This window comes from Zobellia uliginosa, from assembly GCF_018860745.1.
GTDB lineage: Bacteria > Bacteroidota > Bacteroidia > Flavobacteriales > Flavobacteriaceae > Zobellia > Zobellia uliginosa_B.
In genome coordinates this window covers 1-57671 of record NZ_JAHKPY010000014.1, presented here as the reverse complement: position 1 = coordinate 57671, position 57671 = coordinate 1, and the positions used below count along the sequence as shown (strand labels likewise).

Annotated in this window: 42 protein-coding genes and 1 tRNA gene (1 of these 43 running past the window's edge); 17 read left to right on the top strand and 26 right to left on the bottom strand. The window is 34.3% G+C overall.

Annotation, left to right across the window (positions count from 1 at the left end):
- From KO521_RS15210 to KO521_RS15190, 5 genes are all read right to left on the bottom strand, one after another.
- A protein-coding gene (locus tag KO521_RS15210) for a carboxypeptidase-like regulatory domain-containing protein (RefSeq protein ID WP_354668214.1) crosses the window boundary here: on the bottom strand, positions 1-406 show its 5' end (the start). 1184 nt of this gene lie to the left of the window's left edge; the window shows 406 of its 1590 coding nt (coding positions 1-406); its start codon is at positions 404-406; its stop codon lies beyond the left edge, outside the window.
- A gap of 88 nt (positions 407-494) precedes the next feature.
- A complete protein-coding gene (locus tag KO521_RS15205) occupies positions 495-644 on the bottom strand; it encodes a hypothetical protein (protein ID WP_215940768.1) in 150 nt (49 codons plus the stop codon).
- Between the two features lies 1 nt (position 645).
- Positions 646-2883, bottom strand: coding sequence for a ferrous iron transport protein B (gene feoB / locus KO521_RS15200; RefSeq protein ID WP_215940767.1), 2238 nt, complete (start codon positions 2881-2883; stop codon positions 646-648).
- Positions 2880-3125 carry a FeoA family protein gene (locus tag KO521_RS15195; RefSeq protein ID WP_215940766.1) on the bottom strand — a complete coding sequence of 82 codons (246 nt, stop codon included), beginning with the start codon at positions 3123-3125 and terminating at the stop codon, positions 2880-2882. The genes feoB and KO521_RS15195 overlap by 4 nt, the downstream gene beginning before the upstream one ends.
- Positions 3126-3317: 192 nt before the next feature.
- Positions 3318-3992: an SCO family protein gene (locus KO521_RS15190; protein ID WP_215940765.1), complete on the bottom strand. Its 675-nt coding sequence runs from the start codon at positions 3990-3992 to the stop codon at positions 3318-3320.
- A 178-nt stretch (positions 3993-4170) separates the two neighbouring features.
- Here KO521_RS15190 and rseP point away from each other — a divergent pair, with 178 nt between their 5' ends.
- A complete protein-coding gene (gene rseP / locus KO521_RS15185; RefSeq protein WP_215940764.1) occupies positions 4171-5529 on the top strand; it encodes an RIP metalloprotease RseP in 1359 nt (452 codons plus the stop codon).
- Between the two features lie 76 nt (positions 5530-5605).
- Positions 5606-5679 (top strand) — tRNA-Asn (locus tag KO521_RS15180).
- Positions 5680-5888: 209 nt separating this feature from the next.
- On the opposite strand, the gene KO521_RS15175 is transcribed toward KO521_RS15180, so the two are convergent.
- The 15 genes from KO521_RS15175 to KO521_RS15110 all read right to left on the bottom strand — a co-directional run bounded on the left by KO521_RS15175 (position 5889) and on the right by KO521_RS15110 (position 25253).
- On the bottom strand, positions 5889-6545 hold the full coding sequence (locus KO521_RS15175; protein ID WP_215940763.1) for a hypothetical protein: 657 nt from the start codon (positions 6543-6545) through the stop codon (positions 5889-5891).
- A 60-nt stretch (positions 6546-6605) separates the two neighbouring features.
- Entirely contained in the window at positions 6606-7622 is a 1017-nt protein-coding gene (locus KO521_RS15170) for an endonuclease NucS domain-containing protein (RefSeq protein ID WP_215940762.1), read from the bottom strand.
- 99 nt (positions 7623-7721) lie between these two features.
- On the bottom strand, positions 7722-7985 hold the full coding sequence (locus KO521_RS15165) for a hypothetical protein (RefSeq protein WP_215940761.1): 264 nt from the start codon (positions 7983-7985) through the stop codon (positions 7722-7724).
- A 62-nt stretch (positions 7986-8047) separates the two neighbouring features.
- The gene (locus tag KO521_RS15160) at positions 8048-12085 is read right to left on the bottom strand and encodes an ATP-binding protein (protein ID WP_215940760.1); all 4038 of its coding nucleotides are present in this window, start codon (positions 12083-12085) and stop codon (positions 8048-8050) included.
- Positions 12082-13353, bottom strand: a complete 1272-nt coding sequence (locus KO521_RS15155) for a restriction endonuclease subunit S (protein WP_215940759.1) — start codon at positions 13351-13353, stop codon at positions 12082-12084. Before KO521_RS15155 ends, KO521_RS15160 begins: the two co-directional genes overlap by 4 nt.
- The gene (locus tag KO521_RS15150; RefSeq protein ID WP_215940758.1) at positions 13346-14974 is read right to left on the bottom strand and encodes an HsdM family class I SAM-dependent methyltransferase; all 1629 of its coding nucleotides are present in this window, start codon (positions 14972-14974) and stop codon (positions 13346-13348) included. The genes KO521_RS15155 and KO521_RS15150 overlap by 8 nt, the downstream gene beginning before the upstream one ends.
- Before the next feature lie 3 nt (positions 14975-14977).
- The gene (locus KO521_RS15145) at positions 14978-18052 is read right to left on the bottom strand and encodes a type I restriction endonuclease subunit R (protein WP_215940757.1); all 3075 of its coding nucleotides are present in this window, start codon (positions 18050-18052) and stop codon (positions 14978-14980) included.
- 410 nt (positions 18053-18462) lie between these two features.
- A complete protein-coding gene (locus tag KO521_RS20680; protein WP_436801492.1) occupies positions 18463-18873 on the bottom strand; it encodes a rolling circle replication-associated protein in 411 nt (136 codons plus the stop codon).
- An 84-nt stretch (positions 18874-18957) separates the two neighbouring features.
- Positions 18958-19233 carry a helix-turn-helix domain-containing protein gene (locus tag KO521_RS15140; RefSeq protein WP_215940756.1) on the bottom strand — a complete coding sequence of 92 codons (276 nt, stop codon included), beginning with the start codon at positions 19231-19233 and terminating at the stop codon, positions 18958-18960.
- Between the two features lie 87 nt (positions 19234-19320).
- On the bottom strand, positions 19321-20139 hold the full coding sequence (locus tag KO521_RS15135) for a hypothetical protein (RefSeq protein WP_215940755.1): 819 nt from the start codon (positions 20137-20139) through the stop codon (positions 19321-19323).
- Positions 20140-20156: 17 nt separating this feature from the next.
- A complete protein-coding gene (locus KO521_RS15130; RefSeq protein ID WP_215940754.1) occupies positions 20157-21476 on the bottom strand; it encodes a tyrosine-type recombinase/integrase in 1320 nt (439 codons plus the stop codon).
- Positions 21477-21804: 328 nt separating this feature from the next.
- Entirely contained in the window at positions 21805-22020 is a 216-nt protein-coding gene (locus KO521_RS15125; protein WP_215940753.1) for a hypothetical protein, read from the bottom strand.
- A gap of 181 nt (positions 22021-22201) precedes the next feature.
- Positions 22202-22342: a hypothetical protein gene (locus KO521_RS15120; protein ID WP_215940752.1), complete on the bottom strand. Its 141-nt coding sequence runs from the start codon at positions 22340-22342 to the stop codon at positions 22202-22204.
- A gap of 230 nt (positions 22343-22572) precedes the next feature.
- On the bottom strand, positions 22573-23910 hold the full coding sequence (locus tag KO521_RS15115; RefSeq protein WP_215940751.1) for an OprO/OprP family phosphate-selective porin: 1338 nt from the start codon (positions 23908-23910) through the stop codon (positions 22573-22575).
- Positions 23907-25253 (bottom strand): OprO/OprP family phosphate-selective porin, encoded by a 1347-nt coding sequence (locus tag KO521_RS15110; protein WP_215940750.1) that lies wholly within the window; start codon positions 25251-25253, stop codon positions 23907-23909. Before KO521_RS15110 ends, KO521_RS15115 begins: the two co-directional genes overlap by 4 nt.
- Positions 25254-25597: 344 nt before the next feature.
- Between KO521_RS15110 and KO521_RS15105 the strand changes: the two genes are divergently transcribed.
- The 4 genes from KO521_RS15105 to glgP all read left to right on the top strand — a co-directional run bounded on the left by KO521_RS15105 (position 25598) and on the right by glgP (position 31707).
- Positions 25598-26383, top strand: coding sequence for a universal stress protein (locus tag KO521_RS15105; protein ID WP_215940749.1), 786 nt, complete (start codon positions 25598-25600; stop codon positions 26381-26383).
- A 20-nt stretch (positions 26384-26403) separates the two neighbouring features.
- Positions 26404-28242 carry an SLC13 family permease gene (locus KO521_RS15100; protein WP_215940748.1) on the top strand — a complete coding sequence of 613 codons (1839 nt, stop codon included), beginning with the start codon at positions 26404-26406 and terminating at the stop codon, positions 28240-28242.
- A 25-nt stretch (positions 28243-28267) separates the two neighbouring features.
- Positions 28268-29902: a phosphoenolpyruvate carboxykinase (ATP) gene (gene pckA, locus KO521_RS15095; protein ID WP_215940747.1), complete on the top strand. Its 1635-nt coding sequence runs from the start codon at positions 28268-28270 to the stop codon at positions 29900-29902.
- Between the two features lie 131 nt (positions 29903-30033).
- Positions 30034-31707: an alpha-glucan family phosphorylase gene (gene glgP, locus KO521_RS15090; RefSeq protein ID WP_215940746.1), complete on the top strand. Its 1674-nt coding sequence runs from the start codon at positions 30034-30036 to the stop codon at positions 31705-31707.
- 66 nt (positions 31708-31773) lie between these two features.
- Here the strand turns inward: glgP and KO521_RS15085 are convergent, their stop codons facing one another.
- Entirely contained in the window at positions 31774-33096 is a 1323-nt protein-coding gene (locus tag KO521_RS15085; RefSeq protein ID WP_215940745.1) for an ATP-dependent 6-phosphofructokinase, read from the bottom strand.
- Positions 33097-33810: 714 nt separating this feature from the next.
- Here KO521_RS15085 and KO521_RS15080 point away from each other — a divergent pair.
- From KO521_RS15080 to KO521_RS15045, 8 genes are all read left to right on the top strand, one after another.
- Positions 33811-35202 carry an exopolysaccharide biosynthesis polyprenyl glycosylphosphotransferase gene (locus KO521_RS15080; RefSeq protein ID WP_289846469.1) on the top strand — a complete coding sequence of 464 codons (1392 nt, stop codon included), beginning with the start codon at positions 33811-33813 and terminating at the stop codon, positions 35200-35202.
- A gap of 95 nt (positions 35203-35297) precedes the next feature.
- Positions 35298-36119 carry a polysaccharide biosynthesis/export family protein gene (locus KO521_RS15075; protein ID WP_215940743.1) on the top strand — a complete coding sequence of 274 codons (822 nt, stop codon included), beginning with the start codon at positions 35298-35300 and terminating at the stop codon, positions 36117-36119.
- An 87-nt stretch (positions 36120-36206) separates the two neighbouring features.
- Positions 36207-38663, top strand: a complete 2457-nt coding sequence (locus KO521_RS15070; protein ID WP_215940742.1) for a GumC family protein — start codon at positions 36207-36209, stop codon at positions 38661-38663.
- Positions 38664-38696: 33 nt separating this feature from the next.
- A complete protein-coding gene (locus tag KO521_RS15065) occupies positions 38697-40022 on the top strand; it encodes an O-antigen ligase family protein (RefSeq protein ID WP_215940741.1) in 1326 nt (441 codons plus the stop codon).
- Between the two features lie 34 nt (positions 40023-40056).
- Complete coding sequence (locus tag KO521_RS15060; protein ID WP_215940740.1) at positions 40057-41433, top strand: lipopolysaccharide biosynthesis protein; 1377 nt, start codon at positions 40057-40059, stop codon at positions 41431-41433.
- Between the two features lie 30 nt (positions 41434-41463).
- Positions 41464-42717: a glycosyltransferase family 4 protein gene (locus KO521_RS15055; protein ID WP_215940739.1), complete on the top strand. Its 1254-nt coding sequence runs from the start codon at positions 41464-41466 to the stop codon at positions 42715-42717.
- A 107-nt stretch (positions 42718-42824) separates the two neighbouring features.
- The gene (locus KO521_RS15050; protein WP_215940738.1) at positions 42825-43829 is read left to right on the top strand and encodes a DUF354 domain-containing protein; all 1005 of its coding nucleotides are present in this window, start codon (positions 42825-42827) and stop codon (positions 43827-43829) included.
- Positions 43830-43855: 26 nt separating this feature from the next.
- Positions 43856-45160, top strand: a complete 1305-nt coding sequence (locus tag KO521_RS15045) for a nucleotide sugar dehydrogenase (protein WP_215940737.1) — start codon at positions 43856-43858, stop codon at positions 45158-45160.
- Between the two features lie 104 nt (positions 45161-45264).
- Here KO521_RS15045 and KO521_RS15040 read toward each other — a convergent pair whose 3' ends face one another.
- Positions 45265-46374, bottom strand: a complete 1110-nt coding sequence (locus KO521_RS15040) for a glycosyltransferase (RefSeq protein ID WP_215940736.1) — start codon at positions 46372-46374, stop codon at positions 45265-45267.
- Positions 46375-46621: 247 nt separating this feature from the next.
- On the opposite strand from KO521_RS15040, the gene KO521_RS15035 reads away from it, so the two are divergent.
- The gene (locus KO521_RS15035; RefSeq protein WP_252730113.1) at positions 46622-47818 is read left to right on the top strand and encodes a glycosyltransferase; all 1197 of its coding nucleotides are present in this window, start codon (positions 46622-46624) and stop codon (positions 47816-47818) included.
- Between the two features lie 14 nt (positions 47819-47832).
- On the opposite strand, the gene KO521_RS15030 is transcribed toward KO521_RS15035, so the two are convergent.
- The 4 genes from KO521_RS15030 to KO521_RS15015 form a co-directional block, all read right to left on the bottom strand.
- On the bottom strand, positions 47833-48927 hold the full coding sequence (locus KO521_RS15030; RefSeq protein ID WP_215940734.1) for a glycosyltransferase family 4 protein: 1095 nt from the start codon (positions 48925-48927) through the stop codon (positions 47833-47835).
- Between the two features lies 1 nt (position 48928).
- Positions 48929-50827 carry an alginate lyase family protein gene (locus tag KO521_RS15025; RefSeq protein ID WP_215940733.1) on the bottom strand — a complete coding sequence of 633 codons (1899 nt, stop codon included), beginning with the start codon at positions 50825-50827 and terminating at the stop codon, positions 48929-48931.
- A gap of 251 nt (positions 50828-51078) precedes the next feature.
- Complete coding sequence (locus KO521_RS15020) at positions 51079-51909, bottom strand: hypothetical protein (protein ID WP_215940732.1); 831 nt, start codon at positions 51907-51909, stop codon at positions 51079-51081.
- A complete protein-coding gene (locus KO521_RS15015) occupies positions 51909-53048 on the bottom strand; it encodes an MBOAT family O-acyltransferase (protein ID WP_252730081.1) in 1140 nt (379 codons plus the stop codon). Before KO521_RS15015 ends, KO521_RS15020 begins: the two co-directional genes overlap by 1 nt.
- A gap of 715 nt (positions 53049-53763) precedes the next feature.
- Here KO521_RS15015 and KO521_RS15010 point away from each other — a divergent pair.
- On the top strand, positions 53764-54849 hold the full coding sequence (locus KO521_RS15010; protein ID WP_215940730.1) for a heparin lyase I family protein: 1086 nt from the start codon (positions 53764-53766) through the stop codon (positions 54847-54849).
- Between the two features lie 414 nt (positions 54850-55263).
- Positions 55264-57671: PKD domain-containing protein (locus tag KO521_RS15005; RefSeq protein WP_215940729.1), on the top strand; the 2408-nt coding region annotated here is incomplete at its 3' end.

The following is a 57671-nucleotide window of genomic DNA, read 5'->3' as shown; positions in this document are numbered from 1 at the left end:
CAATAATTTCCTCTGGCGTATAATTCTTATTTGATACGATAACCTCTTGAAGCTCTATGGCTTTTGGCCGTAGGTAAATTAGACTATCTGTAAATTCTGAAATAGGTCTGCCAATAGATTCGTAGCCAATACAAGAAATGAAAAGAGAATCAGTGGCTTCTACCGCATCTTTTAGTAGAAATTTAAACCTACCTTCCTCATTGGTAATCATTCCCCTATTATTCAACTGTACCGTGGCGTAGGGTATGGGTTTTTTTGAAACGGAATCTACAATAACTGAAGTTAAACTCTGGGCATGCTGAAATGATGTAAAAAAAAGAAATAAGTAGAAGAGGTAAGGAAAGAATTTTGGCATGTTCATGGCTAATGGCTGTTCAAAAAAAGCAATTGCATTTGGAGTAAGCACGGCTTTTTTGATTTCTTTAATACCAATTTATCCTTTTATTAACGAATTTACTCACATACAGTTCAGGTGTCTACTGTGTCATTATATTTTAATGACAGCCGCAACTATCTTGTCCGCAAGCTTTGGTGTTTCCTTTTTTATGGGTAAACAATGCTTTAGGGAGAAGAAATTTCTTTACCAAATAGCCTACTGCAATGGCTAAAACAATATAAACCAATATGGGTTGAAGTATGCTCATTTTATTTTAAAATTTGATAGGCGACTAAAGCAACAATATAAGCAAAAGAACTCATAAATACCAATTGGGCCGCAGGCCATTTCCAAGTATTCGTTTCTCGTTTTACTACAGCTAAGGTACTCATACATTGCATGGCAAACGCATAGAATAATAACAGCGAAATACCGGATGCCAAATTAAACAAAGGTTTTTTGGTCTTTGGGTTTATTTCTGCGGCCATACGGTTCTGTATGGTCTGTTCCTCATCGTTACCCACACTATAAATTGTAGCTAAAGTGCCCACAAATACTTCGCGGGCAGCAAATGATGTAAGTACAGCAATACCTATCTTCCAATCATAGCCCAATGGGTGGACAACAGGTTCTATGGCTTTCCCCATATAGCCCATATAGGAATTCTCCAGCTTAAAGCTAGAAATTTCTTGGTGTAGGGCTTTTTCTTCAAGAAAAGATCGTTTTTGGGCTAGGGAATCAGATAGGGCGGAAGCGTCCATCTGGTATACATTATTGCTGATACTGTCTTTAAGAGCTAGTTCATATGCAGATAATTCGCTTACAATACTGATTGAGTTAAAATCTGAAAACCCTTCCTTTTCTATACGCTTCGCTACGATTTCATCGGCATTTTTAAAATCATCGGCATAACCATTAGAACCTAAAAACCATAGTACGACTGAGATTGCTAATATTATTTTGCCGGCGCCAAGAACAAAACTTTTTGTTTTTTCCCAAACTGTGTACGCAACATTTTTAGGAAGTGGTAATTTGTAGTTTGGCATCTCAACCACAAAGAACGACCTACCTTTTATTTTTAATACTTTATTTAGTATTAAGGCAGAAAAGATGGCGGCTCCAAAACCCAGTAAATACAATAGCATTAAGGTTAAAGCCTTATAACCTAACCCTAGAAAATTACCTTCCGGTATCACCAGGGCAATGATGATAATGTAAATAGGTAGTCTTGCCGAACAGGTAGTAAATGGTGTAACAAGAATAGTAATTAGTCTTTCTTTCCAGTTTTCTATAGTTCGGGTGGCCATAACAGCGGGTATGGCACAGGCGGTTCCTGACATTAAAGGCACTACGCTTTTTCCACTTAACCCAAATGGGCGCATAAGACGGTCCATTAAGAAGACTACCCGGCTCATGTATCCGGTTTCTTCTAAAAGAGAGATAAACAGAAACAGGAAAGCAATCTGTGGAATGAACATGGCAATACCACCAATACCCGTTAAAATACCTTCTGCAATGAGGTTCGTGAATACGCCTGGTGGCATGGTTTCCTTAACCCAAGAACTTGCTGATGCAAAAAATGTTTCTATTAAATCCTGCGGATATCCACTCCACTCATAAATTCCTTGAAATATGGTAAGTAGAATTACTACAAAAATTATATACCCAAAGACTTTATGAGTGAGAATTTTGTCTAATGATGCTCTAAACCCTTTAGCGATTGCCAAATCTACTTTGTAGGTTTCCTTTAAAATACCATTTATGAATTGATACCTAAGGATAGTTTCTTTCTGTTGGAGTCGCTTTAGCTCTGATTTTGACTTGGTGGCAAAAGAAGAAGCGTCCTTAAACAGTTTTTTCTCAATAGGCATAAAATTAACATCTTGCGTAATTACAAGCCATAATTTATATAGGTCCTCATTAGGAAAAGCATCCTTTAATTTATTGAAATATTCCTGGGCAATTACCGTAATATTTACATTCTGAATTGTAGAAAGGTTTTTATAATCGGCAATGAGCTCTTTTAATTTATCTATGCCAACTCCTTTTCTAGTACTGACCAAGGCAATCTTGGTATTCAGTTTTTCCTCCAAAAGGGGAATATCTACCGAAATGCCTTTGCGAGACATACGGTCTGCCATGTTTATAACTAGAATAGCAGGAATCTTAAGGTCTTTTATTTGTGTGAATAGAAGAAGATTTCGCTTTAGGTTTTCTACATCGGAAACAACAATAGCCACATCTGGGTGGTTCTTGTCATTTTTGTTCAACAGCAATTCTACGGCAACGCTTTCATCCAAAGAGGTAGTGTTTAAGCTGTAGGTGCCAGGTAAATCTAGAATATGTGCTTTAATACCCCTGGGTAATTTACAAATACCTTCTTTTTTTTCAACTGTAATACCCGGGTAATTACCTACTTTCTGATTTAGACCGGTCAGTTGATTGAAAACGGAAGTTTTACCGGTATTTGGGTTCCCTATAAGTGCAACATTTATTTGTTTACTCATAGAACCGTGGTGTCTTCTAAAATTTCCAACTCAATGAGCTTTGCGGTCTCTCTTCTAATGGCAATATGGGAACCGTTTACATTCACGTAAATGGGGTCTTTGAAAGGTGCAACTTGTACCAACTCTATTTCATTTCCCGGAAGACATCCTAATTCCAGCAGTTTTATAGGCAGCGAGTCATCTGCGAATTCTTTGATGATTCCCTTTTGCCCTTTTTTTAGCTGTGCGACCGTTACCGTCAATGTTTATTTAGATTGATTATAAGTAAGGCAAAAGTAGCACAAATTATCCTAAAATTGATGGGTTACATCCCAAAAAATCTTAAAACGGAAGAAGTTTTTGGGTTGATAAAAGTTTAAGAAAGAATTACAGAGAGCGGTATGTTTATTCTGAGAATGCTTTTTTATGAAATACGGTCTAAATCTGGTACTACATTACTCTTTGTTTGAGGTCATTAGGATTTTCAAATCGCCCATTAGCTTTTCAACCTCTTCCTCATTGGTGCCATCATAAAACCCACGGATGCGTTTTTGCTTATCCACCAAAATAAAATTTTCGGTATGAATCATATCAAAAGGTCCGCCATCACCATCCGTTTTTACGGCTAAATAGGATTTGCGGGCCAATTCATAAATCTGTTTTTTATCGCCTGTAACCAAGTTCCATTTAGAATCGTCTACCCCTTTTTCTATGGCATACTTTTTTAGTTGCGCAACGGAATCGATCTCTGGTGTTACAGAGTGCGATAAAAGCATTACATCATCAAAATTTTTAATGCGTTCCTGAATACTAACCATATTCTTGGTCATAATAGGGCAAATAGTTGGGCAGGTGGTAAAAAAGAAATCAGCTATATAAATTTTGTCAGCATAATCTGATTGCGTAATAGTCTTGCCGTTTTGATTTATCAACGAAAAATCTGCAATGGTATGGTATTTTCTTTTGTATTGAAGCGTACTGTCTACCAATTCCGGATTTACCATTGTAGGTTGGTAAATGGTTAATATTTTGGGTGGTTGTAGCGCGTTATAAAATAGATACATGATTACGCAAGAAAGCCCAAACAGTACCAGACCAAAAAATTTATATTTAGCGAAAAAAGAGCGCATAATCTTTTTGGTAAAGATACGTTAGTCAGTACAAGCATTCAACCGTTAAATACTAATAGTGCTGCTAAATGTTTCTTAAAAACAATTGGTGGCAACTAGTAATTTTTTTTAAGCGGCTGTAAAAGTGTACTTTTGTCGGCTGAATTCAAGATGAGTTCATTAATTATAGAAAATATAGATGAGTCCCTTTGTTATTAAGACAATACAATTTTTTTTAAGCCTTTCCTTGTTGATTGTACTTCACGAATTAGGGCATTTTATTCCAGCTAAATTATTTAAAACGCGTGTAGAGAAGTTTTACTTGTTCTTTGATGTGAAGTTTTCCCTTTTCAAAAAGAAAATAGGCGAAACCGTTTATGGCATTGGCTGGCTTCCCTTGGGAGGTTATGTAAAAATTGCCGGTATGATTGACGAAAGTATGGATACCGAGGCCATGAGCGAAGAACCCAAGGAATGGGAATTTAGAAGCAAACCGGCTTGGCAGCGTCTAATTATTATGTTGGGAGGGGTAACGGTAAACTTTATTCTGGCACTGGTTATTTATATTGGAATGGCTTACGCTTATGGGGATAAATTTATACCTGCAGACAGCTTAAAAGATGGTGTTTATGTGACCGAAAAAACCATTGGCGATGAACTTGGTATTCAAACAGGTGATAAGATAATAGCCGTAGACGGTGAAAGAATAAAAGATTTTAATAGTGTCTTTATGGACATTATTAATGGTAGTAACATTACCATAGAGCGCAATGGTGAAAGCATTGAAAAGGAGATACCGGTAGATTTTATTGCTACATTACTAGACGATAAAGATCGCGCTCGCTTTTTAAGCGCACGTTTTCCTTTTTTAATAGGAGAAGTTTCTCCCGAGTCATTGAACAAAGATGCGGGTCTTGAACCTAAAGATGAAATAGTAGAAATTGCGGGACAGAAAATCGCCTATTTTGATGAGGTGAAACCTATTTTAGAGCAGCACAAAGGAGAGAAAATAAATCTTACCGTTGTAAGGGAGAATAGCGTTCGTAAAGTTATACCCGTAGTAATTAACGATTCTGCACAAATTGGAGTGCGTCCGGGAATGCCTACTATGGACGAAATGGAAAAAAGAGGACTTTTATCCATTCAAACAGAAAAATATACTTTGGCTGAATCTGTTCCTGCAGGAATAAATAAAGGTGTAAGTACACTTACAGGATATTTAAAACAATTGAAGAAGATTTTTAATCCAGACACGGGTGCATATAAGGGCGTTGGTGGTTTTGCAGCCATTGGCGGACTTTTTCCAGAGTTTTGGAACTGGGAGATATTTTGGGGAACAACAGCTTTCTTATCCATTATGTTGGGCGTGTTGAACTTACTTCCTATTCCGGCATTAGATGGTGGGCACGTAATGTTCTTGTTGTACGAAATGATCTCTGGACGAAAACCAAGCGACAAGTTTTTAGAATATGCACAGATAGTTGGTTTCTTTTTATTGCTAGCCTTAATACTGTTTGCCAACGGAAATGACTTGTATAGATACCTAACAGAAAAATAGATTGCAAATTTTGTTTGGGACAATAAAAAAAACATTTATATTTGCACCCGCTTAGATAAACAAAGCGAAAATATTTTCCTCCTTAGCTCAGTTGGTTAGAGCATCTGACTGTTAATCAGAGGGTCCTTGGTTCGAGCCCAAGAGGGGGAGCTTAAAAAAGCCGTAACTTGTTGAAGTTGCGGCTTTTGTGTTTTTATTAATTATATTTTATACAACGTTTTATCCATAGTTAAAGAAAATTTACGGTTATATTATTAATTAGCAAGAACATTTCTTGATATTGGTTGCAAATGAACCTCGAAATTTCTAAAAATCAAATGTTATAGTAGTGTATAACAACAGACAATCTATCTTGGCCGTTACAGTTCAAAAACATCTAAAGTTTTATCCTCTAATTTTGCCAGTCTTAAATACTTTGGATGGTAAGTTCTATAACTTTTAAGTGGAAGGGAAGGATGTGAGAGCTTCGAAAATTGTCTTTGTTTAAAACCATCTATGAATTGGAATTCTAATCCTTTAAAAGTTTTTTTCATTCTAAAATCAAAATCAGGTCCCAATAGAAATAAGCATACATCCGGCTTTAAAATTTCAATCTCGGAAATCAAAAGTTTATCAACCGTTGCTATTTCTTTCTCATTTGCACCTAGAGGTCTTTGTTCTCCAACATCATATTTATTCAAGTTCGTCCATGCGCATGAATAATTTTGTAAGCCATAAACCTTTTCCAATTTTCTCATGAATTGCCAAAAAGGTGAACGGGTATAGTTTATTCCTAAGTTAAACTCTTCATAGGTGGCCATTAGGCCATCAATACCTTTTTCTAGATTAGGCCATCCTTTTGTTTCTTGGCCAACCACTAAGATCTTTGTTTTGGCATTAATATAATTCTGGTTTGGAGAGCAAAGAAAAGGTCCATTTAGTTTATCGTCAGATATATTATTTTTTATTCTCTCAAAATCAATCAAAAACTTGTTGTAAAGATTGCTTAACTCCGTATTTACTTTTGATTCTTTCATAATATTACAGAGTTGTTGTAGTTTCCTTTTATTGGATGGATATTCTAAATGATATAGGTTTTATACTTCTAGGACAGAGTAGCCTTCTTTTCTTGCCAATTCGATTATGCCTTGGATATTTATGATACCCCATTCCGTAGAAACGGCAAATTGAATATTGTCGGTGCTCGTTAGAATCTCATCGTCATTGGTAAAGTGTCTATTCCTGTTTTTACCAGCAAATTTTTGGCTAATTGCTGTCAGGGAGTTTATAACGCCTGTTGAGCCTTGTAAAGCGCTAGGAAACTTTATTTTGTAATTGTTAAAAGTATCAGGATTGTCTTGAACATATTTTCTAATGAAAGCCAGTACAAACCTTCCTTTGCCTAGAGGTCTATCGTCATTTTCAAAAATATACTTTGTGCGGTCTCTTTGATTCTCTTTTCTTGCTTGTCTTTGCTCGGCTACTTTTTCTCGAAGGGTTACTTGGTAATCAGCAGTTTCCGGTAGAGGGATGATTTGCTGAATATCAAAATACAAGTTTTCTTCATCCCTTTGGGGTTTGATGCGAATGCATTTAATATCAATATTTCTCTCAATAAGCCATAGCACCGATGTCGTTATCTCTATTGAGAAATCAGCAGAAACCAAAATGATGCGTACGTCGTTGGCAAAATCTTCTTCATTGATTTCCGGCCATTCTAAAAAATCTAAAATCTCCTCTTCTGCGTTATAGTCAATTTTATCTAGTTTGTTTACATAAACCTCATGGGCCCTTACCGCTTTTTCAAAGGTCATATTGGCCACCATTGCTGCATACCTGATTGATTGAAGCTCCATATGGCCACCGTCAACCGTACGTTTTAGCTCTATAACCACAAGATTAGCTTCTTTGTCCAAACAGAGAATATCTATTCTTCGGCGACTTTCTTCCCAATCACCAAATTCACTACTTAATACAAATAAGTCTTTCTCTATGGTCTCAATAGAATTGATAATGAACTTTTGAAGATCTCTAGCCTCATTAATATGCTCTAATTCAAATGTAGTATCGTTAAGGGAAGTTAGTCTATCCTCGTTTAACTTAAAAATGGGCATCTTACTGTTTCTTTGTGTTAATTAGTCTGTTACTTTCTTGCCGATAATCCTTAATTAGGATTAATGTTTATATGCAAACCCAAATGATAACGTTAAGCGTTAGAATTTAACCGCATTAAAGAACGAAAATCTATTTATATCTTTTCTTTCTACTCTTACCTGGGGTAAGAGATACAATATATTTTCATCATCCAATTGTCTCAAAATATTACGTAACGGCTGGCCTTCTTTTTGGTCATTGTCAAAATAGCTCCTTTTAATTAAAACGTCCATCAAGTCTTTAGGTTTGGCATCATTTAATTTTTGGTCAACTAGAAATTGCTGAATGGTATAGCCCATTTTAACGATTTTTGATTTTTCCATTGTTATAAAATAAGTTCAGTCAGAATATCTTTTTTGGAAGCCATTTTTTTAAATTACTGTTATCACTTTCGTATAAAAAATTTAAGCTTTCGATAATGATTATAACTTTTGTCATAAGAATGCTGTTTAACTTGGTATACGAGAGCTAAGTCCTTATTATTGATATATTCCTTTAACAAGTCAGATCTAAGAAAATTATAATTACTACTGTAAAAATTCTCCCCTTCAAACTCTATTGACCTTGTGGCAATTTTTAAATTATCGTCCAAAATATTTCCTGATATACAGTCTGGTTTTAATGATAAAGCTTTTCCAAGGTTAGAAGAGGGAACAAACTCCCCAAATGTTTTGAATATCTCACTATTAGATTCCCACCTATAGTCCATTAGTGTTGGCTCAGTCTCAATCCCTATTTTTTCAGGTATTTGAATATCAACTAAATCCCCTAAACTAAAACCTTCATATTCCTGCTTAATCAAGTCATGCTTTCCCAAGTACTTTTTTTCCTTTACTAATTTACCAGTAGGAAAGCTTTCAAAATTTCGTTTCATTGAAGGCACGGAATCCGCCCAGTATAACTCTCCAAAATAAACATCATATAAATAACTTGGAGATACATTAATGTCATCATCCCATTCAAATAATTTATTCTCAATTCCAATTATTTCTGGTAATCTTTTCCTGTCAACAAAAATAGATTCAATTTTTAAAAAGGATCTGGTATCATAGGTTTCATCCTCCCTTTGATCGATAAAACCATATAATAGCGTATAGTCATCTGATTCAAATGACTGCCGAAATATTCCTTTGATTAAATCAATTTTGTCAGTTTCATTCCAGTTTAATTTACCTTTTCTTTTGTCTTTCAAAAGATCTTCAAAGAAAAGTTGTTTAGTAACTATGTGTTTTTTACTTGGCCTACTAATATCTATATCTACATCTCCTAGTCTTTCATAGTACGGTCCGTAAGAAGAATCTCCTTTGTCCCAAACCCTTAGCTGTTTATCCAATAATAATTTACCAGCATAATCAAAGAAAGCAATCCAACAATATTTTTTTCCTAATCTGTCTACCTTACCATTAAATCTATAGACTTTATGTCCCCGATGAAAATCATTTTCAATCTCATCATTTTCCTGACTTAAATCCAACAACTCAAATCCCACTTGAAATATTCTCTTCCAAATGTTGGCAGTAGCTATTTTTGGATGTACCTCATCTCTCCTTATTAATCTTGGAATGGTATAAATACCAAAATCCATTCTTATTGGCTCGGGCGGATTTCTTTCCCTACTTCCATCGACGATATCCTGCTCTTCCTGGCTTGGCTCTAACCATTCAGTTGGCGGCACAAATTCGTAATTACATACTCTATCATAATCCTCTTCATTTAGTTTAAATACGCCTTTTAGAATACTTAAATCAATTATATGTTTAATACTATCTGTTACGATATAATTGTAGACAGATTTATCTGTATTTTGTGCAAATTGGATACTAAAGAATTTGTCAGCGTATCTTGGCAAGGCATCCTTTACAAATTTTTTTTGATTTTGATTATTAAGTGTAACACCGTAACAACAATGAACCATTCTCTCATAGATATAGCTATCTTTAAACCTTCTTGAATCTATAGTTAAATCTAATAATCCAATTGGATTATTTATTCCAAACGATAGTAACGCATTTGTTGCTAAATCTCGCAATTCTCTTATGTTTGACGAGAGAATGGTTATTATAAATTTAGTTTTGAGCTTTAGTATTTTGGCATCATAGTCTTGACTCAGTTCCTCTTGATATTCATTAATAATATGCCTTATTTCTGATGCGTAAGAATAAATGAATAAATTCCATTTCAAGTCATACTCCCACTGAGATAGTTTTTTTAAATTATCATAAATAAAGCTGAAATTAAATCGATGTTCTGGATTAAACCAAAAGGAACTACTCGCCCTCACAGCGTCACTAACCATGAAGTCCTCTTTGAAAGAATCTGAAGTTTTTTCGATTATCGAACCATCAATTAACTTGTGATCTGAATTATATAAGTACCACCATGAAAGTTGCTGGATATTCTTGTTATCACTTTCCAATATCAAGTCTGGTTTCAAAGCAATCAAAAATTTCAAAATATCAAAATGCAATTGATGAACTTTACCTTCATCATCTCCAATAAGTTTTTCTTTGAAGATATTTGAATCTATCAAATCTTGCGTTAAAGGAAAGTCTGAATTTATTTTATCCGCCAATAAAAAACCGCCGACTTCCTGTTGTGTAAACATAATTACTTCATCATCATTACTCTCAATATAATCTTTGATGTATATTAAATATCCTTCCAATATAGCCTTTGCTATTGATTCATCATTTCTAACCAAAGGATTATTATCAAAATCCATCACAAAATCATCATTACTACAAATAGCATCGTTATTAAACAGGAATCGAGAGGAACTATTATCAAAACCCAGGTTAATTGGAGTCAATGAAGCCAAATCTAAAATAGTTCTTACTTCATTTTTCAATTTTGTAATGTAACCCTGAAATATCTCAATGTAAGAATGAACATTTAAAACAATCGTAACTACCTCTGCCCTTGGGCCGTTTTTAAGTTTACAAAACAAATCCAACAACAATGGAACTCGAAAGAAGTCTAGGTTTGCTATTTTTAAATTTGAGACATTTATTTTAAAATGATTAAAATATAAATCACAAGCTTCTCGGACATCGTAATGGTTAAAGCCATCGAGACTTAATAAATCCTTTGGTCTTTGTGACCAAACTCTATCTACGTATGATTCTCTAAGAGTTCCGATTAAAAATAAATGTGAAAATTGATCTATTTGACTTGTGAACGATTCAAGATGAAATTTCCACATTTTATTAAAACCAATTTTATCATCCGTTGTCTCATTTAAACCGTCAATTATGAAATAAACCCTACAATTCTTTTGTATTGCAAACTTGTTTATTCTTAATAATATATCTCGAAGTTGATAGCTACTATCAATTTCCAGCAAATTCAAAAATACCCTATTTAAATCTGTACTTTCCCCGCTAAATTTTTTTGCGCTAATCAGGATTGGATAATTAGACTCTTTCTTTATTTCAGCTGATAAATGTGCCGATAAATGTGTTTTGCCAACACCAGCATTACCAACTATAAAAATTGATTTTTTATTTAATTTATGGAGGTTTTGGTTAAGGGAATATATTGCACTAATTATATTATTATAATTGTCAAGCATTTGACGAAAAGTCTCTTGCTCGTATTTTTCCCAATTTTCAAAATCTGACTTTTGAGGACTTTTATAATTGATATACTGTATAGTATTTAATTCTAATGATATAGTGGAGTTTCCTGATTTCAATGTTTTAAACCCTAACCTATTTAAAGATTTTCTGTTTATTTTTAAAATTCTTTTAATTTCAAAAAGTTGTGTGTAAAGAGTGTTGGGAAATGTCTGGTAAGGTCTGTAATTAGGTAGGTTTTTTTGAGTATCTTTAATTATTTTCGATACCTCATTGTAAATGTTTTCAAAAGATTTTATATCAATTTCAATGTCATTAATAATCTCTAAAGAAGATTTTTTCAAATCATTAAATCTCAGAATTAAATCCAATTGATTTTTTTGGAACTGTAAATCCTGATGTAGTCCATTCACATATTTACTTTTAATTTCTTGAGAGTAGAATTTTTTACTCAACTCATTAAACCAAGCCTCATTAATTTTAAGCCTTCTTGCCTTTTTGTATATAATTAAGGGTCCTTCTTTTTTATAGAATAATTCCAATATTCCAAAAAAGACAATTAAAACACTTTTGATAATTATACTTACCCAACTAAATGTCAAGGAAAGTAATAATCCAAAGAATAAATAATACAAAAAAGTGAATAACGAATATAATATAGAGCCTATTTCATGTTTGATGACGTTAATGGCCTTCTCAATATAAAAGTCAGTACCATAGTTGGCTAATTCTGCAAGCAGAGAAGGTATTAACCAAGTTAACGCCAAAAAAAATATAGTTCTACTTCTAAACTTATATTTAATAGCCGATTCTAAATAGTAATAGAATAAACGTTTGGTTTGGCTCATCCCTTCCCATATTTAGCACCCTCCTCCGCAACCATACCCAACTCCTGCTCTACCTCACCAACGGTAACCTGCCCATTCATTAACATAGGCAACAACCAATCGCAAAGCTCGGATAGTTTTTGGTTTTCTTTAAATAAGTTATTAATTTTAAGATATATAGGGTTTATTTTATGGTGAAAATCATCGAACAAATTACAACTTGGAATTGCAAAATTTAAAGCTTTCAACTTTCCTTGAGTTATAAGTGGTTGTGCAGAACCACCTGCTATATTAGAATAATTAATCCCTTTCAAAGTTAAAAGAAGCCACCATAAATATTCTTCCTTTATCGGTTGAGATGTGACAGCGTTATCAGTAATCCAACAAGGATTTAAAGAATAATGTACTTCACCATAATTCGCTCCTACTCTACCAATTGCAATAACAGGGTTATCAAATAGTGTTTTATCTGTTTTACCTACAGTTCCATTAGAACCAAAAACTGGATATTCTCCGTTTTCACTCAGTAACTCCTTTTTCATTCCCTTTCCATTTTTAAAATCTGCATAAGACTCCAACTCTTCAACCTCCCACCCCTCAGGAATCTCTCTTTTCAACGCTTCATTATACACCATTTTACCACCAGAAGATCTGTAGGGCTTGCCGTTTTGGTCTGGAAAATCAAACTGGACAAACCAATAGTCGTAAATGGTTTTGGCGAGTGCCTCTAACTCTTGGTTAATTTTGTTGTTGACTTCTATTTTGGCATCTAAATCGGATAAGACTTTGGCGATTTGTTTTTGGACTTTTAATTCTGGAAGATGTAATGGAATTGATTTTATGGTATCCAGAATCAATGTACATCTTTGTCCGCTTCCTCCAGCATTGTTTTCAAAATATCTTTTAGCGTGTTTTGTATTTAACCAATAATTCAAAAATCTTCCATCAAGTTTATTTTCATCTGGTGTAATTAGAGACAAATGATATCCCAAAACAACATCCTCAAAATCTTCCGCAATGTAGGTAGGGATGCCTATGTCATCTGGTTTCTCACTATCCTTTGTTATTGCTACTTGTCCTTTCCTTAAAACAAACTTTTCATATTCTGTGTCCTTACAAGATGCAACCATAAAATCTTCAGATTTATCACTATTGATAAATGAGTTCTTATAAACATCGGTGTAATTACACAATTTGATAGTTCGTTCACCTGGCTTGGTTTTTTTATCAACGTTACTCAATTTGATATCAGCAACATCAATTAATTTCAATTGTTGCCAATTATTCATATTTCAAACTGCTTATATTATTCTTAATTTCTTTTTCAAGCTTATCACTTACATTGAACAACTCATTTAAATTGTTTTCGAAGTCACTTATTTTAGTTGAATACTCTTCTGGTTTAAGGTCAACATATTCAATTTTAATTTCAAAATACTGTCCTGCACTAAATGAGTAATTCTTCGCTATTATATCATCGTACTTTACCACTACCGAGAAATCTTCTTCAACTTCCTTTTTTGTAAAGGTGTTAATTATTCTGTTTTCTTCGATTTCGCTTAATAGCGTTTTTTGGTTTTTACCATCTTTAACCGTAGTTCCTAAATTAGAGGCGTCTATCATTACCACATCTTCTTTGTTTTCCTTATCTAAAAACACAATAGAGACATTGGTACCTGTGGTCGCAAATATGTTAGATGGCATACTTACCACACCTGCCAGCATTTTGTGGCCTACTAGTTTTTGGCGTATTTTTTTATCTATACCACTTTGTGCGGTAATAAAACCTGTAGGTACTACAATAGCAGCTTTTCCTGTAGCATCAAGACTGTGCATAATGTGCTGTAAAAACAAGGTGTAAATCGCCATTTTATCTTTCGCCTTTTTTGGCACATTGGGCACACCAGCAAAAAAGCGGTCTTTGTTTTCTTTTTTCTTTAGGGTTTCTACATCGTCACTAAAATCGAGCTTAAATGGTGGGTTACTTACGATGTAGTCAAACTGGCGCAGCTTGCCGTCTTTTTTATGATATGGGTCGGTCATTGTGTTCCCTTGTATCACATTTTCTATACTGTGCACCAAATTGTTCAGCACCAAATTTAAACGCAATAGGTTAGACGATTTTTGCGAGATGTCTTGCGAGTACACCGTACATTTATCGTTGCCAATAGCGTGTGCCAAATTCATTAACAAAGTACCCGAACCAGCACTTGGGTCGTAAATGGTTTTATTGCTCATGGGTTCTGGCACTAAGATGTTGGCAATAATTTTAGATACGGCGTGTGGCGTGTAGTATTCGGCATATTTACCACCAGCATCGCTGTTGTAATCCTTAATTAGATATTCAAAAATGGTAGAGAAAAAGTCAAAGCCTTCACCCATAATATTTTCAAAATTGAAAATCACCAATTTATTGAATAGTGCTTTCGCGAAAGCGTCTCGCTTACTATTTACAAACTCGGTAATACGGTCAAAGAGGCGTATTTTTTGTCCGTCTTCGGTTTTTACAGCAAACAAATCGTTATTGGTTGCTGCAATATCCATTAAGGTATCGTCTACGGTTTTGGCAAAATCGGGTTCATTTTGGCGTTCAAATAGATTCGGTATTAATTGGTGTGGTAACAAAAACGCGGTGCTATCGCTCATTTGATAGCGTAGCATTTGGTATTCTGTATCGGGAATTTTCGCTAATTCGTTTTCCCAATGCTCTACTTCTGCCAATTCTGGCTTTACCTGCTTTACCTCGTAAGCGAATTTGTCGTTTAAAAATTTGTATAAAAATATCTGGCTAATGATCTTAAACTCATTGCCATCGTTACCCAAACCATAACCGGCACAAACGGCTTTTAGCTCGTCTATTAACGTTTTGGTTTTTATTATAAAGGGTTCGTTATTGATGTCTTTTGTCATTGTTTATGCGGTTCTTCCGTAATATTCGTTTAAATACTCTTCTACGATAATGTTTTTTATAAATTCTACGGTTTCTACATCCATAGAAACTTTTTGTTTGCTAAATTCTTGAAATACCAAACGTGCTACCAACTGCCCAAAATAATGTTCGTTGTTTAAACTATCGGCACGATTGAGTACTGCCACATCGGTTTCCTCTTTAATGTGCTGCAAAGCTTCAATAATCACCGTTTTTAATTTTGAAGGTTTGCCCGCTTTTATCAAGCGTTTTTGCACGCGCGCGTATTTGGTATCGCCTTGGTATTTGTCTTTTAACAACTCATTTTTACGATTTAGTTCTTTTATTTTTTCGTGGATCTGTTTTAGCGAGGTCATATTCACTTCCATTTCTTCACGCGATACTTCACTTAAATTTTTATTGTCGAAGAGTCGGCGCAACTCATCATACAAGGATACCCATTCGGGGTCTTTGGTATCGAAATTTACACCAAGTGCTTCGCGTGTTTTTTTAAGCATGTCTTTAAGCTCGTCTGCCAATACCAATTCTGCCTCACCTACTTTTTTGAACATAAAGAGCACGTCCTCTAAAGCCACGTTTAATAAATTGCCAATTTCCTCATTGGTTTCCAAGGCGTTTTTGGCATTCATTAAGGCCAAATGGTTTTCGGCTTCAATGCGTAGGGTGTTTAGTTTTCTGAAATCAATTTTCTCTAATAACTCATATTCACCAACCAAACGAATAACATTGTAAAGCGAGCGTGCATCGTCCAATGCTTTTCTAATTTCGAGCATTGTTTTGTGGTCATCAATTTGTGAGATTTGAGATGAAAAATTTTCAGCATTCTTGAGGTCAAAATCGGCAAGTTTTTCCTTAATCTCCAGAATGGTTTCTTCCATTTCCTCACGAGACATAAAGAGATTGGAATAACTTTCCATTTCGTCTCCCAATACATCTTGAAGCTCATCAAAATAGGCTTTGTTGGTTTTATCGAACTCTTTGGAAATATCTGCAAAGTCTACCACATACCCAAAACGATAATTTTTGTAAGTTCGGTTTACACGGGTTAAGGCTTGCAATAAGTTATGCGCTTTAATAATACGCCCTAAATAGATTTTCTTTAAGCGTTTGGCATCAAAACCAGTAAGCAACATATTGTAGACAAACAAGATGTCTATTTTGCCCGCTTTAAAATCGTCCCGCCATTTTTCCAATTCTTCTTTAGAGCCGCTATCGTATAAAATAAGAGCTGCTTTTTTAACCTTGTAGCTTTCTTTCTGTTTGGTTAAATATTCTGAAGTTGGTTCAGCAGCTTGTGGTATAGTTGATGTATCAATTTCATCATCTTTATAACTATTAAAAATGCGGAACATTTCACGGGCTTGCTCGCTACTGTCACAGATAACCATTCCGCCAGTAGAGGCATCAGCATTACGCTGACGGAACAATTCTAAATCCTTGACAATATAATCGAGCATTGGTGCTACAAACGATGGATGCGCATAGGCTATCTTTTTATCTAAATCGCCCTTAAGTACATCAATACTATCCAAAGCCTGTTTTAGTAATACCTTGTACTCGGTTTCTATTTCCTCACGAATTAGCTTTAAAGTGTAGCCATCGGCAATAGACTTGTTATAGTAGTATTTATGAATATAACTACCGAATAAGTCTTTAGATTTTAAGCTTTCGCCGATTAAAGGTGTTCCTGTTAATCCAATTTTAATGGCATTTTTATCGGATTGCTCCAAGTTTGCCAAGAAACTACCCGTTGGATTGTAGCTCCGGTGTACCTCGTCTAAAAAGTAGACACGCTGTATGTTGATGTTATAATCCGTTTCTCGGCTAACATCAGTATCATCCTTAAACTTATGAATGTTGACAACTGTGATTTCACGCTGTCCTTTATCGTTATAAACCGCAGTAGTTTTTTTTAAGTCGGATACAAATTCATCGCGAGAACTTACTGTATGTACTTTTAACCCTCGCGCTGTAAACTCATCTCTAGCTTGGGTTAATAAATCCAAACGGTCAACAATAAAGTAGAATTTTGGAATTACTTTTTTCTTCTGAAAATAGTCCGTTAAAAAATGGGTGTTGTAATATGCCAAAGCGGTTTTACCCGAACCTTGCGTATGCCAAATAATGCCTTTCTTTTTATCCTTGTTTAAATGCGCTTCAATCGCCTTGGTTGCAAATAACTGTGGATAGCGCATAATGTGTTTTTGCAAACCATTAGTTTCTTTTACATAAGCCAACGCGTACTGTAACACAAACTGCAAACGCTCTTTAGATAATAAAGAGGTTAATATGCGATTGGTTGCACTATTTGGGTTTTTATTGGTTTTGTATTCTTCGCTATTCTTTATAGAAGGATAATTGGTGTCTTTTAAAGCAAAGGCTTCTACCGATTCATCTAAAGGTTTTAAAACTTGTGATAAGTTAAAACCAATTTCTTCTCTGAAATAATTGAAAATAGGTTTCACATAGGAAGGTGACGCATAAAAAGCACCTTGCCAAGGTTCAATTTCATTATCGTCATACTCCATATTGTTAGAGAAAATCATAAACTGCGTAAGGTTTACAAATTTTCTAAACTTCTTATTTTGAAAACGAGTGATGATACGTTTGCGTTCTGCTAAAACACCATCACGATTGTTCGGTTTTTTAACTTCTATAAAGACTAATGGCATTCCGTTAATTAGGCAAATTACATCTGGCCTAAACTCGTCTTCACCGTTCTTATAGGTTAACTCAGTGACTACGTGAAAATCATTTCCGTTTTCAAAATCCTCAAAATCAATTAAGCGAGTTCCAGAACGATTGATGAGTTTGTCGTAGAAGGCTTTACCTAAATCTTCATTTTCTAAATCCAACGCAACATCTTGGTACAATCTATCAATTTCTATTGGTGATAAATCTGGATTCACCTTGGTCATAGATGATTTAAAAATATCGGTAAAGATGTTGGTATCTTCATCCCATACAGCGGTTTTTAATGATACATACTTATACCCAAGTTGGGTTAAATGTAATATAGCAGGAAGTTTTACTCTTGAGTCTTCGTTAAAAGGATTCATAGTTTGGTTTGGTCAACTTAAAATCAACAGGAATAAAAGATGTTGAATGAGGGAAATTTCAACAATGTTACATGAGGTTAAATATACAACTAGTTGCCAATTAATGATAATTGTTATGTAACAATTTAAGATTGAATTGAAAAGTCGATGCTATTCAATAATAGTAAGTAGTTGATGCAGCGAGTATTGAGTTATTCAATAAATGTGTGCGCAAAGAAGGTGATTTATACAGGGTAGGGGTGTGATGACAATAAAAATCTTCAGGTTTTTGTTAAACTCTTATTGTTAAACATGACTGTTCGAACGATTCAATAGTTTAAGTAGTTTAAAGTAATGGTATTGAGAAACTTAAAACCCTATTTTGCTTGTTCATGTTGAGTTTTTAGATTAAAGTTTACTAACGAGTGGTTTCAATTATGATAGTAATTAAAATGGTGTCTTGTATTTGGTGAGTTTATATGTTTAGAGATGTAGTAAGGAGCTCCCTTTTGCGGGTCATATGGTAAATGTCTAAGTCCCTGTTTTCTAACCAGCTTATTCCTTATTAAGTAATCATCTATAAAGTTTCTTACCCATTCTCCTTGAATTAAAAGGTGGTTATGGGTTTGAGTTCCATTACTGTGATATTCAGACACACAAAAAAAATTGAACGTTTTTTTATGCCTTAATAATTCGTTTTCAAGTTTTAAGATTAATCTTTCGTTGATTCTAGCGTTCATATCGAATGGATAGGTTAGGGTTGAAAAGTAATCCCACGAAATTGTACCTAAAAATTCACCCCATACTTTCACTAGTTCTCTTGTTGAGTCTGTATATATCATTTGTTTAAAGTTTGGAATAGAAAGGTTCTAGGATTTAACCTTATTATTTATTTGTAAATCAGTATGTTATAATAATTTGAAAATCTAGTTTAGCTTTGTTAAAGCATTTTCTATTTCCTTTTTTTTGTAATAGACCCTTCCTCCAAGACCATAAGAAATTAGCTTTCCTTTTTTAGTCCATTGATGCAGGGTGGAAAGGTCAACTTTTAAAAATTTAGCCGCCTCGCTTCTTGTAAGCAGTTCAAAATTTTTATCAAGCGATTTGTCCGACTGATTTTTTTTGACTCGCTTATCGAGAGCTTCAGATATTAAATTTTGAAGCTCTTCTATTGAAATTTGAATGAGTTGTAAGGATTGCACATTGACTAATTTGTGTGCAATGTAGCTTGAAGAATAATATTTAGTTTTTGGTACCGGTACCAATGTGGTACCAATTTTTATTTTGCGTTAAATCTGCTCTTTCTTGATTTCCGAATGTGCCTGCATAAAATTATCGCAGGGATTTATATTTTGCTTTTGGCAGTAAGAATAAATTTTCTCCATATAATTTAAATTTCCATAAATGTTCTTCTTGCTTTTTCTATTATTATTTAGCGTTTGGGTGATATATGGATGAGCGGATTCTTTATCAAATAATATTTTGGAGATTTCCCGACCGGATTTTTTAGATTTATAAAGTTTCTGAATTTCTCCTTTGGCGAAACCTACTCCAACTTTAAACCATAAAGGTGCTTCGGGTTCTTTTTCTATTCTGTTTTGATTCGTATGGGTCCGGGCTGGGTAGATATAATTTTCTAAAAGCAAGTCGACCTTTCCCTTAACTATACTATAATCTCTAATCGCTCCCTCAATTTCTTTATTAAAATTAAAAGATGTTCTATGTTCATTCTTTGCCCAAAAGGATACTTTAAGTAAATTCACTTGCTCTTCAGTAAGGGTAATGAAATGATTAGCTATTAGTTTTTTTATTTCTTTATTCTCAATCCTATTTAAACTTTGTTTGATGGTTTGAAATAGACTTGATGCTATTTCAACTCTATCTTCATTTGGTTTAACAGGTTGAATTATTTGGTCAAAAGCGTCTTTTACCCTCTGGAAATTTTGAATGAATGGTAATTCGTCAATTACATGGTTATTTATTTTATTAAATTCCCACTCTTTCTTGATATAGTCGAACATGACTTTATTCGGCCGAATTAATTCATTAAAAGGTATTTTTAATTTTTCTTTATCCAGCCAATCGTTAAATTCTGAAGCTTTAGACATTTCTGTTTGTAAAGGGTTTAAACTGCTTTAAGATTGCCAGAAATAGAGGATTTGCGCTTCATTCTTTCAGCGTCAAAATTCTCCGCTGCTTTTTGACTCAGAAAAAATTGATCTTTATCTATGTACTTAAGAAAGTTTTTCTCGGTCATATGGCCAGTTATCTCCATAATCATTGGAGTGGTCCAGCCTTCTTTACCATAAAAATTAGATGCAAATGAACGTCGGCAGGTATGATTTTGAATTAATTTATATTTAGGGTATATTCCTATGACGCCGTTGTATCTTCCCTTAACGTTATCTTTTATGCCAGCATTCCTGCAAACAGTTTTCATCAGTCCAGATAATTGTGTACGGTTGCTTTTTTCATTTTTGTAAAGGTTCGGCGGGAAATTGCCTTTGTATTTATCTATAATATCCTGTACGTGATAATGAATAGGTATCATTACCTTTTTGCCAGTTTTAAATTGTGAAAAAGAGATATACTTTCTCCTTTCATAATTAGTAATCATGTTCTTGTTCATTCTGAATAAATCAGAAATCCTTTGACCGGTAAAGCATCCAATGATAAGCCAATCTTTGGCAATTTCTAATTGGCTGTCGTTCATAGTGGTTTCGATAATAGTGTCTAATTCATCAAGAGTGAGGAATGTGACGACGGTTTCATCTTCAAAACCTTTTATCGTTTTATATTTAGGATTTGTTTTTTGGCCATTGATTTCTGCATCAGCGATAATTGATTTCAATCGCTTTATGTATCTACCCTTAGTGTTAACCGCAAGATTTTTCTCTTCAGTTAAATATTCTAAGAATTGTTCAACGAAATTGTCATCTACATCTTTTATTTTAAAAGATATCCTTCTGTGTGATTGAAAATTTTCAAGTTGTTTAGCAAAGTTTAGGTATTTACTTATTGTATTGTCTGTGTAATTTTTTCTACGTCCGTTTCTCTGAAAGGTTTTGCTTTTCAGACCTTCCGCATAGCTATAAGCATAAGGAATTAGTAAATCGTTTACTTCTTCAACCGTTTCATTAAAAAAATCTAGCATCTCTTTTTTGACCCAACGACTAGTAATGTCATTCAAACTTATCATCTTATCCCGCTCAACATCGTAAAGTTTAGTGTCTAAGTGACTTTCAAGGTCTTTGAGCGAGTTACTCAATTTCTTGTTGTCATCTGAATTTGGTTTAGGCAGGTTTTTATTAAAATTCCAGTTTTGGGCATCCTTTATAGTTAACCCGGTTGATAACCTGAAATCCTGTCCTCTTTTTAAGGATAACCGTATATATATTTTGGATTCTCCTCGTTTAAGATGCGGATAAAATTTAATTGAAGCCATTTAGATCGTTGTTTGTTGGATAAATATAGTTTTATCCAACATTTTATCCAACCAAATGACAATTTTATCCAATTTAAAACTATCATATGCAATAATGGGTTTTGGTAATCCACCTATTAATAGTGGGTTTTAATAGGAGGGCGTTTTTTGTGATTGTAGTAAAACGCCCCAAGAGGGGGAGCAACAAAAAGCTAGTCGAAAGACTGGCTTTTTTTGTTTTAGGCTTTATTTGATGGGTTGGGAGTGGCTTTTCTCATCTAGTAACTGCAAGATTATAAGAAGTTATTCTGTTTTCGGGCTATCCACAAGGAAACCTATTCTAAATCTCCTAACTAGCAGGATAGCGAAGTAGCAATTTAGAGCTTTCGGTAGATTTAAAAGTTATACTTTTAATTGCTGCAGAGATAAAGATTTCATCGCCTTGTGAATACATATATTCTTCATCATTACAAACCATGGTTCCTTCTCCAGAATACACTACTATTACATAGAAACTTCCATTTGAGCCAATGGTGTGTTCCCCATCTATTTCTCTTATATTCAAAATATACCAGGATTCGGTTTTTCCAAATGAAGAATTAAGGATGTCCTTTGCGTAGATCTTATCTGGTTGTACTTGTATGGTTAAGTTTTCCTGTGCATTTTTATCAATACACCTGTAGCGTCGAATTTCTTAGCCACTTCCGTTCCTGGGAAAAGTTCCTTATTCGATTCTATTATATTTTTTAGAGAATTAGCCCTTCTGGCTTTTCAACTTGAGAAAGACCTTCATCATTGAGTCTGTTTTTGCCTCTGGCGGTTACAGTAGATATGATCCATTCTTCTGGGAAACTATTATCAACCACCTCTGGAGTATCTTTTTCCAATTATCTATTAAAGCTCCTCGGGAGTAGGTATGCCATACTGGGTTGGGAATTTGTATTAAAGGAATCTGTGCATATTGTTGTAAATCGCTTTTCATGTTCCATTACTACTTGGTTTTTATTCTGGTAAACCAGATATATCGTTAACTTATTAATTTCCAAAGATTTTATTTGTCAATAATAATCAGGTAATAAAGGGAGTATTTATTTTATTGTAGTTGAAATTCAATTCATCAATCAATTCTAAATTGATATTGCATAACGAACATCCATTTGCGACCATCTTTGGTTATAACATTTGTAGAATTGCGATAAATAGGTCTGTTTTGAGCGTTGATGGTTAATTTGGAATAGTGACCGTTTAAATACCAATTTATACCAAAATCATACTGAAAAATACGTGAAGGAATAACTTCAAAATCCGAGTATTGCGCTGAAACATAAGGTTGAAGTCGCCCTTTATCATCTTGGTTTCCCATAGGAGGAAAGAGATAGCCAATTTCTCCCCATAAAGATTCACCTGTACCCAGAACCGGAAAACTATTACCCTTGGCACTATAAAAATCCGCTGAATACTCCAATCCGTTAACAGGGTTGTTAGCCCCTATTTGCCTTATGTAGCCTGGTCCAAAATCATAGTTGAAGTACCCAAGATATGCGGTAATTACCATATCAGGATTAAATTTTAGAGGCAAGTCCAAATGTATGTCGGAAGCAAACAGTTTTAAGTCGTGAAATTGTTCTTCTCCATTAAGTAATGACCATAAAGCCTTGGGCTGGAGCGTGTAGCCTATACCTAGATTAAACACTCTTTTTTTTCCAAGGTAAGAACCACTAAGAAATGGAGTAGCATTACTTTCAGGGTCCAGAAACTCATATTTTACATAGGTAGAGTACTGTAAATTAGGCTTTTTATTGGTGAAACGGGCTATACCCTCAGTCGGGTCTGGATTAAAAGTTTTACTGTTTTCAATAGCCAATGGTTTTGTAAACACTAAGCGATAATCTACTTTTCCAATTTTACCCTTGGCATACATGCCTAATTTACGGATAAGATCATCAGAGTCGTTTAGAGTGGGAAGTGCAATAAAGTTGATATCATTTGCCATAACTTTGGAAGAACTAGGTGAGGTATAACGTGATAACCCGTTCCATGCTGATTTTCCTCCACCAATAGCTATGTAATCCGAGAATTTATGCTCTACATAAGCATCTAGTACATCAACGGAAGTACCTTTAGGAGATAGATAGTTTAAGTTGTTCACCCCTATTTGAAAGAAGAATATAGTTTTTTCCCAGGGCTGGGTACTAACCCCCAATCTAAAGCGTCTAATGCTAAGATCTGTAGTATTAAGTGCTGGTTTATCGTTAACAGTACTGCCAGGGTTGTTTTGTGATTGACGTGCCCATATTTGTGCATAACTAGTAACTTTTAACCATTGCTTTTTGTCCTCGTCCAAATAAAATAGGAGTCGCTTATTGGCTGTTTTGGACTGTGCTTTAAGTTGATAAAGGCATGGTCCGTTAACCAATAGGTATAATAGTATTACAATAGTTCTCCAATATCTCATTCTATCCGTATTATATATTGTAACACGGCAGACCATTTTCTTGAATCTACTTCTAAACCTTGAGCAGTGGCGTTATAAATAGGCCTATTCTGTAAACTGAGGGAGAATTTTGAAAGATGTGCTTTTAAAAACCAGTTGATACCTAAATCATAATAGATCATGGGGTCTTCAAGCCGTTCAAAATTAGAATATTGGACAGCAGCATAAGGCTGCAGTCTTCCATAGTCTTTGATGCGCCGCATTTTCGGAAAAAGATATCCAGCCTGTAAATACACTGAGCTACCAGTACCAATGGAAGGAAAAGCATTTCCCGGACCATTAAAGGATGCTAACGAGTTATCTAATGAAAGAGTGGTGTTATTAGTGGCGGTGTTTCTTATATAATTAGGCCCAAAGTCATAATTAAAATAACCTAAATATGCTGTAAGTGCTGTTTCATTGGTAGTATCAATAGGCAAATCAAGAAAAGCGTCTGCAGACCAAAGTACCATATCATGAAAAACTTCGGTACTATTTTTACGAGATGAGAGCGCATCATTTTGGTATTCCGCACCTACACCTACAGAAAAAATTCTTTTCTTACTCAAATAGGTTCCATTACTAAAGGGAATCTGATTGGATTCGGAATCCCAAAACTCCCATTTTAGGTACGTAGAATAAATGCCGCTCTTCATTTTATCGTTGAACTCTGCAATATTCTCGGTAGTTTCTTCCTCAAAATCACTGCTTTTACTAGGTAAAAAAGGTTTGGAAGCAACAAAACGGTAGTCTAAGCGGCCCAATTTTCCTTTGGCGAATACACTTAATTTCCGAATGAGGTCATCTGCTTTATCATCCGTGGGAAGGGCAAGTAATAAAAGGTCATTGGTAAGCAGTTTAGAGGTATTGGGTGCAGAGTAGCGAGATAGTCCCGTCCATGCTGTTTTACCAGCACCTATGACTAATGATTTGCTTACAGAAAACTCGGCATATGCATCCAATAAATCCAATGATGTTCCTCGCGGTGACTGATAGTTGAGGTTGTTGATCCCAAATTGCGAATATACCCAAAGTCTATCACTGATCTGAGCTTGAAAGCCGAGTCGAAACCGCCTAACAGAAACATCATAAGTAGAATCCTCCAGTTCTTCTGCAATTGTGCTGCCCGGATTATTATCGTTCATTCTCATCCATAATTGGGTGTACATATGTACGGCCAACCAATGGGTTTTTTCTTCATTCAAAAAATACTTTAATTTTTTGGTGTCCAGAGCGGTAGTATCGTTTGTTTGTGCTATGCCTTGACCAATACTTAAAAGGATACAAATGAAAGTTAATATGGGTTTTGAAAATAATTTGGTCATTTATATGGTGGATTACTTAATTTGTAAGTTAAGTCTTAATCATTTTTAGACTTTCTCATTTAAGAATTTCAATTTTTCCAGATTTCGTAGTTCTTACCTTATCTATATGCAAAAGAAGTGAAATTACAACTGACATATTTATTTGATTATTAAGTTAATCTCTTCATAACTTAAATTTAAACTTCTATAAGATTCTGTTTTTGAGGTGTTTTGTAATCTTATGGTGTAACAATTAATTATGGTGCAAGGTATAGCGATCCTATTTTTAACAACATGATAACTATCATGTTTTTAAAAGGCATCTGTACTTAATTTTGTTCCTGAACGATTAAAACACACGCAAGATGAAAAAAAATCCCACAATTCTGATTCCTTATAATTTTTCCAAAACAGCTAAAAAAGCATTAGACTATGCTGTAAATTATGTAGGACAAGACAGAGACCTTAAAATTATTTTAGGGTATGTCTCCGTGAACCAAGAGATGGATACGCTTGAAGAAGCTTTTAAAGGCGTTGAAGAAGAATATGCTAGTATTCTAAAAAATAAAATTGAATGGATTGCAATAAAAGGCACGTTGACCGAGTCATTAATGAAAATTCAGAAAGATGAGCAAGTAGACCTTATTATAATGGGAACATTTGGCGCATTTGATAATGAAGATTCTTCACCAACAAATACTTCAAAATTAGTTTTAGAAATTGATTGTCCGGTTTTGGTTGTTCCATTTGTTACCGATAAAATAGAGATTAAGAATATTGGTTTGGTTTTAGGAAAGGAAGAGATAGAAGATAAAAGTGTGCTCGATACCTTACTTAAGGTAGTTAGAAGATTTAATGCCAAGGTATATGTAATTACTATTGAGAATAGTGAAGGGGTCTACGGATACTCTTCAACCGAAGAGAAAAATGAAAGCTCATTGGAGTATTATCTTGAGGATTTCTATTCAGAGCATGTATTTATTGCAAACTCGGATGTGGTAGAAGGCGTTCTTGAATATGCTTCTAAAAAGGAATTGGATATGATAGCCATTCTGCCAAGAAACCATGCAACTAAAAGCGAGCCTTCAAAAGGAGCACTCACAGAAATGTTAACGTTGCATTCTCAGATACCAGTATTGGCAATCGATTAGCAATAACAAATAAAGATTATATGACGCTTCTATTTGTTATTCTAGCCATAACTATTGCTTTTTTTATCTGGGGAAAGTTTCCTCCTGATGTAGTAGCACTGATGTCCATGTTGGCCTTGTACCTAGTGGGTATACTAAATATGGAAGAAAGTCTTAGCGGTTTTAGCAACCCTACGGTAATAATGATCGCTGCACTTTTTATTATCGGGGAGGGCCTTGCCAGAACAGGATGGACAGCACTTGCCGGTAAAAAGTTTGTAGAATGGGCCGGTAAAAGTAAATCAAAGCTTTTGGTGCTGGTTACTTTAGGTTCAGGTGTTCTTTCTGGTTTTGTAAGTAATACAGGTACGGTTGCAGCATTATTGCCGGTAACGGTTTCCGCCGCATGGCGTGCAGGCACATTACCATCAAAATTATTGATGCCGGTTGCTTTTGGGTCTAATACAGGAGGATTGTTGACCTTAACGGGAACACCGCCAAACATTATCGTAAGTAATGTTTTAACCGAAAACGGAATACCCTCCTTTTCATTTTTTGAGTTTGCTTTGGTAGGTATTCCATTATTGTTGATAGTAATACTCTATTTCAGATTTATAGGATACAAACTCTTGCCAAACCATGAGACGGAAGATAGACCCGTAAATATTGATTCCGAGGTACACAAATGGATTACCAATTACAGTGTTGGGGATAATATGTACCGCTTACGTATTAGATCAATGTCTGAATTAATTAATACTGAGATTGGTAGTTGGGATTTTGAGAAGAAGTACAATGTATCTGTAATGCGCTTACGTCGTAGGCATCCAAACGTATTAAAGGGCACACCACCTTATGTTGAATTTCCTGAACCGGATACGCAAATGCGTTACCATGATATTATAACCGTAAAAGGCACGGCCAAGGATGTAGACAGGATCATCATGGATTTTAAATTGGGTCTTATTCCAAAAGAGTTTAAATCATCCGAATTAAAAAAAGAGTTGATCAACCAAGAAGTGGGTATGGTGGAAATGATAGTAACACCCACATCCTTTTTCGTTGGAAAAACCCTGCCAATGGGTAAATATTTAAACAAGTGGAGTATTCAGTTATTGGGAGCTTCACGCGAAGGAAAACCAATTGGCGACAAGAATGTAACCATAAAAGCTGGAGATGCATTTGTAGTTAGGGGATCTTGGAAAAATATTGAAGCACTGAACAATGTGTATGAAAACCTGGTAGTATCAGGTAGCCCGGAAGCAATGGCGAAGGACGTAGATGTCTTAACGCCAAAGTCGTACATCGCATTGGGAACTTTGGTTTTAATGATTTTACTATTGGTCTTAAAGATCATACCAAGTGCCATTGCCGCTTTAATATGTGCAGGTATAGTTATGATTACGGGTTGCGTGCCAATATCAAAGGCCTATAAAGGAATAAGCTGGACAAGTGTTGTCATGATAGCCGCAATGATTCCTATGGGTATTGCACTTCAAAAAACGGGTGCTGCCGAAATGGTTTCTAACGGGTTAGTCAGTTATTTGGGGAATATACACCCAGTAGTATTGTTGGGAGGTATCTTTTTAGTAACGACCGCTTTTAGCCAGACTATCAACAATTCTGCCACGGCAGTATTAATGGCGCCTATTGCACTTATGGCCGCCCTTTCTCTAGGAGTTTCTCCTAAACCATTTATGATTGCTGTAGCAATTAGTGCATCTACAGCTTTTTTAACTCCTGTGGGAACCACAACAAATGCAATGGTTATGGGAGCAGGAGGATATCAATTTATAGATTACGTAAAAGTGGGCGGGCCACTTTTGCTGTTGCTCTTTGCAGCAACGTTGCTTTTGGTGCCAGTAATATGGCCCTTTTAATATAAACCACTAAAAATATAGAAGTATGGAAACATTATCTAGAACACCCAAAAATGCAAATCTTGAAAAGTACGGTTTGCAAAACGTAAAAGCCAACTGGAACCTTGACGGAGAAACGCTTCAAAAGCTAACTGTTGAGAAAGGTATGGGTAAAGAAACAGAGAACGGAACACTGTGTGTAAACACTGGTAAATTTACAGGCCGATCTCCTAAAGACCGTTTTATTGTAAAAGATGATTACACTGCAGATAAAGTGTGGTGGGGTCGTATAAATAAGCCAATAGATTCTACAAACTTCAATAAGCTCTATGATGAGGTTGTTGGGTATTTGTCAAACAAAGAGGTCTATGTACGTGATGCTTATGTAGGTGCTGCACCGGAATATAGAATGAATGTTCGAACTATTACGGAATACCCATGGTCTAATTATTTTATCAAAAACATGTTCATTCAATTAAGGGATGAAGAAATTGAAAATTTTGAAGAAGAATGGGTAGTTCTTTGTGCTCCCGGTTATGTGGCAAAAGACCCGGAAGCCTTTGGCATTAGAGCTGGTAATTTTTCAATTTTAGATTTTACAAGAAAAGTTGCTTTGGTTGCGGGTTCTGCTTATACAGGAGAAATGAAAAAAGGTATTTTTTCTGCCTTAAACCTAATTCTGCCAATTGAAAGAAATGTTTTGCCAATGCACTGTTCTGCCAATTATGGTGAGTATGGAGATACGGCTATATTCTTTGGTCTTTCTGGAACAGGAAAAACTACCTTATCCGCAGATCCTAATAGAAAACTAATTGGTGATGATGAACACGGTTGGACAGCAGATAACATCGTATTCAATTTTGAGGGTGGATGTTATGCCAAAGTAATTGATTTAACGGAAGAAAAAGAACCGGATATTTTCCGAGCAATACGCCCAGGTGCTTTGTTAGAAAATGTAGTTTTTAAAGAAGGAACTAAAGAAGTTGATTTTTCAGATAGTTCAATAACTCAAAATACAAGAGTAAGTTATCCTATAAATCATATAGATAATATTCAAGTACCTTCTTATGGAAAGAATCCAAAGAATATTTTCTTTTTGACCTGTGATGCTTTTGGCGTGTTACCTCCAGTATCAAAACTTACTCCGGGACAAGCTGCATATCACTTTATCTCTGGTTACACAGCAAAAGTTGCGGGTACGGAAGCTGGTATTAACGAGCCTGTTCCTTCATTCTCTGCTTGTTTTGGAGAACCTTTTATGCCATTGCACCCAACAAAATATGCTGAAATGCTAAGTAAGAAAATGACCGAAGCTAATGTTAATGTATGGTTATTGAACACCGGTTGGAGCGGTGGTCCTTACGGTGTAGGGTCTAGAATAAAATTGAAATATACACGTGCAATGATTTCTTCAATTTTAGAAGGAGAATTGGAAAAAGTGGATTATGAGCAACATCCTATTTTTGGCTTACATATGCCTAAATATTGCCATAATGTACCAACGGAGTTGTTAGATCCTATGAACACTTGGCTTCAGAAAGGGGCTTATATCAGTAAGGCTATTCAATTGGCACATTCGTTCCACTTAAACTTTGATAAATTCATTAACCAAGCTTCTGACGAGGTTATTAATGGTGGGCCGTTAATTGATGCACACCAAATAATGGATCATCACGTGTAAAACCTATTTATACTATAGTTAGTATAGTATTTTAAATGAATGAACTGGTCTTGGCTTTTTATCTAAAAAGCCAAGACCTTTTCTATAGTTTTATTTCAATAAGTACATCAACTAAATTCAATTTTATAGTTATGGAAACAACTCTTGATAATAACATAAATAATAAGCTTGCTACATGGAACCATCCTTATAAAGTAGCCAAACAGTTTGATAGGAGAACAGCCTATTTTAGTATGGAATTTGCCGTGCACCAGGGTTTAAAAACCTATTCTGGCGGTCTTGGCTTTTTAGCTGGATCACATATGAGATCTGCATTTGAATTAAAGCAGAATATGATAGGTGTAGGTATGTTGTGGAAATATGGGTATTATGATCAGAATAGAAATAGAGATCAAACCTTACGTGTAGATTTTGTAGAAAAAAATTATAGTTTCTTAGAAGATTCGGGACTTGAAGTAGAGGTCAGAGTCAATAATAATTATCAGGTTAAGGTGCGTGCAATGGTTCTTAAGCCGGAAGTTTTTGGCACAGTACCTATTTATTTCTTAACTACGGATGTTGAAGGCAATGACTTTCTTTCTCGTAGTATTTGCAATAATTTATATGATTCCAATCAAGAGACTCGTGTTGCACAAAGTATTGTACTTGGTATTGGAGGAGCCAAAATTATAGAAGCGTTAGGTGGTGCGGATGTCTATCATCTTAATGAAGGTCACGGGCTGCCTGCTTTCTACCACTTGCAGAACCAAGGTAAAAAGGTGCAAATGGCTTTTACGACCCATACTCCAGAGAGAGCTGGTAATACAGAACGCAACGCATATTATTTAAATAATTTAGGTTTCTTTGGAAATCGATTTTCAGACGAAGAAGTGCGCCAAAAAATGACCAATGGTGATAATGTAAATTATACCGTGGCGGCATTGCGTTTTGCAGATAAAGCTAATGCAGTTTCTAAACTGCATGCCGTAGTGGCTGCAGACATGTGGAAAGATTTTTCAGGAACAGCCAAAATTACGCCTATTACCAACGCTCAAAACTTGCTTTTTTGGCAGGATAGTGAGATAAAGAAAGCATGGGATAATAAGGATACCAAAGCTTTTGATGAGAGAAAGAAAGAACTGAAGAATGTTCTTTTTGAGGAAGTTCTTCAGCAAACCGGAAAGATTTTTGATCCAGAGGTGTTAACTATTGTCTGGGCAAGAAGGTTTGCGGAATATAAGAGGGCGGATTTGTTATTACGGGATCTCAATCGGTTTGAAGAACTTTTAAATAATGCCAAGTATCCTGTGCAAATTATATGGGCCGGAAAACCATATCCAACAGATAGTTACGCTATGGGCGTTTTTAATAGATTAGTGGGCTATAGTAAATACAGGTCTAATTTAGCGGTATTAACAGGATATGAAATCAGTCTTTCCAGTAAGTTGAAAAAAGGTTCTGATGTTTGGTTGAATACACCAAGAATTACTAGGGAAGCTTCTGGAACTAGTGGAATGAGTGCTGCTTTTAACGGATCTATAAATCTTTCTACAGATGACGGATGGATACCTGAATTTGCGAAAAACGAGAAGAACTGTTTCGTTTTGCCTCAGGTTGATTATCGATTGCCAACTCATCAACAGGATTATATAGATTCTAATAACCTCTATGATATTTTGATGGAAAAGGTGTTACCAACTTTCTATGATAAGCCTAAAGAATGGAAAAAAATTACTTTTAAGGCTATTGATGATATGGTGCCTACCTTTACCAGTGCTCGTATGGCTAAACAATATTACAAAGAGCTATACTTACAGGATAAGTAGTAATCAATTAAATGTAACAAGAAAGGGGAAGCAATTAGCTTCCCCTTTTTATAATATTTATTTTTTTTACATAGTAAAAGGTTGTCCGGTGCTTTGTAAAACTCCAAACCAGAATTCACCTTCCATATTTATTTTTTTTCGCTTATTAACCACCTTGGAAATTGGGAGGTAAACAAATTTGTTATTCAATCTGCCGACAACAAATTTGGTTTTTCCTGCCATGGCTCCGTGAACCGCATGGTACGCTAATCTATTACAAAAAAGACTGTCGTTCGCATTTGCTGGGGCACTACGAATGATATAGCTAGGATCTATGTATTTTATGGTACATTTGGTATCCTGAGCATCAAAATAAGCTTTGATCCTGTGTTTCAACAAAAGACCAATGTCTTGGTGAATAATGTTACCGGATGCATCAGTATAAGTATCGCTGTCTTTTCCAAAAAGATGTTGACCAGCCCCTTCGGCCACTACTATTACGGCATGCCGCTTTTCGATAAGCCTTTTTTTCAAAGCTTCTAGAAAACCATTTTCACCCTCCAATTGAAAGTCCATCTCAGGTACCAGTACAAAATTCACAACAGGCATGGCAATGGCCGTAGATGCGGCAATAAATCCGCTATCTCTTCCCATTAATTTCACAATGGATATTCCATTGAAAGCTCCTGTTGCTTCATTGTGAGCATCCCTGATAATAGGACTAGCAACATCAAAAGACGTTTCAAAACCAAATGATTTGTCAATTAAATCAATGTCATTGTCAATTGTTTTTGGAATTCCGATTATTGAAATATCCAATCCTCTTTTTTCTATTTCTTCACCAATGGCATTAGCTCCTTTTAGGGTGCCATCTCCGCCGATGGTGAATAACAGGTTTATATTATTTTTTTCAAGAGAATCTACCATTTTTTCAACGGATTGGGCTCCTCTAGAAGAACCAAGAATGGTGCCTCCAAATTCATGTATGTCTTTTACTTTATCAGGAACAAGGTCAATAAACTCATGTCCGTTTTCAGGTATAAGTCCTTCATAACCATATTGAACCCCAATAATTCGTTTTACCCCATAGAAGTAATGCAATGCCATTACAAGACCTCTTATGACATTGTTTATTCCTGGGCACAGACCACCACAACTAACGATAGCGGCGGTGGTTTTTTTTGGGTCAAAAAAGAGTTTTTCCCTTGGGCCTGCTTTTTCCAAACATTCAGGGGCCGTCATATTCTCTAAACAAGTATTAAAATTTTGTACGGATACATCAGCCAAAATTCTATTATGTTCCTCTACAAAGTTGAAAATTTTATCCCCACTGGTCTTGCTGAGATTTATTGGGGAAGTAAAGGTGTTCGTCCCTAAAGAAGATATGTCAAAAGTACTTTCAGAACTCATAGGCTTGATGGATTTAGGTATACATTTATCCCTCTAAAATTACACAGTATATTTTTGTTGAATGATAAAATTCGATTTTTTATGTAAACCGAAAAAATATACCGTATTAAGTGCTTTTTAATTTGCTTTTAATAGTAGGTATTAATGATTTTGCATCTACGGATTTAGATATGTTCGTGTGCTAGGGTATAATGGAGGATAAGAGGGTGAAGTAAAGGATAAAAAATCTTAAAGTAGTTTGGCGAACACAGAAAGAGCATTATGTTATAATAATAAACCAAGGTATGCTCTAGTGCTTACTCTTAACTTTTTGGTTTGTTGACGAATAAGAGTTTTGTTGAAATATCTTTGGGCTAACAGCATCATTTCACACCAGTCTATACTTTTTGTATTTTAAAGACTGTAATTGTCTGAATAATAGTGGTTAAACGAAAAAAAATACGTTATCTTGTTTCCGCCTCAAAATAAAATATGCCTATTTATACGTACTTACTGAATGAGAGCGATTTTTGTTATACATATTTAAAAAGAACTAAGCATCTTATAAAATTTTGCTCAATAATATGCCGATTGACTAATATTTTGGTCAATTGTCTGGGAAGAGATGATATTCGTCAAATCTTAATTATTTCATTCATATATTTGGGGGCTGTTCGGTAAAGATGCAGTTCTAAAATTGATTTCATTAACATTAAAACCGACTAAATATCCTCCATGAATTCAAAAAATAGGTTTATACTTATAAATTTACTAGCGTTTGAGTTTGTCTTGCTAAATGTAGTATTAACTATATGTTTCATGTTCAAGCTACCCGATTTTGCGTTCAGTGATTCAGCTATTCTTTTTAACATGGTTAGATTGATAGTTATTTATAACGTTACCTGGTTGGTAATTATCATGTATATCCGAAATAGCGAGTTTTATTTTAACCCTGATTTTGGTTATTTTAAGAGTATAGTAACATCGTTATTTTTCTTCGTGGGTTTTGTGATGAGTGCGGTTATTTTATTGAAAATCAGATATTTTGAGCGTTCGACTTTCATAATTCCTATTTTCATATTCTCATATCTTAATTTAATAAGCCACAAGTATTTATTGAGATATTTGAAGAAGAGAGCAGCACATCTTTTCTCGGACACTTTACTTATTGGCTCTAGCTATGATGAAAGTAATATTAAAAGTTTTACAAATGCAATGACCCAGTATGGTTATAACATAATGGGGTATTTGGAGAATAAAGACGAGAAACCAAAGAACGTAATGGACTTTGGTATTTTTGGAGGTATTGACGATTTATCAGAAGCCTTGGCCAATAATCGTATTGATGATATTTTCATAGCTATGGCAGGCATGAAGCACGAGAAAATTATGGAAACTATTAAGATAGCTGATAGTTTTGGAGTGCGGGTAAAGTTAATTCCTAAAAACCCCCTTCTTAAATCTAAAAATTATAAGGCTGTTACCATGGGTGATCTTGCCGTGTTTAAACTTAGAGAATCACCTCTAGATCATTTCAGTACAACAATCTTGAAGCGTTTGTTCGATTTTTGTTTTGCTGCCGTTGTGCTATTACTTTTGGCGCCCCTGTTCTTGATTATAGCCATCATAATAAAAATAGATTCCAAAGGGCCTGTATTTTATACGCCGCATAGAAAGGGTGAAGCAGGTAAAACGTTCAAGTGTTATAAGTTTAGGACTATGTCCGTTTCAAAAGACCCGAACAGTGGTACTCAATCAACGATAGTTAACGATCCACGAATTACCCGTATTGGTAAGTTCTTGAGAAAAGGGGATTTGGATGAATTACCACAATTTTATAATGTACTGAAAGGTGACATGAGCGTAATTGGGCCAAGACCTCATAGAATCAATTTGCAGAACGACTTTAGAAAAAGCGTAGATCACTATATGGTACGGAGCTATATTAAACCCGGTATTACAGGTTGGGCGCAAGTAAATGGATGGCGTGGACCAACAGTAACCGATGAGCAGAAAAACCAACGTGTAAATCACGATTTATGGTACATAGAGAATTGGAGCCCGTGGTTGGATGTGAAAATAATTTTTTTAACACTATTTGGAAGCCATCATAAAAAGGCATTTTAAACATAGTCTTACTAGTATAGAACAATATCATCATTCTAAACATATGTTCTATATCCTTAAAAATCAAAGAAATAGACTAAAGTAAATATTAATACATGACAACTAAACCAGGCATGAAAAAACCAACGCTTACTTTCTTTAAACAACTGTTTCATACACTTTCGGCACAATGCATAATTATTGTGTTGGTTACTTTATCGTTGACATCTTGTTACACTAGAAGAGGTGTTAATTATCTTCAAAGTACAAGTGAGGAAATGACTTTGCGTTTACGTCCTACGGAATATACTGTGCAACCAAACGATGTTTTGGATATAAAGGTACAGAGTCGGGATCCAGACCAAGCTGCTTTTTTTAATATCAGTACAGTGGAAAACAGAAATTTACAAGCGAATCCAGCATCACTCTTTTTGAATGGATATACTGTCAATAAAGAGGGGGTAATAAATTTAGCAATAGTTGGTGAGCTTGAGGTTCGTGATTTAAAAGTGGAAGAAATTAGAAATTTATTACAAACGGAAATCGATAAATATTTGTTGAATGCTATCGTGTCGGTTAAGCTCACTAGTTTTAAAGTTTCCGTTTTAGGAGATGTAAGAAATCCTGGGACTAATTATATCTATAATACTCAAGCTACTATTTTTGAAGCATTAAGTGCAGCTGGTGATTTAAATATTTCTGGGAAAAGAAAAAATGTAAAGCTAATTCGCCAGAAAGGAGATAAGTCAATTGTAGTAGATTTAGATCTTACTAGTCCTGACATTATAAGCTCACCATATTATTTCTTGCATCCAAACGACGTGTTGTATGTTGAAACGTCTAAAGAAAATCTTTTTCAAAAGAATCTAGGTGTTTTTAGTCTCGTTTTATCAGCTATTTCTACTACAATTTTGGTGCTGAGTTTTAATTCTAATTAAAGTATTAAAAAGTAAAAAATAAAAATTTTTCTAGTTTGGAACTTATTACTCTGAGTTTCGCCTTGATAAAAATCATAATTATAAAAAATGAAAGAGATTAGAAATAATCAAGTTAACGCTCAGCAAGAGGTTAACTTAAAATTATTTTTCAGAAAGATATATGAGAACAAAATACTCTTTCTAGCAAGCATTGGTTTCTTCGTAATGTTAGCATTAGTTTATATTGCTTTGTCTACTCCTATTTATGAAATTTCTACCTCTATTTTAATAGATTCTAAAGGCAAAAATCGGATTCTTGGAGATAGTGAATATGTAGAAGGAGGAGTAAGCTTAATTGAAATGGAAAAAAACCTATATAATGAAATAGGTATTATAAAGTCGTTTAGTCTTATTAAACAAACCGTAGAAGATTTAAATTTTGACGTGTCTTACTACAAAGAAAGTTTGTTCTCATCAGAGGAGAGATATGGCTATTTTCCTTTCGAAGTTGTTTTAGATCGCTCTAGACCACAATTATACGGAGTACCTTTTGAGATAGAGCTTTTGTCAGAAGATAGTTATAGACTAACATTAGAGACCAATGACCAATTTACAGTTTTCAACCCTTTAAGTGGTTCGGTCAGGCAGGTTGATCGAAGTTTTGATTTTACAGAACAACACAAGTTTGGTGATAAGGTTGAACATGAGTATTTTACATTTACGCTAAATAAACCTGAATATAATGTTAATATAGATGATTTTGATGGTGATGACCTAAGTTTTGTAGTTAGCAATATTGAAAGTGTTGTGAAAGGTTACATGGGGAAAGTTGAAGCTGATAATATAGATTTGCAAGCAAGTATTTTTAAAATAGTATCTACGGGACCTATTGTAAGTAAAGAGGTTAACTTTCTTAAGAAATTGACTGAAAACTATGTACAAAATGAGCTTTCTTCTCGAAATGAAATAGCAGCAGGTAAAGAGGCATTCATTAGAAATCAGTTAAATGTTATCTCTGATTCGTTAAGTAAGTTTGAAGTTGATTTAGAAGCTTTTAAAAGAAATGAGAAAGCTGTTAATTTGGGCGCAACAGCTTCAAATGCACTAGATCAGACTAATAATTTGCAGGTAGAAGCAGCGAAGATTAAAATGAACATCAATTATTATAACTCCATTATAAGAAGCGTAAAGAATAATAGGAACAGTGACGATTTTGTCATGCCTTCTGGTATTGGTATTGAAGACCAATCTATAAATCAGAATATCTTGGAGCTGAAAGATCTCTATTCAGAGCGCTCAAAAAAGAAATTCTTCGTTACTAGTAATAATCAAGAAATGACTATTCTAAATGGTCAAATTCAAGAATCTACGGAAATATTATTGAGTAATTTAAAAAGTGCTATTAGGTCATCACAGGCGGCACTGGGTGGTATCACCTCCCAATTATCTAGTATTGATGAAGAAATAGGTTCATTACCTACAAGAGAGATTCAGTTGCTAAATATAGAACGTCAAAGTAACTTATATGAAAATCTTTATAAATATTTGAGTCAAGAACTAGCTAAAACGGGAATAGCTAGAGCAGAAAGTACTTCGGATACTAGAGTTTTGGACGAAGCTAGAATGGTGGGCAATGGGCCTATATTCCCTGTTAAAAAATTGTATTTAGGTTTAGCGGTTACTTTAGGTATTATTCTTCCGATGGCTTGGGTCGCATTTTTTACTTCATCGGACCTTATTGAAAATGTTCAACAAATAATTGCAAATAGTGACATCCCTGTCATAGCTAGTATAGTAAATTATTCAGAAAATCAAGATGATCCTAAAGTTAGGCTTACACTGAATAACCTAAGTAATAATCGAAAAGACAATAATTCTGATGTAGGTCTTTGGAAATTAAAAGAATCATTTCGGGATTTATCCGCAAATTTAAAGCTAGTTAATTCCGAAGGAAGAGGAGTCATTGGAATAACGTCTATTCTTCCAGAGGAAGGCAAGACTTATAGTGCCATTAATTTAGCTATTACACTTGCGGAATCGGGTAAAAAAATCATTATTGTCGATGCAGATTTAAGAAATCCAAGTCTTGTAGATAAGATGCAAAAATTAGAAGGTAAGGAACTTTCAAATTATTTAAATGGAGAGATAAGCAATATTAGCGACATAACCTATTCACATGATAAGGTTGGAAATTTAAAGTTTATTCCTACTGCGGTTTTTGATGGTAATGTACATGAATTACTGTCAAGCAGTCGAATGACTAGTTTAATTAACAATTTAAAGGGTACTTATGATTACGTAATCATTGATACTCCAGCGGTGGGACTTGTATCTGATTTTTTATTGCTTTTAGACTCTATAGACATTAATCTATTTGTTGTAAGGCGTAATATTTCTAAGATACAGTTTTTGGAAGATTTAGATAATTTAATTCCTAGGAACAGCAAGAAAAAAAGTTACATCATTTTTAATGATGCCCTTAAAAAAGATTACAAATACGGATATGAAAGTAAATATGGTCAAAATCAGGAAAATCAACTTGTAAATAAATCGCTGTCTATTTAGAAGATTGATAAATCTCCAAGATTGGAAATCCAAATGAAGTTATATTTACCTGCTTTTAGTTTGAAAATTTTGCCAGAAGTAACATTCTTACTACTTCTTTTTCTATTTCCTTTATTTGGTTTTTTAATTTATAGGGGTGCCGGAATGGAACCTATTTTTGCTTTAGGTCTTTTCTGTCTAGTATTTATAGCTTATAGATGTATTTGTATCTGGAAGAACGAAGAGCATATCGTGTTACCACATTATTTAATTATCTATGGTGTTTTTGTAGTGTATGCAGTTGTTTCTAATATAATTGTAGATCCACAGGCATTTTTAGATGAGGGGTTGATTAAAGTTTTGTATTCAAACTCCATATTGTTAACGTTTTATGGGCTTTTTATAGTTGAAAATACCGTTTTCCCCCGATACTGGTTAAATATTGGCGTGAAAATTTTAGGAGTTAGTCTATTGCTTGGAGCTGTGGTTTCTGTAATACAAATAAAAGACCCTCTTTTTTTTGCGAGAAATATTTACGTAAAAGGGCTAACGTTTGAGCAACTTGTTGAATATTATAACAGTCATGGATATGAAAGTACAGCAAGGATTAGGCGGTTTCTTACAGGCTATCGAAACTCAATATTTTCTTATATAAACTTAGCATCAGTTGGAATAGATGGTATTGCTATTTTTAGTTTGTTGATTGCGATTAAGACTAAAGGTAAGTTTCAAATTTTATTTTTTATAATACTTTCTGGGTTAATCAGTTTTCTTTCAAGTTCTAGGTGGATAATGCTAAATTTTCTAATAGTAGCAAGTCAAAGTGTTTGGTTGTCAAAGAACAAGGTTTCAGGTATTCTTCAATTTGTTGTTTATGGCTTTGGAATTTTAACCTTATTGACTATTGGTCTTTATGTCATAGGTTTTGATATCGAAGGGTTTATTGAAAATCGATTAATGTCGGAAAGTGCTGATACGAGATTTTTGGCTTTTGAGGTTTTTGGTAGGGTTTTTCCAGAGAATCCAATTTTTGGAACAGGTGGAACAGACACTGAACTAATGGTGGAATTATTAGGTGGTCAGAGCTCGCAAATTCACGTGGGCTATCTTAAACTGTTTTATTATTATGGTTTAATTGGAGGTGTCTTATATATAGGATTTCTTGGTGCTTTTTTAATAAGAACATGGAAAATGGCCAAAGTTTCTAATTATTGGGGAGGCTTTTTTGCTTTATTCGCCTTTGCTATGATTAATCTAACGCTATTTGAACTTAGTCTGTTTTACTATGGTTTAATGTTGGCCATAATATTTGCCAATCATTTTTATAGGGAAGAAAAACAAAATGTAAATATGGTTTTAGCTAATAAAAAAAATTTTTAATAGCTAAAATTTAAACCCAATTGTATAGTAAAATATGTCGTTCAAGATAGTAAAAAATATTAGCGAAACTATAGGCGGTTTGATAAACCGGGGACAGAAGCGCTCAGTTAAAGCAAAAAAAAACATACTAGCATCATTTTTTATTAAAGGTCTAAGTATTTTAACCGGTTTTATAATGGTTCCTCTTACCATTGGGTATGTTGATAAAGAACAATATGGTATATGGTTAACTTTGTCTTCTGTAGTGGGGTGGTTTAGTTTTTTTGATGTAGGTCTAGGAAATGGATTACGTAATAAATTGGCTATTGCTCTTGCGGAAAATGATATGGAAAGAGCTAAATCGTATGTTAGCTCCACGTATGCTATTTTGGGGTTTTTGATAGGAATTGTTTTAGTTTTATTTTTTCTAATACAACCTTTGATAAATTGGCAGATTATTTTAAATACTACTTCGATAGATGCGGACGAATTACGGTTAGTAGCTATCTCTACTTTTTCGTTCTTTTGTCTAAATTTTATATTAAAATTAATATATTCTATTTTTAAAGCGGATCAAAGACCTGCTTTCGAAGGCTTTTTTAATTTATTAAGTAATGTTGTTTCCCTTACGATAGTATTTATATTAACTCATACTACTTCGGGGTCACTTTTGTACTTGTCTTTAGCCTTGGGGATGGCTCCTTTAGTTATTTTAGTAATAGCTAGCGTATTCTTGTTCAATGGCCGATATGGCTCTATATCACCATCTTACCAAGCTGTTAATAAAGGTCATTTTAAAGAGTTGTTTGGTCTTGGGTTCAGGTTTTTTATTGTTCAACTTAGTTCTATAATTATTTTTTCAACAGATAATATGATTATTACTCAGGCTATGGGGCCTTCTGAAGTTCCTGCGTACGCAGTCGCACATAAATACTTTGGATTGATTACAGCTGTTTTTACCATTGTGTCCATGCCTTTTTGGTCAGCTTATACAGAAGCTTATGCTAGTAATGATATTAATTGGATAAAAGCAACTAATAAAAAGCTAATTAAAGTTTGGTTAGGTCTTTTGTGTCTTAGCATATTTATGCTAAGTATATCATCATGGTTTTATGAGTTTTGGGTTCCAGAAATAGAGGTACCCTTATTCTTATCAGTAATGATGTGTGCTTATGTGAATATTGTTGGGTGGGGAAATATTTTTGTGGTTTTTATTAATGGGGTAGGTAAGATTCAATTACAGCTTGTTTTTGGAATTGCAGCAACAATTTTAAATATTCCTTTATCATATTTTTTTGCAAAGACTTTGGATTGGGGTGCTAGTGGAGTCATTGTAGCTACAATTATTTGTTTAGCTTACGGACCTATTTTAGCGCCAATTCAATTTAACAAAATTGTCTTAGGAAAGGCAACTGGCCTTTGGAATCGTTGATAATTATATGAAATTTATTAAATTTTTTTTATGCGAGTATTAATGTTTTCTAATAAGCAGCCTTCTAACACTAAGTCATCCAAAAAGACAGTGGGCGGCAGCTGGATAGATTCTTTAGAAAAGGAACTATTGAATTATCCTGAAATAGAACTTGGATTTGTGTACAGTGAATTGGCGAAGAAACCAAATCAATTTCAATTAGAAAATTCAAGAACGGAATATTTTATGGTTCCTCGACACCCATATTCTAAATTTGACCGTTGGTATAATCGTTTCTTTTGCAAGCCTCCTTCTAAAAAACCATTATCTGGATACTTGAAGGTTGTAACTCAATACAATCCTGATGTAGTTCTTTTCTTTGGTACTGAATCGGATTATTCATTAATAGTACCTGCGTTAAAAGTACCATCTGTTATATGGTTCCAGGGAAATCTTACTGTATACGAAAGGATGTATGAAAATGGCATGAAAATCTGGAGTACGTTGAGATTTGAAAAATTCAAAAAAATACTAATGGGGGATTCACTTATTCATAATTTTTATGCCCAAACAGGATTGGTAGCTCGAGAGAGAGAGATATTCGTAAATGCTAAAAATTTTATTGGGCGTACGGATTGGGATCGTAGAGTAACAAGTATTATGGCTCCTCAAGCAAATTACTTTCATTGTGATGAAACTCTGAGAGAGGTTTTTTGGAAAAATAAATGGAAACATGTTAAGGGTAAAGATAAGTTTATTATTACCACAACTATTCGTAGTAATTTGTACAAGGGTCTCGAAACAATTTTTGAGACTTGTAAAATTTTGAATGACCTTTTGGCTAAAGAGGTAGTATGGCGGGTTATAGGGGTTGATACGGGTGTTGTTTATGTCAAAACAGCGGCAAAAATAGCAGGAGTTAAAGTTAGCGAGTCAAATGTGAAACTTTTAGGAGCAAGATTTGGTGATGATTTGGTAGAAAAATTACTTGATTCGGATTTATATGTTCATCCTTCCCACATTGAAAACAGTCCTAATGCCGTGCAAGAAGCAATGCTTTTGGGAATGCCAGTGGTAGCCACTAACTGTGGGGGTACACCTTGTATGCTAGAGAATGGTAAAGAAGGATTATTGGTGCAAAGTAAAGACCCTTTTGCTATGGCAGGTGCGATACTTGAAATTGTTGAAGATCCCGTTGCAGCACAAAAAATGGGTGAGAATGCGAGAAAACGGGCTTTTCAACGAAATGATGGAAAGAAAATTTGTTCAGACCTCTTAACCATTTTTGATAATTTGAAAATGTAGAGTAGATATGTTTGTTATCCTGTAAAATATTAAAGTACTAACCACCAATGGCTATAAAAGTTTTTATTGTTTTATAGGCCTAAAGTAATAAATGAGTAAGTTAAATCATGAAAAAAGTTTTAGTTGATATATATCATTTACCACAATATAATTTGTTTCGAAATACAATCAAAAGTTTTGATCCTTCAGAAATAGATATTTATTGTGTGAATCGAGGAAAGCTTTTGCCCGTTATTCAATATGAATTACCTGAATACAATATTATTTGTATAGGTGATTATAAGCATAACAAGGGCATGTTTTCTATGGTCTTCAAAATTGTTTTGCCTAGAATTATAAAGTTGTTTAGATTGGTTAAGGCATCTAAGTATAGATTTGTTATTACAGCGCATTATCAAGCAAATTTTGTTGCTAAACTTAGGGGGATACCTAACGTAGCTTTTATTGATGACCCTAGAAGGTTTGTGTTTCCTCTTTTGAAGTTTTCTGCAGATGATGTGTTCTTACCTCCTTTTGAAAAGAAGTTTGACGGTGTTAAGTATTTCAATGCTTTAAAGGAGTGGTCTTATTTATCACCCCAATATCTCAAACCGGATATTTCTGCTTTAGGTGAGTATAACCTAGAGCCAAAAAAATATATCTTCATTAGAGAGGTTTCAACTGAAACATCAAATTATCTATCGCAGGATTCGGGAGCTATTTTATCCATAGCTAAAGAACTTTCTTCGTCTTTGAAGGTGGTACTTTCCTTGGAGAATAAGGAGCTTGCAAGTCAATTTCCGGAAAGTTGGACTATTTTGAAAGAACCTGTTAAGGATATTCATTCGCTAATGTATTTTAGCCAGGTAGTAATTTCTTCGGGAGATAGTGTAGCAAGAGAAGGGGCAATGTTAGGGGTACCCTCTATTTATGCTGGGATTAGGGACATGCCGGCTAATGTAATAATGATTAAAAAAGAAATGCTGTTTAAACTAGAGCCAAAGGAGATTGCTGGAATGGTTGAGAAAATGAGAAGCGGTGAAATGGTTTTTGCGGAACAAGAAGAATTTAGGCAGTCATTGGTTGAAGAATGGGATGACGTTACTACACTTTTATTAGATAAATTAAAATAATAAATAAATAAAAAGAACAATCAGAAATGAATATATCAATATTTGGATTAGGATATGTAGGCTGTGTTAGTATTGCGTGCTTGGCTGAAAACGGACATACAGTTACTGGAGTAGATGTAGTTGCGCAAAAAATTGACCTCATAAATCAGGGGAAACCAACGATTATTGAAAAGGATATAGATGTCTTACTTAATACCAACTGGAAAAAAGGTCGTATATCTTCTACACAAGATTTTAAGCAAGCAGTATTGGACACGGAAATTTCTATTATTTGTGTTGGTACACCTTCTGATGTAAATGGTCACTTAAATTTAAATGCTATTTATGAAACAGCAGAACAGATAGGAGAGGCTTTAAAGGAAAAAGATGAGTTTCATATTGCTATTATTCGAAGTACAGTATTACCAGGTACCAATAAAAAAATAGGTGAAATTATTTCGGAACGCTCCGGAAAGAAAAGAAATGGGGGATTTGCTATTGTTTCCAATCCAGAGTTTTTGAGAGAAGGTTCTGCTGTTAATGATTATTACAATCCACCGGTAACTGTTATTGGCACGGATAATGAAAAGGCATCCAAAAAAATAGTTGAGATGTACAAAGGTATTAATGCTCCATTCAAAGAGACAAATATTGAAATAGCTGAATTTATTAAGTATGTAAATAATTCTTTTCACGCGTTAAAAGTTTCTTTTGCAAATGAAGTGGGTAATATTTGTAAAAAGATGAATATTGATTCGCATGAATTAATGGATCTTTTTTGTATGGATACTCAGTTGAATCTTTCTCCTTATTATTTGAAACCAGGTTTTGCATTTGGGGGTTCATGCCTGCCTAAGGATTTAAAGGCATTCAAAACCATGGCACATGATTTTTATCTGGAAAGTCCGGTATTGAATTCTATTCTTGACTCTAACGAAAATCAAAAAAATCAAGCATTGAGCTTGGTTTTAAACCAAAACAAGAAGAAGATAGGTATACTAGGTCTAAGCTTTAAAAAAGGCACTGACGACTTACGTTATAGCCCAGTTGTAGAGCTTGCTGAAAACTTATTGGGTAAAGGGTTTTCAATTTCTATCTACGATAAGAATGTGAATGTTTCAAAACTTTCTGGGACTAATAAAGCCTATATTGATAAGCATATACCACATTTGTCTGAATTAATTTCAGATGATTTAGAGAAGGTGATTAATGATTCTGAAACAATCATTATCTCTCATAATGTTCCTGAATTCAAAGACGTTAATTTAAGGTTTCCCGATAAGCATTTTATCGATCTTGTAAAAGTAAAAGATATTAAACCAAGCTCCAATTACGAAGGTATTTGTTGGTAGTATTATGTTATAAATTAATAGGCCGTCCCGTAGAATAAATTTGTTTTACGGGACGTTTTTTCCGGTTTATATTTTCAGCATCTAGAGAGATGCGTTAATTGTAATTATTTATTTTTCTGTAAGAGTTTAGTATAGACATCCAGGTAAGTAGTTGTCATATGGTCTAAATTAAAGTGTTGCTTTATGCGCTCACTTCCTTCAAGGCCCATTTTTTTAGATAGTTCAGGGTTATTTATTAATTCAATTATTTTATCCGCCATAATCTGTGGTGCTTTTGATGGTATTAGATATCCTGTTTGTTGGTCCACGACAATTTCATCTGTTCCTCCTCCTTTAGTTGCAATAACGGGCTTTGACAGTGCCATGTATTCCAATATAGAATTTGAAATGCCTTCGCCATGAACAGAGTCGTTAGTTGAAAGTATACCAACATCAATTGTACTAATTAAAGATTCAATATCTTGAATAGCCCCAGTAAAAATTATATGTTTTAAAAATGTTTTGGGTATACTATTTTTAATTTTGTCTAGATTTGGACCATTTCCTATAGCTAGAAATGTCACATCTTTTCTATTTGACAAAATTAATTGGGCAGCTGCAATATAAGTGTCATAGTCCTTACGATCAGCAAAGGCCGCGACCTTTGCGATAATGAGTTCAGTAGTTATGTTATATTTTTTTTTAATAAAGTTAGGGTCTTTGAGATTCTTAAGCCGCTTGAAATCAAACCCGTTCTTAATGGCCATGCTTTTTGACAAAGGGGCTTTATAAGACTTTAGACCAGCGCTTGAATTACCAATTATTATATCTGAAAATATAAAAGAAAACTTGGCTAAAGCAAAATCTGTATGTAGCATGTTAAGGTTAAGAGGTGCTTTAGCAATATTTCCATTAACCAATTTTATATTTAATAGTTGAGAGGTGGGAATTGCAAAAATAGAGCACATGGTAGACCAAGAGTGTATGATATCTGGTTTAAATTGATTGCATATAGAATAGAGTTTAAAAAAGGAGTTTGGGGAGTATTTAGGCTTTCTTTTAATTATATGAACTTTTAAGTTTAACTCTTGTACAATGTCATATTCTATTTGATCTTTAAAAATTACTATTTCAAAATCAATATTATCTGTTTTAGATAGTCCTTTTATAAGTTCTAACATTCGGCGTTCCTTGCCACCTTTTCTCAAATTATCGATTAGAAAAATGATTTTCATATACTTTTAAATTTCAACTATAGTATTGTATAGTTAATACTGTTTATTAAGGTGGAAAAGTACTGAAATATAACCATCTCTTCAACTATTTTTTACAGTGTCAGTTCGTAATTATTTGAAAATATCAGTTTTGTTTTTTTAATTATTTGAACAGGAGAAACGTGTTGGAATAATAGGTATTAAATGTTAATTTTTTTTAGATTAACCGATACCTATGCTTTATTTTTACCCTAAATTATTTTGATTGATGGAAGAAAAATCAAAACATATTATCTTTTTAGGGGAAACCAGATTTCCATACGGATTGGCATCTGTTCAGAGAATGCTTTTAATGAGCAAAGCTTTAGTTTATAATGGGGCCAAGGTTACTGTAGTATGTCGTAAAGGGGGCTGGAAAGAAAATCAATATCCTGACCTTGAGTATAAAGGTAAATTTGAAGGGGTGAACTACATTTATACTTCAAAAAGTACTTTTAAACCAAAAGGTTTTATTAATAGAAATGTTAGCAAGATTAAAGGTATATATAAAGAATATATATTCATTAAAAATTTAAAAAAGAAAAATGATATCAGTGCGGCTATTGTTTCAAATAGAAAGATAGTGCATGTAATACGGTTTCTGTTCTACTCAAAATTATTTGGTTTTCCAGTGATAAATAACTTGGTTGAAATGGCTTCAGCAATGGATCGCAGATCAAATTTCACCAAAATAAATGATTTTTTATTGGATAAATGGATTTATAGGCTATTTGATGGGGCAATGCCTATTAGCGATTTACTTTTAAACTATCAAAATAAAATTGCATCGAATAAACCAAGTTTGAAGCTACCTATATTATGTGATTATGAGAAATTCAATATTGCGAAAATAATTGAAGAACCATATTTTTTGTATTGCGGGAGTATCAATTATATGGAAGTGATTGAATTTATTTTAGAGTGCTATAAAAATTTGAATACTAATGAAGTCAAAATGTTCATGATTGTAAGTGGCGGTTCAGAACTTGAAACTCAAAATTTACAAGTAAAAATAAATTCTCAGTTTATCGGTGAACCAGTTAAGCTCTTTACAAATATACCATATAACGAATTAATCCATTTGTATAATCATGCCAAAGCATTACTTATACCTTTAAGACCGACAATACAAGATAGTTCTAGATTTCCACATAAAATTGGAGAGTATTTAGCATCTGCAAACCCCGTAATAACTACAAATATTGGAGAAATTAAGAACTATTTTAAAAATAAAGAAACTGCTTTGATTGCAAATGAATACAATATTGTTAATTATACAGAGCAAATGAAATTTGTATTAGATAATCCTAAAGAGGCTATTGAAATAGGTTTAAAAGGACAAGAGTTAGGACTTAATAACTTTGATTATCATATTCATGGTTCTAGAATGATGAATTTCATTAATAATTTACTTCAAAAAAATTAAACTGGTTTAAATTATTAGTGCGAAATTGATTTGCAATAGATTTTTTCTAGTTCGTAACTAACTTTTTCAGGAGTGAATCTGTTATGAGCATAACTTATATTGTATTGTCCCATGGTTTTGATATCATCGGTATTATCAAGTAAAAGAGTTAACTTTTCGGTTATTTTTTTTGGATCTTTCATTGGAACTAAATACCCCATTTTTCCGTCTTCAAAGAAGTCTTTGATACCTCCTACATCTGTAGATATAACAGGAAGGCCTGAGGCCATTGCTTCTAAAATCGAGCAGGGAAGACCTTCGCCATGATAGGATGGAAGTAAGTAGATATCTGATTCATAAAATGCCTTAGCTTTACCCTCACCAGTTATCCAGCCCAATAATTCAATATTCTGTATGCCTCGCTTATTAATATAGGCTTCGGCAGCAGCTAGCTCACCACCAGTACCTGCTATTTTTAACTTAATGTTCGTATAGCTTTGTTGTAAGGCTTCAAAACTGTCCAGAGCTTCGTAGATACCTTTTACGCGCTCAATACGTGATAAAAACAAAAGGGTTATTTCATTTTTGGAAACTTTTTTGTAATCAGAATCATCAAATTTATTCTTTAGCTTAAAGAAGATGGGGTCGGCAACCGTGGTTATTGGCAAAATTGGATTTTTATATCCATAATTTTTTAGTTGATCAGCAAATTCTTTTCCAAGAACAATCATAGAGTCCGCTTTACCAAATGTAAGGCGGAAATAAGGGAGAATCCGCTGTGTAACCTTTTTTTCGAATTCCCATTGCCATCCATGCCAAAATATGGTCATCTTAGTTCCAGTTATTCTACAGATTAACGCAAAAATACTATCTCGGAAAAATGACTTCATGTTCATGGAAGGATTTAAATGAACCAAGTCATACTTGTTTTCTTTAAGTTTTTGGTAAAACTTCCAAAAATCTGAAAAGAGTCTTGTTAAAACTTTAAACTTACCTTCTTTCTTACCTTGTGCCCCATAAAAGAAAAAGTCAATATCACTAGTAAAGTGGTCTAATAGTGAGGCAAAGTAGGTTTGTTTGCCGCCAGGTGTGGAAAGATTAGGAGCATGTATAAGTATTTTATTTTTCATTTTATGCTAGGTATATGGTCGTTTCCAGTTCTACGTTGCCTTTGACTTCTAATTTACTATATAGTACCGATGTAGGCTGTTTTTGTAAAAATGAAGGAGAGAACCATCCTAATAATGGTTTTTCACCTCCTTTAACTAAACTTGGAGTCAAGTGCTCGTCAAGTTCAATAATTAAACTTCTTTTTTTAGGATGAGAAATACTAAATTTACTTGGAGACAATTGGTTTATAGTTATTTCTGGATGAAAATGCAGAGGGTATTCATATGAGTGGGTTTGATTGTCTTGAACACTTAATTGGTCATGTATAGTAATCCGTTCTTCTAGCTTGTCAAAGGTGTATGTTCTTATATGTTTTACTCCTAATTTTTCATATCCGTTATGCGATCCTTTTAGTATCGTTTCTCTGGTGGTGTCCTCTACTTGTAATACTTTGGTGGTATAGTGGTCAACCCAAAGGCAAGGCCCCCCATTCACTGCTTGATCAATACCATCTACACGAATGGTATTATGTGCTAAGGTACCTTTAAAGTAGGCTCTCCATTCAGGAAATGAATGGTAAGTATATGTGCCTGGGTCAATAATGTAAGGTTTACCATCAATATTCAGGAAAAAGGATAGGGCATCAGCATGACCATGCGCTGCGATAGATAGATAGCCTAGAGGTGCAATATCTACATGTAAGTATATCTCCTCGCCTTCTCCATTTCTTTTTTTAATCAGAAAATGCCCTTCATTTTCGTATAATTTGGTTTCAGTAGTAACCTCTTCAGTGGATAATGAATTAAATATTGTTTCTCCTTCTTGACCAAATAAGATTCTGTTTTTTAAGTCAAAAACACTTTCTTTATTTTTAAATATAGAATCATTGAATAGTATAGCTGCTGTTGTAAGCAATGACTTAAAATTATCATTGTATACGTCTATATTTAAAGACAGTACTTTTCCATCATCGTCGTCACCGTAATAAGGTACATTTCCAGACATATCCATCATATGATGGATATAGAGAAAAATTTTTTTTAAGGTCTCTTGGTAACCTTTGCTAAAGCTATGACCTGAGCGTTCACCTATTAATAATGCTAACATAAAGAAATCGGTAATGAATTGAATGTATTCGGACGCTTCTTCCTTATTTATACCATTTTCAGAATGTTGTTTTATGATTTCACGTTCTAAAATATGTTGTCCTTTTTTTATCCATTTAGGAGAGTCTTTAAAAGACCAAAAACATCCTGCAATGAAAAGCCCGCTAGCTTCTGCTATTAAATGATTATTTGAAGAGGAATATTTGGATTCATAGCGATAGGCATGCTGTGCGTGTAATTCAATTAGTGGAAGCCAAGTAGTCTCTACGAACAGTTTAAAAGAATGGTTTTGAACAATAAGATCGTTAACATTTAAAATTTCCCAACAGGCAACCCAATTAATAATTCTAATGTTGACCTCAATGTTAGAGTACCAGTTTACACCTTCTAAATAAGGATTTGCTTTTTTCCAACTCTCAATTATTTCAATAAATTGGTTTAAATATCTTGATTCGCTGGTTTGTATGAACTTAAGACAAATATGTGTCAAATATTGCATGCGATTTATTTCCCAAACAATTTTTACATTACCGTTTTTACCGCTACGCGTATCAATGTCAAAAGAATAATCTTTTGGAAACTGTTTTTTATTTGAAATGTCGTAATGCCAGTTTATAGAATTTTGATAATTGAGCGTATTTCCAAAAATAGAGTAATCTTTTGGCTCAACAACTTTTATTTCTTTAGGAAGAAAAAGAAGATTCTTGGGGAGATGGTCAATAGTTCCTTTAGGTAAATATCCTATTTTGGTATGTTTGTCTTTTTTCTTTTTTAAGGCTGTACGTATTCTATAGAGAAATTCTGGCAATGACATGGTCCGGAGTCTTCTAGCGTACCATAACAAACGGCTATTTGCTTTTTTATTTTTTGGCAAGGGGAAATTTCTTTTTTTGGTTTGAAATATAATGCGAGTTCAATGAGTAAATTTAAGGGTTCATAATGGATTACTTCTTAGTTTTTCTTCAGAACCCTATGAAATGTATTTTTTTTGGTTGAAAGGCTTCTATATTATCAGAAAGGTTGTCTTTACCTTAAAATTAAGTCCATTTTACTTTTATATTATGATTATGGTTTTATATGTTCTAATAGATTTTTATGAATTAAATCAGTAGCTTTATAGTTGGTATGAATACCATCGGCAAAGTATTTGTCATCATGTAACAAATCTGTCAAATCAATAAATTTATTGTGGGTTAAAGAGTCTAACTTACGATGGACCGACGTTAAATTTTTTATTTTTGATAGTGCAATGGGGTGATAGGGAGCGTGAAAAAATACGTAACTGTAATTTTCCTCTTCTAATATTTCTTGATATCTAAAAAATTCTTCTGTTAGATGTAATTCATGGGGAGAAGTATTTTTTAATTTTTCAATTATGGAAGGGTTGATTTCTCTGTTTTGTACCCAGTTTTTATCAGTTTTAAATAAATGATAAAAAAGGCGAAGGGTTGCACGATTATTAAAATTAAAGCTCTTGAAGAATTTTTCCAAAATATTCTTATCATCATCATTATTCCGTAAGCCTTTAATTGAATTGAATATTGGGGAGATAGTCCCTTTTTCTTTTATATTCTGACTTAAAAAAGGAGAGACTTCAATTAACAACAACTTATCCTTGTTCACATAAGATGTTAGATACTGAATGCTTTCAGCGCTCAACCTAGTAAATGAAATATTTAAAATGTCTAAATCGTATTTTTTGTCGAACTCACTTTCGCAAACGGCATAGACAGCTCTTGAGTTTCCAACAACATAAATGTCAGGTTCTTCATGAAATAGGTTTACGTATCTAAAATCTGAATGATCTATTATAAAATCTAGTGTATATGCAAGAACCTTGTCAAAAGCAAATAGCAGTGCCAAGAATATTCCAAAATATATTAGGCTATTTTTCATTAAAACTGAAAATAAATAAATGAGTTGGAGTTAAAGTTTCCAAAAATAACTACCAACATAATATAAATAATTGTTGTAAACATATTATGCGGAAGTTTATTTTTTTCTATTAAAATATCCGAAATAAGCAAGGTAAATGAGAGTAAAAGGACTTGTAAGAAGTCGAATCGGCTAAATGGCATATTGTAAAAATTAAACAATAACAAATTATCCAATACAGTATAAGCCTCGTGGATGGTTTGTGATCTAAAGAAAACCCATAATAAGGAAACTGCTGCAAAGGTTAAAATTCCACTTATTATGCGGGGCAACTTTATAGGAATTTGTTTAATAAAGCTATCGGACAAAAGATAAATTAAAAAATGGCCAAAACCCCAAATTACAAAAGTCCAATTGGCACCATGCCACAACCCGCTAACCAAGAAAACTATTAAAATATTGGTCATTGTTTTGAAATGTGACACTCTCGAGCCTCCTAATGGTATAAAAACATAATCTCTAAACCATGTAGAAAGTGAAATGTGCCAACGGCGCCAAAATTGAATAGGATTCTTAGCGAAATACGGACGTTCAAAATTATCCATTAGGTTGAACCCGAAAAGTTTTGCTATACCTATCGCAATATCAGTATAACCACTAAAGTCACAATAAATCTGAATTGAGTAAAGGACAATGGCTATAATTGTAAAAGTTGTATTTACAGACTCAAATGCACTGTTGGAATAAAACCGATCTACAATCACTGCAACATTATCCGCGACGGCTATTTTTTTAAATAAGCCGAATGCTATAAGAAATAATCCTGATTTAAAATCGACTAACTTTAGAGTTCTTCTATAAAGAAATTGAGGAAGAAAATTGTGTGCTTTTTCTATTGGTCCAGCAACGAGTTGCGGAAAAAAAGAAACAAATGATGCAAAAGCTATAAAATTTTTAGTAGGCTTGAGTTTTCTTTGGTAAATATCAATTGAATAAGACATTGTTTGAAAGGTATAGAATGAAATACCTACCGGCAACAAAATATTTAGTGTCCAAACACTATTAATTTCATAACCTAAAGTTTGAAATAAGTTTATGAAAGAATCTATGAAAAAGTTGTAGTACTTAAAAAAACCTAAAACACCTAGATTAAATAGCATAGAACTCCAAAGGAGTAATTTTCTTTGGTTAATGTTATTTCTTTTATCAAGGTTAAGACCAATAAAATAATCAACTACAGTAGATATTAAGATTAAAGATAAGAATCTGTAATCCCACCAACCATAAAATACATAGGAACTTACGAGTATTAATGCATTTTGTAGTTTAAGATTTTTGTTGAAAACAAACCAATAGAGTATGAAAACTATTGGTAAGAATACTAAAAATTCAATCGAATTAAAGAGCAAGGTTGTCGTGTTTTAGTAGATTGAAGTTTATTTGAGAATCAAATCTGAATTTTTTTGCAAAGAAAGATAATGTCATTGAGACAATGGCTAAAGTAAATAGGAAATAGTTGAAAAAAAGGAGATTAACTTTCGCGTTACTATGTAATTCAATAATTTGGTTGGATGTTCATAATAAATGGTTTCATTCTTAGTTTCGGCCAAACAATTTGAACGTCTTGCCACATTGTATACGGATTTTGTAATTGAAAAGTTTACAAAGTAGTATTTTAAATCTAAAGAGGCTAGATCTCTACGGGCATTTTTAAGATAAAAAACTTAAATTATTTTTTTGAAATATACCGTTTATCGATAAAAATTAAGACCTTCATTTTTTTTGGAGGGAAATGGTGTCTTTCATCGAAAAAAATAAACATCTAAACGTAATTAACGTTTAGGGTATGAATTCTTTCTTCCCTAAGCCTAAATTATGAGATACTTAACCGTTACAATCTTTAAAAATCAAGTGTTTATAGCCTTATTCTTAATATTGTCATTCTCCTGTTCTGATGAAGATTTATTGCCGGATGCCGTGGTTTTAAATCAGGAGCCTTCAGAAATATCATCTGATCAAATGCCTGTGATTGTCCAAAAATCGGAAGCTGAAAAGAAATCCGAGACAGAAACAGATTCTACTGAAGCTAGTAGTAATGTTCTTCCGGCAGACCAAAGTTCTAACAAAGTCAGCAATATTCCATGTTCAACAGGAAGCAGTTCTGCTACGGAGGCTGGGGCGAAGGTATGGTGTTGGGGTGATATAAATATACCTAGTGATGGTTTTTTTGACGATTATAAGTTATTCGTTAGTAGTCATTGCAGTTCAAACATGGTAAAGAGTTCAGGTGGTCGTGTACAATTTCAGGTAAATCCTATTAGTCCAGTAGCATCAGAAGAATGCGGTTCTGATTATAATTATCGAGCAGAAATTAGGGAGCATCCTTCAGATGTTGATTATCCTATAGGTACCGAACAATGGTGGGGGTTTGATTATAAGTTTGAGGATGGTTATGTAGCGGATGAATTACCTTGGATTCTTTGGCAGACGCATGGTAGTTTTAGTATACCTTCCAACCCTATGACCAGTATTCAGTTAGGGCCTACTAATTATAACGGTAGTCTCAATCCTGTTGGGGAATTGTTTGTAGTTAATAATTCTCTTTCTGCTGAGGGTAAATTCACTCCTGTAGGTGTAGTGCCTAGAGCTGGGCAGACGCTGAAAATTGTAATACACCTTGTGTGGGGAGATGAAAGTAATGGGCTTTATGAGGTATGGGTTGATGGTAAAAAAATATATAGGAAACAAGAACGAACAGTTTATGTAGAAAAACCTTACGGAGGGTATTGGAAAATTGGTGTATATAAATGGCGTTGGCAAGATGAGGGGAATGTTGCGGTATCCAACCAAAGAGGTATTTCGGAAATAAATACTTCTATAGGTACCTTACGAACAATTATGAGGAGACCGGGTGACCCTGAATACGGTGATGACTCATACACACTTGTAGCTCCCGATTAGTTTATAAAAAACTTCTAAGTAGTGAATTCTTATCTAGGAATATGACTTAATCTAATGTAATCTAGATAATCTTTTTTTTGTTCATATAACTATATCTGTTTTGCTTGGCATGTAGGCAAACTAATATATTTTATCTACTATTATAAATTAAATTATACTGCTATTTCAGAAGCAGAGGTTCGTGTAAAATTCTATTGGTTACTCAAGGAAATTAAATGAAGATTCTTTTCTAAAATCTAATCCTTTTTGAGGCGGTTCATCGTGGTACAAAAAAAACTTATTGTACCATTTTACACTAAAAAGTGTGTTTCATCGTTTTTTTTGCATACTTCGTCGACCAAATTGTAATTTGGCAACGTATATAGCTCGAGTTTATAGAGAAAATTTTTAAAACCTGCCCCAATAGGATAATTTATGAATTTCATCCCCAAACGGACTTTGTCCTATTTTTTGTGTTTTGTAGGAATAACATTTTTATTAAATCTTGCGTGTACCAAGGATACAGATTCTTTAAGGGATGCCGTTGTCAAAGATAAGGGCAGCCCAGTTATTGAGCAGGAAGAAACTGTTGATGACCAATTAGATGGTCAGATTAAAGATTCGGTTGTAATAGAAACTGAAATTAGATCACTTGTTCTTTATCCTATACATGATGCTTATCTTCAAAACGGGAAGGGGTACAATGAACCAATCATAAGATTGGAAGAAGAAGAGCGGACAAGTTATTTAATGTTTGATTTCAGTCCCATAGATTCTATAGGTGGTTCAATCACCACCGCAGCCTTAATGTTTGTTATTAACGCGGATGATGGAAGTGGAGAAGTTGATGTTTATAAGGGAGAATCAAGTGATTGGTCTGAAACTAACCTAACTGAAAAATCTGCTCCAGATACAGGTGTGTTAATCGGTGAAACCAAACAAGAATATATTATTGGTGCCGAGGTTTCTATAGATTTGGATGTCGACCATTTAGAACTTGAACCTTTTACATTTATACTGGATCATAAAGATGGTGATGATTTTGCCTTTGCTTCAAAAGAACATAAGACTCAAGAGGGTAGTAGTTTGGTTATAACTTATGAAGTACCCGTAGGCACAGAAGAGATTGTTCCGTATTTACCAGAACCTGAAGAGGTAAACGTAGATACTACTGACGATGTAGTAGTTGAGGAAAATAACGATGTTACAAGGGATGAGGAAAATGATGAGGAAGAAGAGGTACCTACAAATGATGAAGTAGAAGAGACTGAAGATAAAGCAGAAGGAGATTCAGAAGAGACGCCCGTAGAAGAAACAGAAACTGATTCTCAAGAAGAGACTCCCATAACTAAAGAGGAAGAAGATGATACTAATAGTGGAGAGGAACCTGTAGTAGAGACAGATGAAGGCCAAGATAATGGTTCAGACGGGCAAAAGGAAACTCCTTCAACTGAGGAGGTAGAAGAAACGACTCAAGAGGAGCAGGATTCCGGTTCAGAACAAGATAATACCGATACGAATGTAGATGTTCTTCCAAGCTCTCCATTCCCCAAGAATGAATCCCCTGTGGCCGTTGCCAATGGATCACCCATTAATGGTAAGGCTCCTTTAAAGGTTTCTTTTTATGCTATGGATTCTTCAGATGACAAAGCGATCGTCTCATATGCTTGGGATTTTAAAGATGGTAACACGGCTGGCACAATAGAAACTGAGCATACTTTTGATAAAGCTGGTATTTACGAAGTGACCTTGATTACAAAAGATGAAGAAGGAATCTCTGATTTGGATGTTATAATAATAACTGTAAAGAACCCTGATAACGTTGCCCCGGTCGCAAAGGTGAGTGCGGACAAGACTTCTGGAACGCTTCCATTGGCGATTGCATTTACGGGTAGCGGTTCAACGGATGATAAAGGCGTAACGGCGTATTCCTGGGATTTCAAGGACGGTAACGGTTCGGACGAATCGAACCCGTCGCATACCTTCGAAACGGAAGGTGTTTATGAAGTTGAGCTGACGGTTACGGATGCGGAAGGTCTGACGAATACGGAAACGGTCTCCATCACTGTGGAATCAAAGAATACCGCACCGGTTGCAAAAGTGAGTGCGGACAAGACATCAGGAACGGTTCCGTTGGAGGTTGCCTTTACGGGCAGCGGATCAACTGACGATACTGGGGTTACGGGATATTCATGGGATTTCAAGGACGGTAACGGTTCGGACCAGTCGGATGCATCGCATACGTTCGAAACCGCTGGTACTTATGCTGTTGAGCTAACGGTCACGGATGCCGAAGGTCTTACGAACACGGAATCGGTTTCCGTTATAGTAGGAGAGCAGGAGTCCGGTCCAGAGGAAGATAATACGGATACAAATATTGATCCGCTTCCTAGTTCTCCATTTCCAATAAATAAATCTCCTGTGGCAGTTGCCAACGGTTCCCCAATCAATGGTGAAGCTCCTTTAAAAGTTTCTTTTAATGCTATAGATTCATCTGATGACAAGGCTATCGTTTCATATGCCTGGGATTTTAAAGATGGTCAAACGGCTAGTACCGTAGATACTGAGCATACCTTTGTAGAGGCCGGCAATTACGAAGTTACCTTATTGGTAAAAGACGAAGAGGGGATATCAGCTTTAGATGTTATAATTATAAAGGTAACAGGTCCGTCAAATATTGCACCAATAGCTAAAGTAAGTACGAATACAACTTCAGGGACAGTTCCGTTGGCAGTTGCCTTTACGGGTAGCGCTTCAACGGATGATAAGGGCGTAACGGCGTATTCCTGGGATTTCAAGGACGGTAACGGATCTGACGAATTGAATCCGTCGCATACCTTCGA

Coding starts and splice junctions, on each gene's coding strand:
- KO521_RS15025 (WP_215940733.1), bottom strand. CDS start 50,827: ATGTCATTGCCAGAATTTCTCTATAGAATACGTACAGCCTTAAAAAAG.
- KO521_RS15205 (WP_215940768.1), bottom strand. CDS start 644: ATGAGCATACTTCAACCCATATTGGTTTATATTGTTTTAGCCATTGCA.
- KO521_RS15070 (WP_215940742.1), top strand. CDS start 36,207: ATGAAAGAGATTAGAAATAATCAAGTTAACGCTCAGCAAGAGGTTAAC.
- KO521_RS15170 (WP_215940762.1), bottom strand. CDS start 7,622: ATGCCCATTTTTAAGTTAAACGAGGATAGACTAACTTCCCTTAACGAT.
- pckA (WP_215940747.1), top strand. CDS start 28,268: ATGGAAACATTATCTAGAACACCCAAAAATGCAAATCTTGAAAAGTAC.
- KO521_RS15040 (WP_215940736.1), bottom strand. CDS start 46,374: ATGAAAATCATTTTTCTAATCGATAATTTGAGAAAAGGTGGCAAGGAA.
- KO521_RS15060 (WP_215940740.1), top strand. CDS start 40,057: ATGTCGTTCAAGATAGTAAAAAATATTAGCGAAACTATAGGCGGTTTG.
- KO521_RS15165 (WP_215940761.1), bottom strand. CDS start 7,985: ATGGAAAAATCAAAAATCGTTAAAATGGGCTATACCATTCAGCAATTT.
- KO521_RS15105 (WP_215940749.1), top strand. CDS start 25,598: ATGAAAAAAAATCCCACAATTCTGATTCCTTATAATTTTTCCAAAACA.
- KO521_RS15020 (WP_215940732.1), bottom strand. CDS start 51,909: ATGAAAAATAGCCTAATATATTTTGGAATATTCTTGGCACTGCTATTT.
- KO521_RS15145 (WP_215940757.1), bottom strand. CDS start 18,052: ATGAATCCTTTTAACGAAGACTCAAGAGTAAAACTTCCTGCTATATTA.
- KO521_RS15065 (WP_215940741.1), top strand. CDS start 38,697: ATGAAGTTATATTTACCTGCTTTTAGTTTGAAAATTTTGCCAGAAGTA.
- KO521_RS15045 (WP_215940737.1), top strand. CDS start 43,856: ATGAATATATCAATATTTGGATTAGGATATGTAGGCTGTGTTAGTATT.
- KO521_RS15130 (WP_215940754.1), bottom strand. CDS start 21,476: ATGGCTTCAATTAAATTTTATCCGCATCTTAAACGAGGAGAATCCAAA.
- KO521_RS20680 (WP_436801492.1), bottom strand. CDS start 18,873: ATGATATATACAGACTCAACAAGAGAACTAGTGAAAGTATGGGGTGAA.
- KO521_RS15150 (WP_215940758.1), bottom strand. CDS start 14,974: ATGACAAAAGACATCAATAACGAACCCTTTATAATAAAAACCAAAACG.
- KO521_RS15035 (WP_252730113.1), top strand. CDS start 46,622: ATGGAAGAAAAATCAAAACATATTATCTTTTTAGGGGAAACCAGATTT.
- KO521_RS15110 (WP_215940750.1), bottom strand. CDS start 25,253: ATGACCAAATTATTTTCAAAACCCATATTAACTTTCATTTGTATCCTT.
- KO521_RS15080 (WP_289846469.1), top strand. CDS start 33,811: ATGAATTCAAAAAATAGGTTTATACTTATAAATTTACTAGCGTTTGAG.
- KO521_RS15085 (WP_215940745.1), bottom strand. CDS start 33,096: ATGAGTTCTGAAAGTACTTTTGACATATCTTCTTTAGGGACGAACACC.
- feoB (WP_215940767.1), bottom strand. CDS start 2,883: ATGAGTAAACAAATAAATGTTGCACTTATAGGGAACCCAAATACCGGT.
- KO521_RS15160 (WP_215940760.1), bottom strand. CDS start 12,085: ATGAGCCAAACCAAACGTTTATTCTATTACTATTTAGAATCGGCTATT.
- KO521_RS15100 (WP_215940748.1), top strand. CDS start 26,404: ATGACGCTTCTATTTGTTATTCTAGCCATAACTATTGCTTTTTTTATC.
- KO521_RS15030 (WP_215940734.1), bottom strand. CDS start 48,927: ATGAAAAATAAAATACTTATACATGCTCCTAATCTTTCCACACCTGGC.
- KO521_RS15010 (WP_215940730.1), top strand. CDS start 53,764: ATGAGATACTTAACCGTTACAATCTTTAAAAATCAAGTGTTTATAGCC.
- KO521_RS15075 (WP_215940743.1), top strand. CDS start 35,298: ATGACAACTAAACCAGGCATGAAAAAACCAACGCTTACTTTCTTTAAA.
- KO521_RS15115 (WP_215940751.1), bottom strand. CDS start 23,910: ATGAGATATTGGAGAACTATTGTAATACTATTATACCTATTGGTTAAC.
- KO521_RS15015 (WP_252730081.1), bottom strand. CDS start 53,048: ATGCTATTTAATCTAGGTGTTTTAGGTTTTTTTAAGTACTACAACTTT.
- glgP (WP_215940746.1), top strand. CDS start 30,034: ATGGAAACAACTCTTGATAATAACATAAATAATAAGCTTGCTACATGG.
- KO521_RS15135 (WP_215940755.1), bottom strand. CDS start 20,139: ATGTCTAAAGCTTCAGAATTTAACGATTGGCTGGATAAAGAAAAATTA.
- rseP (WP_215940764.1), top strand. CDS start 4,171: ATGAGTCCCTTTGTTATTAAGACAATACAATTTTTTTTAAGCCTTTCC.
- KO521_RS15050 (WP_215940738.1), top strand. CDS start 42,825: ATGAAAAAAGTTTTAGTTGATATATATCATTTACCACAATATAATTTG.
- KO521_RS15190 (WP_215940765.1), bottom strand. CDS start 3,992: ATGCGCTCTTTTTTCGCTAAATATAAATTTTTTGGTCTGGTACTGTTT.
- KO521_RS15155 (WP_215940759.1), bottom strand. CDS start 13,353: ATGAATAATTGGCAACAATTGAAATTAATTGATGTTGCTGATATCAAA.
- KO521_RS15175 (WP_215940763.1), bottom strand. CDS start 6,545: ATGAAAGAATCAAAAGTAAATACGGAGTTAAGCAATCTTTACAACAAG.
- KO521_RS15055 (WP_215940739.1), top strand. CDS start 41,464: ATGCGAGTATTAATGTTTTCTAATAAGCAGCCTTCTAACACTAAGTCA.